A 56,111-nucleotide genomic window follows, 5' to 3' on the forward strand; every position below is an offset into this window, starting at 1 on the left:
GGACGCACGACGCATACGCGCCAGGTTCTGCCCGTTGACCAGCACCGCACCCGCCGTAGGACGTTCAATACCGGCAATGAGCTTGAGCAGCGTGGATTTGCCCGCGCCGGAGTGCCCGGCCAGGAAAACCAGTTCGCCATCTTCGATATCAAAACTGAGTTGTTTGACGGCATCAAAGCCGCCCGGATAACGCTTGGTGACTTGCTGGAACTGGATCATTCGTCGTCCGTAGTCAGGTGCCGGGAAAAATGTCAGTCAAATAAAGCGTCAATATAGTCTTTTGCCACAAACGGGCGCAGATCGTCGATGGTTTCACCCACACCGATAAAGCGCAACGGCACCGGGCGCTGCTTGGCAATGGCGGCAATGACGCCACCCTTGGCGGTACCATCAAGCTTGGTAAGCACAAGGCCGGTCAGGCCCAGCGCATCATCAAACGCCTTGACCTGGCTAACGGCGTTCTGGCCGGTGTTGGCGTCGATCACCAGCATGATTTCATGTGGGCCGGTCGGATCGGCCTTTTGCACCACGCGTTTGACCTTCTTGATTTCTTCCATCAAGTGCAACTGCGTCGGCAAACGGCCTGCGGTGTCGACGATGATCACATCGCAACCGCGCGCTTTGGCGGCGTTCACGGCGTCAAACGCGACGGCTGCGGCGTCGCCTGATTCTTGCGCGATCACCTGCACGCCGTTGCGCTGCCCCCATACCACCAGTTGTTCACGCGCGGCTGCACGGAAAGTATCGCCCGCCGCCAGCAGCACGTTGTGGCCCTGACCCTGGAAATACTTGGCCAGCTTGCCAATGCTGGTGGTCTTGCCTGCACCGTTCACACCCGCCACCATCAAGATGAACGGCTTTTGCGGCGTGATCACCAGCGGTTGCTCCAACGGCTGGATCAGATCCTGCAGCGCTTCCTTGAGGGCCAGGCGCAACTCGGAGGCATCTTTCAGGCCACGCAATGACACACGGTCACGTACGTTCTTGAGCAGCGTGGTTGTGGCTTCCACACCCATATCGGCGGTCAGCAGCACGGTTTCCAGCTCGTCATACAGGTCTTCGTCAATCTGGCCGCCACCAAACAGGCCGGCCAGATTCTTGCCCAGCGTATCGCGGGTCTTGGCCAAACCGGCTTTCAGGCGGTCCGTCCAGGAGACTTTGGGTTTCTCCTGAGGCTGGGCGACTTCCTGCAACGGCGCGGGCGCCGGTGCAGGCTCTGCGGCGACAGGTTCTGGCCCGGGCGCGGGTTCTGGCGCAACCGGCGCATCGGTGACCGGCGCAGATTCAGGCGCGGCGGTGTCGGTTTTGGGTTTCTTGCGGAAAAAATCGAACATAGGGTATGCGTCACGTCGCCAATGGCGGAAAATATCTGATTTGGCGCGATTTTAGCGCGGGTGGGGCATGGCAGCACAGCATAAAAACCAGGTTCGCATTATTGGCGGCGAGTACAAGCGCCGGTTGGTGCATTTTCCGGATGGCGACGGCCTGCGGCCGACCCCGGATCGGGTGCGGGAAACCCTGTTTAACTGGCTGGGGCAAGACCTCACCGGGCAGCGTTGCCTGGACCTGTTTGCCGGTAGCGGCGCGCTGGGTTTTGAGGCGGCGTCCCGCAACGCAAAACAGGTGGTCATGGTGGAGAAGTCCAAACCTGTTTACGCTGCCCTTGCCGACAATCGCAAAACGCTGGGCATGAGCAATGTCGAGATCGTCTGGGCTGACGCGCTAACCTGGCTGGCCGGCAAGACGCTGGATTTTGACGTGGTGTTCCTTGACCCGCCGTATGCGTCTGACCTGTTGCCCAAAGTGTTGGCAACGCTAGCCGCCACTTTGCCAGCCGACGCGGTGATTTATGCCGAGTGCGCCCAATGGCCGGATCTGGCCGGTTGGGAAATCCGGCGCGAGCTCAAAGCCGGCGCGGTGCATTGTGCGCTGTTGCAACGGGCGGCCTAAGTCAGCGCGCTGCCACAAACCGGCAACAATTTGGCAACACAATCACGTTGTCGGACGGGCGCAATTACAACGCTCAGGCCTTTGATCGGTGTCAATAATGACAAAACCGTGGCCGCTCGCCGCCGTCCAACCGCTATGCGGTTGTCGCACTGTAAGTAACGTGGGACAATCGCCGCCGTTTCAAACGTAGCTGTTTTTGAAGGAATATTGCCATGGCGCTGATGATCACTGATGAGTGCATCAATTGTGATGTCTGCGAACCCGAATGCCCCAATAGCGCCATTTCGCAAGGCGCTGAAATCTACGAAATCGACCCCAATCTGTGTACCGAGTGCGTCGGCCATTACGACGAACCACAATGCCAGCAGGTCTGTCCGGTCGATTGCATTCCGTTCAACCCGGACGTCAAAGAGTCCAAAGAAGAACTGATGCAAAAATACATGATTATTTCTGGCAAGGCCTGATTGCCAGATCGGGCCATGCGCCCAAAACAAAAAACCGGACTGTGATGTCCGGTTTTTTTATGTCCTGGCGGGGCAGCGCCTTAACGCGGCTGGTAACGGGTCGGGTCTGTCACACCGGCATCGGTAAATCCGGCGGCCCGCAGACGGCAAGCATCACATACGCCGCAGGCACGGCCCTCATCATCCGCTTTGTAGCAGGTGACGGTCTGACTGTAGTCCACCCCCAGGGCAAGGCCGGTTTCCACGATCTGTGCCTTGGACAGCGAAATCAGCGGCGTGTGAATGGTCAGCGGCGAACCCTCAACCCCCGTGCGGGTGGCAAGGCGGGCCATGTGCTGGTAGGCGGCAATGTAGTCGGGACGGCAATCCGGGTAGCCCGAGTAGTCCACCGCGTTCACACCAATGAAAATGTCGTCGCCCTTCAAGACTTCCGCCCAGGCCAGCGCATAAGACAACAAGATCGTATTGCGGGCTGGCACATAGGTGACCGGGATTTCGTTGGCACTGGTGTGACCGTCTGTGGGGACGTCGATGCTGGCATCAGTCAGCGCGGAGCCGCCAAATACCGCCAGATCGATTTTGATGATGCGGTGCTCCACCGCGCCCAGGCTTTTGGCAACGCGCGCAGCGGCTTTCAGTTCTGCGTTGTGGCGCTGGCCATAATCAAACGACAGGCAGTACGGCGCAAAGCCCTGGCTTTTGGCAATGGCCAGACACGTTGCGGAATCAAGACCGCCAGACAACAAGATAACCGCAGGGCGGGACGGGGTAGTGCTCATGGGTGTTTGCTCCCGGAATTGACCGCCATACCTTTAAGGATATTGGCAGCCAGATCGTGATAAAGATTGGTTCGATATAGACGGGCCACGCTGGACGCCACCATGGCCGCAGCCAGCGTGGAAATCACCATGGCGTGGCCGTCTGTCATTTCAATCATGATGATGGCGGAGGTGATCGGCGCGCGCGTGACCGCAGCCAGCATCGCCACCATGCCAATGGCCATGAGTTTGATCTCGATGGCGTGCGAGAACAGCGGGGTGAACCAGCTACCCACACCCGCACCGAGCGCCAGCGAGGGCGCGAAAATGCCCCCCGGCAGCCCGGTCAGAAACGTGGCCAGCAAACTCACAAACTTGAGGGGCAGGTAGTACCACACCAGCGGCCCCTGGCCCCCAATGGCGCGGCTGGTTTCATCCGCGCCGCTGCCGTAAATGGGCAAGACCAGACCGCACAGGGCAATCGCCAGACCACAAATCGCGATGAACCAGTACGGATGCATGTGGCGCCAGCGCAATACACCGGGCGGCAGCCAGCGGGTCTGGTGCACGCACAACCAGGAAAAGAAGCCCCCGATCAGGCCCGCCGTGATGGCCACCAGAAACAGCGGCGGCAAGATGGCGTAGTCAAAATCCGGCACCCGGATCCGGCCAAAATAGGTGTAGTCGCCAATGAGTGCGAGCGACACGATACCGGCCAGGATGACCGATCCGATCAACTTGCCACTGGTTTCAGTCTCAACTGAGCGGGCCAGTTCTTCAAAGGCAAAAACAATCCCGGCCAGCGGCGTGTTGAATGCGGCAGAAATCCCCGCGGCACCGCCTGCCAGGATCAATTGCCGTTGAAAGACCGGATCAGCCAGCGGCAAAAAGCGGCGGCAGGCGTACATGATGCTGGCGCCGATTTGCACTGTGGGCCCTTCGCGCCCCAGCACAAAGCCACTGCCCGCACCCAGCACAATGCCCAGAAACTTGATGCCGGCAATGCGCAAAGAAAGCAGTCTTTCCGCTTCCGGCGGTTCTTCTGCCAGGTCTATGGCAGCCATTGCCTGTGGAATACCACTGCCTTCCGCGCCCTGGCCCAGTTTGCTCATAAGCCAGCGGATTGCCATCCCTCCCAGCGGCAGCACGACCAGCGGCCACCAGTGCCATCGCACAAAGAGGTGCTGAAAACCCAGAAATGCCCATTCCGCCGCTTTGGCTAGCAGCACCGCCACCAGACCAACCAGCGCGGCACCAAACCAGAACACCAGCGTAGCCCGGCTGCGGTAAGGGAGTTCTTTCAGGTGAACCAGGATACGTGATGCGAGGACGCGCGGCTTCATCGGTCAACCAGAGTGGGTTCAACAACGGAAGTATGGCGTGCGAGAGGGCCCGAAGCCAGTCCGGACCCAGGTTTTAAGCACACACCATCCAGGGGCCCCAAGCCGGGTATCGCTGGCAAGGCAAGTGAGCGCAGCACAGCCAGCGATGCCCGGGATTACACGCCCGGACGGTCGCCCCACAGGATCTTGTGCAACTGCACCTGCATGCGTACCGGCAATTTGTCTTCCAGTACCCAGGCGGCCAGATCAGCGGGCTTGAGGGTTTCCCAGACGGGCGAGAACAACACGGGTGCGCGTTCGGCCAGCTTCTGGTCACGCAGGAGATCGCGCGCCCATTCGTAATCTGCGCGGTCGCACAGTACGAACTTGATCTCGTCACTGTTGTTCACGGCAGCCAGGTTTTCCCAGCGCATTTTGGCCAGTTCACCCGAACCCGGGGTCTTGATATCCACAATGCGGGAGACGCGCGGGTCGACGTGTTCAATGGGCAAGGCACCGCTGGTTTCCAGGCTCACATCAAAGCCTTCATCACACAGATGCTTGAGGAAGGCCAGACTGTGCTTTTGCGCCAGCGGCTCACCGCCGGTGACACAGACGGTTTTGGCGCCAAAGGAACGGACTTTTTCAACGATGGTGTCGAAACTTTGCGTCTCGCCACCATGAAAAGCATACGCGCTGTCGCAATAGCCACAGCGCAAGGGACAGCCGGTGAGTCGCACAAAGACGGTCGGTACGCCCATGCGGCTGGTCTCGCCCTGCAGCGAGAAAAAGACTTCGGTAATGCGCAAAGAGGGTGCTAATTCAGCCATGAAACAGATACTCCGTGCCGGAAACACAGTCCGGCGGGTCAACAACAGCACGCAATGCGTGCCCGGTTCTTCCTACCGGATAAAAGTCCGGCGGAAAACAAAAACGGCGTCGGCCAGGACCGACGCCGCCGTATGAACATTGAAAAACTCAGTTGGTAGTCAGCAGCGCCTTCTTGGCGATGGCGGCTTTATCCGAACTGGGGTATTTCTCCAGCAATTGTAACAGGTATGCGCGGGCAGACTTCTTGTCACCCGACGCATTGGCTGCCACCGCACGGCCATAGAGTGCATCTGGCGCAATGGCGCTGTCCGGTGCGGCTTCCAGCGCGGCAGCATAAGCCGATTGGGCGGCCTTGTAATTCTTCAGCCCGGTCTGGCTCACGCCCAACCAATACTGCGCGACCGGCGTCTGATCGCTATCCGGATTGGCCTGGATAAACTGGGTCAGCGCGGCGGCGGCCTCTTTGTTCTTGCCATTCTTGGCCAGCCCGACGGCGGCATCCAGCGTTTGCTGCACGCTGGCTTGCTGTTGCTGGGCAGCCTGAGCTTTGGCTTGCTCGATGTTGCGCACACGGGTGTCCAGATCGACATACAAGTCTTTCTGGCGCTTGGTGGCTTCATCCAGGTTGTATTGCAGGGTTTCGTTCTGACCACGCAAGGTCGCCAGATCCTGCTGCAGTTGCTGAATCTGGTTCACCAGATTGAGCATATTCTTGTTACCCGCCTCCAGGATCTGGATACGCTGGGCCTGCGCATTCACCTGGGTTTGCAGATCCTGGATCTGCTTGCGGGCGTCATCGTCGCTGAACAGACCGGCATTGGCATGCGTAGCGGCAAACGCCAGTACCAAAAGAGCAGCAATTCGTTTCATCGGATCACCATGTGAAAACAGCGTCAGACCAGCCTCATGCTGGCCCAACGCTGCACGATAGCAGATTCATATCTGCCGACAAGCCTTACTGGCCGGATTCGCCTTGATAGACGATCTGGGTACGACGGTTACGCGACCATGCTTCTTCGGTATCGCCTTGCTCGATCGGCTTTTCCTTACCGAAGGACACGCTTTCGATCTGGCTGTCAGCCACACCCAGTGCTTGCAGTTGCTTCTTCACTGCATCAGCACGCTTCTGGCCCAGGGCCATGTTGTACTCGGCGGTACCGCGGTTATCGGTATTGCCTTGCAGGAACACCTTGGCATCCTTGTGTTCCAGCAGGTACTTGGCGTGAGCCTGGATCAGATCGTTGTACTTGGCATCGACGGCATAAGAGTCAAAGGCAAAGTACACATTACGCTGCGACAGAATGTTGTTCGGGTCGGTCAGCGGGTTGTTGGCTGGCAGGTTCTGGCCCTGGGTCAGGTCAACGGTGGCCGGCTTGTTGTCGGTCACAGGTGCCGGCGTCGGCGTGGCTACAACAGGGGCCGGCTTGGGCGAGGAAGCGCATGCGGCAAGCAGGGCAGTGAGCAGAGCGCTCATCAGGATTTTTTTCATTTCAAGGAATCTCCAAAAGTGTGCATGTGCAGCCCATCGGCAGCGATGGGTCACCGCAGCCCGCTCAATGCGGCACGGCTGCGTATGCGTCCCGACTGGTTACTGGTTTTATTTCAGCATGGGCCCCCATGCCGGCTGCCTTACATCACCCGCTTGCGCTCTCAGACGCGCCTTGACCCGGCCATCGCTGGAAACCGCCGCCAGCACACCTTTGCCGCCAAGCTGTGTCTCGTACAACACCATGCGACCATTGGGCGCAAACGTGGGTGAATCGTCGCGGCTGGTATCCGTCAACACCTGCACCTGGCGGGTGGACATATCCATGACAGCCGTTTTGTAACCGCCACCTTGCTGGGTGACGAATACCAGTGTTTTGCCATCGGCACTGACTTTGCCCGATGCGTTGTAGCTGCCCTGGAAGGTCAGCCGTTCTGCATTGCCGCCGCTAGCGGACATGCGATAAATCTGGGGTGCGCCACCCCGGTCAGACGTAAACACAATCTGGCCGTCCGGGGTAAACGAAGGTTCAGTGTTGATATCGCCGGTGTTGGTCAGGCGGCGCGGATTGCTATTGGTGCCACTGGCATCGACCAGATAAATCTGCGAGCCCCCTTGTTTGGTCAAGACCACGGCCAGCTTGCTGCCATCCGGCGACCAGGCCGGGGCCGAGTTGCTGCCCCAGAAGTTGGCTGCTTTCCAGCGTTTGCCGGTCATCAAATCCTGCACGTACACAATGGGCTTCTGGTCTTCAAACGATACATATGCAAGGCGGGTGCCATCCGGCGACCACTTGGGCGACATGATCGGCTGGTTGGAGGCCAGAATGGCTTGCGAGGCAAACCCATCGGCGTCGGCCACTTGCAGCTCAAAGCGCTTGCCCTGTTTAACCACGTAGGCAATCTTCGAATTGAACATTGGGCCAAAGCCGGTGATCTTGTCGTACACCATGTCCGCAATCTTGTGGGCGGCGTAGCGCATCTTGTTGGGCGGCACGATCAGCTCGTAGCCCACCAGTTGCTGCTTGCTGGCGACATCCACCAGATGAAACTTGATCGAGATCTGGCTACCCTGCGGTGTCACGCTGCCAATCAACACGGTCTGCGCGCCCTTGGCCACCAGCGGTGGAAAGTTGAGCTGCGCTTGCTCATACGGCACTGGCGAGAGATCACCCGCGCCAATCACCTTGAACAGGCCACTGCGCGCCAGGTCGTCACTCACCACCGGGGTGATGGGCTGTTGCTGCTGGACTTCGTTCTGGAATGGCGCAATGGCGATTGGATACTGGTTGGCGCCGACCCCGACCACATCAAACGAGATGTCGGCATGGGCAGCAGCGCTGGCCAGCAAGCTCATGGCTACAACAAAACGGGCAAAGCGTAACAGCACGGGTGAATTCTCCTTGTTCAGTTCGCGCCAGCAGAGCATCTAACGGTATTTAATTTCTGTTGCAGGTCAGTCCTTGAGCCGGAAATTACCGGTCAGCGAACGCCAGTCTCCGGTAAAGGGCACACTACCTGGCCGCGGCGGCAAACGCCCAAGACTCATGATGGCGCGCTTGACCGCCTCATCATAGGCATTGTTTCCGCTCGGTTTGATGACCTGTACGTCCTGGACTGTACCGTCTGGCAGAACGTTGATACGCATGGTCACCGACGGGTTTTCATCGCCATTGGCCGAGTAAATGATCCGTGGCCGCAACTGATTGGCCAGACCTGCCAGATACCCGCCACTACCACCTGCACCGGTGCCTTTGCCGCCGGCAGGGCCAGTGTTGCTGGTGGCATCCGGGTTATTGCCTTTACCACCCGCCTTGCCGTTCGGTTTGGCCTCTGCCGTGTTGGTCAGCGTATTCGCAGACAACAGAGCATCCATTGAATTGGGATCAGGCTTTTTCTTCGGTGCCGGCGTCGGTTTCGGCGCTTTGGTCGGCTCCGGCGTGGGCGCTGGCGTCGGTTTGGGCGTCGGTGTTGGCTTGGGCGTCGGGGTTGGAGTCGGCTTTGGCGTAGGCCGCGGCGTCGGTACAACCTTGACCTTTGCTTCCTGGATATCCGGCTTCGGTTCAGGCGTAACCACGGGCTCCGGGGTCACAATCTGTTGCTTGACCGGTTTTTCCGGAACAGGTTCCACAATTTTTTCCGGCGCTGGCGGCGGGCCACCCCACAGCTCCACTTCCACAGGCTGCGCCTTGTGGGTTTGCCAGTTCACCGAGAACACCAGAAACAGCACGAGCAGGCCGTGCACCACGATCGCCAGGATCAGCGACAGTGTGTTTTTTTCTTCCGGATGCCGTTCAGGACGTTGTTCCATCACTGCGTTCATCAGCGGGTATTCACCTTCAGGCCAACCCGCGCAATGCCGGCTTGCTTGAGTGCATCCATTGCATTCATCACGGCTTCGTAACGCACCGATTTATCGGCGGCGATCACGACCGGCCGATCGGCGTTGTCACCCAGGTGCGGTTTGACCATGTCTGCCAGGCCTTTCACATCCGGCGTGGTCTGGATATTGCCTTTGTCGTTGACCTTGATGCTGCCGTCGGCGTTGATTTCAACGAAAACCGGCGCGACATCCATCTGTTTGTCGGCTTTGCCCACCGAAGGCAGATTGACCACGCCGCTTTGCATCATTGGTGTGGTCACCATAAAGATCACCAACAGCACCAGCATCACGTCGATATACGGCACAACGTTGATCTGGTTCATCGAGCGGCGCGGCCGTCGGGTACGTGCCATATTGCGGCTCCCTTTAGCGTGCAGCCTGACGTTGCAGAATGTTGGAGAACTCTTCGATAAAGCTGTCGAAACGGCTGGCCAACTGGTCTACATCATGCGCAAAGCTGTTGTAGGCCACCACGGCCGGGATAGCGGCAAACAGGCCGATGGCCGTGGCCACCAACGCTTCGGCAATACCGGGTGCGACATTGGCCAGCGTGGCCTGACCCACATTAGCCAGACCGCGGAACGCGTGCATGATCCCCCAGACTGTGCCAAACAAACCCACGTACGGGCTGACCGAACCGGCAGAGGCCAGGAAAGAGGTGTGCTTGTCCAGGTAATCGAGTTCGCGCTGGTAAGCCGCGCGCATGGCGCGGCGGGTGCCTTCCATGGTGTCAGAGAGTTCCATGCCGCCTTTCTGGCGCAGTTTCAGGAACTCGGAAAAACCGGCAATGAAGATGCGCTCGATGCCATTGGGTGTGCCACGGCGGACTTGTTCGTACAGCGCATTCAGATCAGAACCGCTCCAGAACCGGTCTTCAAACTCTTCCGTGCGCTTTTTGGCCTTGGAGATCGTGAAGTGCTTGCTGAAAATGCGCCACCAGCTCAGTAATGACACCAGTACCAAAATCGCCATGACCACCTGAACGACCGGACTGGCCTCAGTGATCAGCGACAGAATGGACATATCCTGGGTACCGACTTCCACAGTTTTTTCTCTCCCTTGGTGGCCATTTTGCGGCCTGAATGCAACATTTTAGGCGCCGAAGCACCTTTCTTCGTATGAAATTATGCCGCGTGAATATTCACGTTTCTCTAGTCAATTCCCCGCATCTGTACTGGGCGGGTTCAGACCAAAGTGCTGGTAAGCCAATAAAGTCGCCACTCGGCCACGTGGTGTGCGCTGCAACAGACCCTGCTGGATCAAATAAGGTTCCAGCACATCTTCAATGGTGTCTGAGGCTTCTCCTATAGCCGCCGCCACATTATCCAGTCCTACCGGACCGCCGCCGAACTTGTTGATGACCGCATCCAGCAACTTGCGGTCCATCACATCCAGCCCGGCGTGATCGACATCAAGCATCAGCAAAGCGGCATCTGCCACCTCGCGGGTGACCACACCGTCGGCTTTGACTTCGGCGTAATCACGTACGCGGCGCAAGAGCCGGTTGGCAATCCGTGGCGTACCGCGTGAGCGGCGCGCTACTTCAAACGCGCCACCGTCTTCCATGTTGACATTCATCAGGCTGGCAGAGCGCTCGACAATCCGCGTGAGTTCTTCTGCGTTGTAAAACTCCAGCCGCGCAACGATGCCAAAACGATCGCGCAAGGGGTTGGTCAGCATGCCGGCGCGGGTCGTGGCGCCCACCAGCGTAAACGGGGGCAAATCCAGCTTGACCGAGCGTGCAGCCGGGCCTTCACCAATCATGATGTCCAGCTGAAAGTCTTCCAGCGCCGGGTAGAGGATTTCTTCCACCACCGGGCTGAGGCGGTGGATTTCGTCAATGAACAAGACGTCGTGCGGTTCCAGGTTAGTCAGCAGCGCCGCCAGATCCCCCGCACGCTCCAGCACCGGGCCGCTGGTCTGGCGCAGGTTCACGCCAAGCTCGCGGGAAATAATGTGCGCCAGTGTGGTTTTGCCCAGCCCTGGCGGGCCAAACAGCAGCACATGATCGAGCGCCTCGCCGCGTTTTTTGGCGGCCTCGATAAAGATTTCCAGCTGACCACGGGCTTTTTTCTGCCCGACATACTCATCCAGCATTTTCGGGCGCAGGGCGCGTTCCAGCTGCTCTTCCTGCTGCGACATGGTTTTGGCGGTAATCAGGCGCTCTTGCGGCGCAGCTGATAACGAATCGGTTTCAATCATTCGGGCGGTTTCCACAGACAGGGCCGCAGCATGGGGAAAGCACCAGGGAAAGGCGCGGATCAGCATGCTAGACTGGCAATCCGGCTATTGTAGCCGGATATAGGTACGTCTTCAGGGCGGGGTGAAATTCCCCACCGGCGGTAGGGCGATGGCAGGGCCGCATATCAGCAGCCCGCCAGCGCCAAGCCCGCGAGCGCTTCTTCAACAGCCAGATCAATGGTGATGGGGAAGGTCAGCAGATCCGGTCAGATGCCGGAGCCGACGGTCCGGGCCTGTCCACCGTCCATTTACAATCGCGTTTGGGGTGAAACCAGCGGAATACAAGGCACAAGACACGCAGTGGTGCGGGCACCATAAGTGGCTTGTAACGCAGTAGTCCGCTGGTTGCGCCCCAAACCCGCAGGGCTGTCCCGACATAACGCCAGTCACCGCGTTATGTGGCTTGCCAATAACTGGTTATTGGCTGTGCCACATGCCTTGTGCCTGGCGTTATGTCGGGCAGCGCGGTTGCAAATGGACGGTGGACAGGCCCCACAGTCCGGATGAAAGAAGTACGTGCGCTTAACCCCGGTACGCTAGTGGTTGCGTTTTTACGCATGCCAGGCGGCCCGGGGTGCGTATTCGTCAAATCTTCAGGTTGTTTGCCCTGAAACGTTTTTCGCGGTTGTACAAGCTTTTGCGAGGACGTTTCCCATGCAGTTTTCCCCGGTTTCTCTTACTCCTGCCGATATCGCCGCCGTAGAGGCCGCGATCAACGCCATAGCTGCCGGCAAAGCCGTGCTGCTCCTGGATGATGATGATCGTGAAAACGAGGCTGATATCGTCATGGCCGCCGAGGCGGTCACCATTCCCGATATGGCGTTGATGATCCGCGAGTGCAGCGGCATCGTGTGCCTGTGCCTGTCAGAAGAGCTTGCCGACGCGCTGGATTTGCCACCCATGCTGCCCGCCAACCAAAGCCGTTACCAGACCGCATTTACGGTGACGATTGAAGCGGCCAGCGGCACCACCACGGGCGTGTCTGCGGCGGATCGGGTCACCACTATCCGCGCCGCAGTGGCCGATGGCGCGCAACCGGCGCACCTGACCCGGCCAGGTCATGTGTTCCCGCTGCGAGCACGTACCGGCGGCGTACTGACCCGACGCGGCCATACCGAGGGGTCAGTTGATCTGGCGCGGCTGGCCGGCTTCAAGCCCGCAGCCGTGCTGTGCGAACTGATGAACCCGGACGGCACCATGGCAGTCGGTCAACAGATCACCGCTTTTGCCCGTAAACACGGCATGCCGGTGCTGACCATTGCAGCGCTGGCGCGCTACCTGGCGGTGCAAACGCCGCTTAACCGCGCACCAGTTGTCGCAGAGCCAGCTTGATGCCCTGGGCGACTTCGACATCGGCCGGCAGTTCTTTCATCGCCAGCGTGGCTTCGCGGTCGTTGTAGCCCAGCGCCAGCAAGGCGTGCAGCACATCGGCGTGGTTGCCTTGTACCTGTGCCGGGGCAGTTTTGCCCGGCATGACGGTAGAGGCCGCCACGCTGCCCAGCTTGCCCTTGAGTTCCAGCACCAGCCGCTCTGCCGTTTTCTTGCCAATACCCGGCACTTTGGAGAGGCGCACGGTGTTCTCTGTAGCAATGGCCAGCGCCAGTTCATCGGCCGACAAGCCAGAGAGAATGGCCAGCGCAATCTTGGCGCCAATCCCGGTAATTTTGATCAGGGCGCGGAACAGATCCCGCTCGTCCCGCGTGGCAAAGGCGTACAACAGTTGCGCGTCTTCCCGTACCACCATATGGGTGAACAGCGAGACCTTCTCGCCCAGATGCGGCAGCACGTAAATCGTGCTCATCGGCACGTCGACTTCATAGCCAACGCCACCCACATCGATGATCAGTTGCGGCGGTTGTTTTTCAATGAGCGTACCGCTCAGCCTTCCTATCATGCTGGTTTCCTGAAAACGGGCAGTTGAAACAAAGCGCCAAGTATATCGGGCGAGAGACATGAAACCGGGAAAAAACCGCAAACGGGCTCAGGTCAGCCGCCCACGCCGCATTTTCAGGCCACTGCCCAGTTGCTTGAGTGCACTCCCGGCGTTTTGCGCATGGGTGAGCGCCACGGCCAGTGCATCGGCGGCATCCGCCTGCGGCAGACCGTTCAACCGCAATAATCGCTGCACCATGTGCTGCACCTGGGTTTTATCCGCATGGCCGTTACCGACCACGGCCTGCTTGACCTGCAATGCCGTGTATTCAGAGATGGGCAAACCCGCGTGGACCAGCCCGGCCAGCACTGCGCCACGGGCCTGGCCCAGCATCAGGGTCGATTGCGGGTTGACGTTGACGAACACCAGTTCCACGGCGGCGACGTCTGGCTGATAGTGTTTGCAGACCTCGGCAATCCCGTCGAGCAAACTGGCAACCCGGACCGGCAGGGTCGCACCCGGTGGGGTTTTGATACAGCCGGAGGCCACATACAGCTGTTGCTGCCCGGCAATATCCAGCACACCAAACCCGGTGACCCGAGAACCGGGGTCTATCCCCAGCACCCGCATTACTGCGTGCCCAGGGTTTGCAGGTGTTCCTGCGTGAACGACCAGCGCCGCGTCACCACCAGTACGGTGGCGTGATTGCCGTTATCGTCCACCAGCCCCTTGGGCAGATGGCTGAACGGCGCCGCACGTTGCAAGATGCCCAATGCGGCCTTATCCAGACGGGCATCGCCCGAGCTGTGATCCACCACGGCCGAACGCAGGGAACCGTCCTGATTGATCTCTGCGGTCAGGGTCAGTTGCCCGTAAAGCTGCTTGCCGGTGGCATCCCGGGGGTAAATATTGGCCCCCATGTGCTCGATCTTGTCTTTCCAGTCAGATTCCCACAACGCAGTCAGACTCTTGTTGGCTGCCAGACCAATCCGCACTTTGCGCGGCCGCTGCTGATATTCGTTGTAGTTCTGGTCGATCTTGCCCATGGCACCAGACAAATCCTTGATTTGCTGCTCGCGCTTCTGGTCATCCGCCCCGTTGGACTGGCTTTGCTGGTTTTTGCCCTGATTGTCCTGCAACTGTTTGATGGTGGCGGTTGTTTGCGCCTTCAGTTGCGTCATCAATTTGGCAGAGTCTTGTTCCAGTTGTTGTTCCTGGCGCAACACTTGTTGCAACTCGGTATTAAATTTGTCAGTCTGCGCCGGCAACGGGCTGGAGACCTGTTTGTCTGCATCCGTATTCCCCCCCGCGTCCTGATTCACCTGGGCCCGTACTTTGGCCTTGGAGGGCGCGGTTTCTGTGGCTTTGTTCACCAACTCGACCTGCATGAATTCCTGTGCCGCTGCGGGCAGGATTTCCGGGTGAGCCATGCCGATGCCGAGGATAATCGCCGCATGCGCGAGCGCTGAAAGAACGAACCCGGTCGTCATGGAACGGCCGTTGCGCATCATTGCAAAATCGCCTGTGATTGAAGTCATCGCGCGAGTGTAGCATAGCAGTCAAGGTCTAAAATCCGAGCCGCCTGGCGCTTCGTTTGCAAGCCTGACCGGCATTGTTAATATGCCTCTCCGCCCATATATGGATGTGATCAAAAAAATGCGCGCTTTTTCGTTGCTGGTTTCCTGTGCCTTGCTGGTTGCCACTACGGCTCACGCCGAAGATGGTGCCAAAGTGGCTGCCAAATACAATTGTCTGGCTTGCCACGCGGTGGATCACAAGATTGTGGGTCCGTCTTACCATGACGTTGCCAACAAGTACCGTGGTCAGCCGGGCATTGAAGCCAAGCTGATGAAGAAGGTGAAAGAGGGCGGCGGCGGCACATGGGGCACCATTGCCATGCCGGCCCAGCAAATTGGCGATGACGACCTCAAAGTGATCGTCAAATGGGTTCTTTCACAAAAATAGGACAACGGGTTCTGGCGCACTTCGCCATGAAACCGTAATTTATTGAACGGACTCAGCCAGTTGCATGCCGTCTGTCGCAAGTGGCCGCAAAGCGGCGGCAGATGTCATCTGGCTGATATTGCATTGGGCGCACGAGTTGATTAAGCTCCATGCCCATTTGGCGGACCGGCTTTTGTGGGAACCTGTCCATCCTCTTTTCCCGGCCGCGCCGGCCCACTAAAGGGCCAGGCACAAGGCATGTGGTGAAGCCAATAACGAGTTATTGGCAAGCCGCATAACACAGTGGATGGCCCTTTAGCGGGCCGGCCCTGCGGGTTTGGGGGAAAACCGGAGGATTACGGCGTTAAAAGCCGCTAACAGTACCCGTACTGCAGCGCGTCTTTTGCCTTGTACTCCACCGGTTTTGCCCCAAACGCGGTCGCGAAAAGAGAATGGACAGGTTCCTGGCTGCCATTATTAAAACTGCCGGCCCCGCCCGGTTCTGAAAAGCGAGTATCAACAATGGCCAAACTCACCGAACAAGACATCCTCAGCTGGAACGGTCCGGAAGACGAGTACATGAACGCAGATCATCTGCAGTTCTTCCGTGAGCTGTTGCTGAAAATGAAGCAAGAACTGCTCGCCAACGCGAACCAGACCAGCCAGCACCTGCAAGAGCAGGAAGCCACGCCTGATCCGGCCGACCGCGCCACGCTGGAAGAAGAATATGCGCTGGAACTGCGTACCCGCGATCGCGAACGCAAGCTTTTGCTGAAAATCGACTCCACGCTGCGCAAGCTCGACGATGGTTCTTACGGCTACTGCGAAGATACGGGCGAACCCATTGGTCTTGCCCGCCTGGTGGCGCGTCCGACCGCATCGCTGTCGCTGGAAGCTCAGGAGCGTCGCGAACGTCTGAAAAAGCAGTTCGCCGACTGATCTTGCAACACCGCCAGACCCGATGCACTCGTTGCACTGGGTCTGTGCAACAACGCGTTTTGCGCGTTGATCACGCCGCACCTGTTGCCGCCAAGGCCAGGTGCGGTGTTGTTTTATGCCCCTCGGGACTTTCCCGCACCCTTCTGTTTGGCATAACAGGCGCGTACCCCGACATTGAACGGTTTGCGGTACCTGTTTAGTGCCCGTTCACGGCAGATCGCCCCAGAAGGCGTCTTTGCTCTTGTTCGTAAATGACGGGCAGGCTACTCTAGGGGTTCCCCCTACAAATCTTGCGGTGCAACACCTACGGGCACCGGCCGACTTCCAGGACCGTTTATGCAATACCAGACCGACGACGTTCGTATCAAAGAAATCAAGGAGTTACTGCCTCCGGTTGCCGTTCTGGAAAAGTATCCGGTTACCGAGACAGCCTCGGCCACCACCTTTCAGTCCCGCCAGGCCATCCAGGACATCCTGCACGATCGCGATGACCGCCTGCTGGTGATCGTTGGCCCCTGTTCGATCCACGACCCGCAAGCTGCGCTGGATTACGGCCACAAAATCAAAGTGCTGCGCGAAGAATTCAAAGACCATCTGGAAGTGGTCATGCGCGTGTACTTTGAAAAACCGCGTACCACCGTAGGCTGGAAAGGCCTGATCAACGATCCGTTCCTCAATGGCAGCTTCAACATCAATGAAGGCCTGCGCATTGCCCGCAAATTGCTGCTGGACCTGAACGACATCGGCATGCCGACCGCGGGCGAGTTCCTTGACATGATCACGCCGCAATATGTGGCCGATCTGATGAGCTGGGGCGCAATTGGCGCCCGCACGACAGAATCGCAGGTTCACCGTGAACTGGCTTCCGGTATTTCTTGCCCGGTGGGCTTCAAGAACGGGACAGACGGCAATCTGAAAATTGCGCTGGACGCCATCCGTTCGGCCTCTGCGCCACACCATTTCCTGTCGGTCACCAAGATGGGCCATTCCGCCATCGTCGCGACGGCTGGCAACCCGGACTGTCACGTGATCTTGCGTGGCGGCAAAGAGCCCAATTACGACGCCAACCATGTGCGTGCCGCCATGGCGGATCTGGCCGCCGCCGGCCTGCCGGATAAACTCATGGTGGACTTCAGCCATGCCAATAGCCGCAAAGATTATCGCCGCCAGATGGAAGTCTGCTCGGACATCGCCGCCCAGATCGGTGAAGGTAACAAGGCACTGTTTGGCGTAATGATTGAAAGCCATCTGGTGGAAGGTCGCCAGGATCAGGTTGAAGGTAAAGAGCTGTGCTATGGCCAGTCCATTACCGATGCCTGCATTGGCTGGCCTGATACGGAAAAAGCGTTGAGCACGCTGGCCAACGCCGTCGCCCAACGCCGCGCGCTGGCCCGGCTGGGTCGCTAAGGCTGTGCTGGTTCACCATACAAAACGCCCCGGTTCCGGGGCGTTTTGCTTTGTCGCTTTCAGGGTGATCCGGTCTGGACAAGCTGCGCTGAACTGTCATCATTAAACGCATGCGTGAACCTTTACTACCTTTACACCTGCTGGCCCTGAATGCCGACGCCTCACTGCCCTGGCGGCTGGCCGTTTCCTCTGGCATCGCCGTCGGCCTGCCCGCGCTGATTGGTCTGCTTGCCGGTAACACGGTGGGCGCATTGATGGGCGCCATTGGCGGGCTATATGCCACCTTGCTCGATTACGGCGGCACCGCGCGGCACCGCCTGATGACTCAGGCGTTTGGACTTTTCGTCATTGTGGGCAGCGGTGCCGTTGGCCTGTGGCTGGGGCCGCACCACATCATGATGTTTGTGACGCTGGCCGTGCTGACCTTTTTGATTGGCTGGCACGATGGTCTTGGCGTGGCGCTGGACAATATCTTCCGCTTTGCGGCACTGGCACTGGTGCTGTACGCCTATCTGACCGCACCGCCTGCGGGTGCGTTTATTTATCTGGCATTTGGCATCGGGGTTGGGGTGATTTCAGTCCTGGTTGATGACCGGCTGTGGCCGCGCGCACTACCGCGGCAACATCCCGGCCTGCGCAACAGTTTCCGGCGCTTGCGGGCGGGGCATAACGCGGGCATCTGGCACGCGCTGGGGCTCAGTCTGACGACCTGCGCGGCGTTCTGGCTGGCCCAGCACACTCATTACCCGCGTCCGGCCTGGGTAGCGACCGTGGTGCTGTTTGTCACCCGGCCCGATGGCATTGATAGCCTCACACGCTTGTTTCGCAGCGTCTTTGGTGCGGTGGTCGGCGTCGCCATCGCCTGGCTGATTGCTCATCTGACGCCCCAACTGTGGGCGTTGTATGCCTGGGCGGTCTTGTTTGCATTCTTGCGGCCACTGGCACTGGCACGCAATTTCTGGGCGCACTACGCGCTGATGACCGCCATGATCCTGTTGCTGTTTGATCTGTTGTACTACCCCAGCGGCAACCATGTCGCGGGGATTGAAATCCTGGGCATCCGCTTGCATGGCGTGCTGCTGGGTTCAGTCATTGCACTGGTCGGGATGGTGATTTTCAACGGGCAAGCGCGCCGCTATTTTGTGCAACAGATGCGCGATTACCGGCCCGCGTGGCTGGGCGGGCAACGAGACCGACAAGGCTGATCGCTTAGCGCCGCAAAAGACCGCGAACGTGGCGTTCCACGTCGGCTTCCTCAATCTCGCCCTGCGCGCCACCCGGCACGACTTCGGCCAGATCAACGCCCAGCCGGGCTGCCAGTTGCGCTGCCTTCAGGCTGACTACCAGATAGTCACGGCGCGGCACCAGGCCGCCAGTGGATAGCAATGGCGGCTCGTCGTCACCCGGTTGCACGGGTGGCGGCAGAATTTCCAGCCAGTCGCCATCTTCGTCCTCGACTTCCATCATCAACAACAGGCCGGTCGCCTCAACCTGATCCCCCACGGACACCATAAAGCGGTCGACATAGCCCGGCGCAGGCGCGTGGACAGCGATATCCGCATCCGCCACACGCAATGTCACCAGCACGTCGTCAGGGCCCACCTCATCCCCCTGGGCGTGGTGCAGGCTCAGTACAGTGGCGTGTCCGGCAAATTCCGGCGCACAGATGAGATGGGTCGTATATTCTTTTGTCATTGTCTTTGGGCAGACTCAGCGATCGCTTCTGGCGCATAAACAGGTAAATATCTACGCAATCTGCATTGATATGTACCAATATTTGCTTTTGATAGCGTCATAAAATATGCGTTGGGAATTTTATCGTAATGTCCGCGCATGGCGGGTATTTCGCCAACACGACAGTATATCTGTTTGCCTGCCCAAGACCGAAAGTCGGCGCCGTAATCCGGCTCGCTATCGGTCTTGGTTGTTTTCAGGCTACCGGTTTGCCCGTTTACCTGCGGGGCCGCACACTCTGTTCCGCGCCTTGCGGCAAGACCGCCTGGCCTAAGGAGAAAGACCAAATGAACGACCTGATCCTGATCATTAACGCTGGCTCATCGAGCATCAAATTCTCTTTGTTCATCCAGACCGCCGCAGATCCGGCCTTGCTGTACAAAGGTCAGGTTGAAGGCATCTATGTCGACCCGCAGTTCAGCGCCAAAAATGCCGCTGGCGACAAGCTGGCCGATGAAAAACTGCCCGCCGATGCCCCACGCAATCATGACTACGCACTGCGCTATCTGCTCAACTGGGTGCAGTCGCACACGGAAGGCCGCAAGCTGGCCGTCATTGGTCACCGTGTCGTGCATGGTGGCACCGCGTTTACCAAGCCGGTGAAGGTCGATGCCGGTGTACTGGCAGAACTCGATACCACCATTCCGCTGGCACCACTGCACGCGCCGGCCAATATCGGCCCGATGAAAGCGCTGGCCAGCCTCTTGCCGGATGTGCCGCAAGTCGCGTGTTTTGATACTGCGTTCCATCGCACCCAGCCCGAAATCAACCAGCTTTACGCGCTGCCGGTAGAGCTGGCAGAACGCGAAGGCATTCGTCGCTGGGGCTTTCATGGGCTGTCGTATGAATATATCTCCAGCGTATTGCCGGATATCGACGTGCGCGCCGCCACCGGCCGCACCGTGGTGTGCCACCTTGGTAATGGCGCCTCCATGGCCGCGTTGCACAAAGGCCAGTGTGTGCTGACCACCATGGGCTTCACTGCGCTGGAAGGGCTGCCCATGGGCACCCGCACCGGCACCATTGACCCGGCCATCGTGCTGCATCTGATGACGCATCTGAAGATGAATGCGGCCGAAATCGAATCGCTCCTGTACAAGGAATCCGGCTTGCTGGGCTTGTCCGGTGTGTCCAGTGATATGCGTGAATTGCACAGCAGTGCCGAGCCACGTGCGCGCATGGCGATTGAATACTTTGCCAACCGCATCGTGCAGCAAGTCGGCTCATTGGCCGCCGCATTGCAAGGCATTGACGCCCTGGTATTCACTGCCGGTATTGGCGAGAACGATGACGAACTGCGTCGCCTCGTATGTACACCGCTACAATGGCTGGGCGTACAGATCGATGAAGCCGCCAACAAGGTGCGCAGTGGTGAACCGCGCCGTATCTCCACCGCCCAGAGTACCGTTCCGGTATATGTGATCCCGACCAACGAAGAATTGATGATCGCCCGTCACGCCTTGCATTGCATTGGTCTTTAACGCCAGCTGATCCCAAAAAAGGCGCAGTATGCACTGCGCCTTTTTGTTTGTCTGGTGCCGGAACAAACGCCCAGCCTGCGCGGTCAACCGGCTCGCTGGACTGCCGTCACACAGGCTTCACAGCACTTGCCGATACTGCTGAACTTGTCAGAATCCCGTCACAGTCAATACGATGCGCGTGATACACGACAATCAAGGACCAAACAGAGATGGAAAACAGCGGGATCATCATCGACAACAGCGTGGAACCACGGCGGGTGCCGGCGGGCCACGGCTGGACCTGGATTGCCGACGCCTTCCGGATTTTCTTCAAACACTGGTGGCAATGGCTGTTGCTGTGCGCTGTCATGCTGGTCATTTTGTTTGGTTTGCTGCTGGTGCCCGTGCTGGGCATGATCACCCCGCTGGTGGCGCCCTTGCTGATCGCCGGGATTGCCTGGGCCGCTCATGAAAGCGCCAGGGAAGAACGGGCGCCCGCACTGCCAGACCTCTTTATTGCGCTCCGCCAGAAAACCCGCACGCTGATTGGCGTCGGGCTGTTGTACATGCTCGGTTCACTGGTGGTGATGGGCGTACTGGCCGCGCTGGGACACTTTCTGGTCACGCCGGAAGAAATCCAGGCCATCCACGCCGCTCAGTCCGGCACTGGCCCGGTGCCAGAACTGGGTGGCGGCGGCGTGTTGTTTGTGGCGCTGTTCATCCTCGGCATGCTGTTCATGAACAGTATCTATTTCTTTGCGCCACAACTGGTGGTGCTGCGTAACCTCAAAGCGCTGGAGGCTATGCGCATCAGCTACCTTGCGTTCTGGCGCAACTGGCTGCCCATGCTGCTTGCCGGGGTCATCCTGCTGTTGATGGCCATCGTTGCCAGCCTGCCAATGATGCTGGGGCTCATCTTGCTGTTGCCGATCACCATCCTGTTCAACTACACCTGCTATGCCGATGTATTCGGCGATCATCCGGAACACTAAAAGGAAGCGACGTGTCTCTTGAAGAAAGCCCGTTCAAAGGCAAAACCGGTGCCCAGCGCGTGTTGAATGCGCTTGGCTATTCGCTCGATGGCCTGGGTGCCGGCTGGAAGAACGAAGCTGCGTTCCGCCAGGTGTCGATACTGGCGGTGGTGGGCATCATCATTGCCTTTATTGCCCCGCTTCACGCCTGGGCGCGGGCCGTGGTCATCGCCAGCCACTTGCTGACGGTGATTGTGGAGTTGCTCAACTCCGCCGTAGAGGCCGCCGTGGATCACACCTCGCTGGAGCGCCACGTACTGGCCAAGCGCGCCAAGGATCTGGGCAGCGCGGCGCAACTGATCTGCCTGATCAACCTGGCCGCCATGTGGTTACTGGGTATTTTCGGCGCCTGATTGGCGGGTGTGTGGCCAACAAAAAACCCCGCGTGATTTGCGGGGTTTTTTGTTGGGGCAAACCAGCGCCGCTGGTTTAACCGTTGCGCTTGAATTCCTTGATCACGTGCTGCTGCCGACGGCTCACCGCCAGGCGTTCCGGCACGTCTTTGAGCACGGCCACCCAATGGGTTTCGCCGCCGTTGGAAGGCATCTTTTCAAAGCCAACAAGCGAATCACGGGCCACCAGACAGTTGCGGTGAATGCGCACAAAGCGGCTGCCGAACTCTTCTTCCAGCCGGGTTAGCGAGTCTTCCAGCAGGTATTCACGTTCACGCGTGCGCAGTGTGATGTATTTCTGCTCTGCTTTCAGGTAGCGCGCTTCAGCCACCGGAATCAGATGCAGCCGGCCACGCTCGGTCACGCTGAAGTGGCTGCGGGCGTGCGACGCCGGTTCAGCCTGGCTCCGTGCCTGACGCAGCTCCAGCACGCGATTGAGCGCATCCAACAGGCGTTCGCGGCGGATCGGCTTTAACAGGTAGTCGATCGCGCGCACTTCAAATGCGGCCACGCCGTATTCTTCGAACGCGGTGGCAAAAATGATGGCAGGCGGTTGCGACAGGCCTTGCAGTTCGCGCGCCAGTTCAATCCCGCTCATTTGCGGCATCTGGATATCGATAATGGCGGCATCTGCATCCGCCTCCGCCAACTGGGTCAACGCCGAAACGCCGTTGGTGGCAGAACCGACAATCTCTACCGGGCACTCGGTTGATACGTCGTTCAGTACATCTTCCAGCCTGCGCAGTGCAGGCATCTCATCATCCACCAAAAAAAGGCGAAGCGGCGTCGTCATGGGCGATCTCTCTGTATGGCACCACAATATGAACTTGATAATAGTCGCTCGCTGCCTGGGTTGTCAGCGTAGCTTCAGCATCAAAATGCAGCAAAAGACGCTCTCGGATATTTTCGAGCGCCATGCCGTTTCCCACATGCTCGCGCACGGCATCGGGCGGCGGCAGCGGGTTTTTCACGTCCAGGTGTAACTGGTCGCGAAAACGGAAAACGTGTACTTCGATTGGTGCAGGATTTAGCGCAGGCTCAACACCATGATAGACCGCGTTTTCGACAAGTGGCTGCAACATCAGGGGCGGCACCGCCGCATCCCCGGGCATGTTTTCTGTATTCCATTGTACTTTGAGGCGCGAGCCCAACCGTACCATTTCAATATTCAGATAGCGCTTGGCCAGTTCTACTTCACGATCCAGCCGGGACAACTGGCGATTGTCTTTCATGACCACGCGAAACAAATCTGCCAGATCTTCCAGTACCTGCTCGGCTTTAGCCGGCTCGTAACGGATCAGCGACAATACTGCATTCAGACTGTTAAACAAAAAGTGCGGACGAATCCGCGCCTGCAGCGCAGCGAGCCGGGCCTCGGACAAGCGAGGCGAGAGCGCACGCTGGCGCAGGTGAAAATACTTCAGCAGGGTCAATGCGCTGGCCACAATCACCACCGCACTGGCCGCAAGGGCATTCACATTGACAGGACCTGGCATCAGCACCCAGTGACCCAACGTACCTGCCAGAGCCACCAGCACACACGTCGCCGCTACCCCGCGTGAGTAATCCAGCCGGGCCAGCAACGGGTTAGCCAGCCCCAGCACCAGCACCGCCGGCAGCAGGGAAAACTCCAGCCAGAGGACGGAAGCCGCCAGATTATCCGGCCACGCTTGCCATTGCCCTAGTCCGATCAATGTATAGACGAACAGCGCCAGGTGTACAAACACCAGAATGCGCAGCAGCACGCCCATATTGCGAAAATCGGGCAGCAAATCGGAGTCGATAGAAGCGTTTGGATTCACGACGGATCAAGGTTGGGGCACAGAACAGACCGTACTATAACGGACCCCCAATGCAGATTCGATCAATAGTCATGTCACTGGCACTGATTTTCACCCGGGCACTGGATGGGCTAGCCGCCAGAGCAGTCACGGTAGAGGTCCATCTTGCGAACGGACTACCCGCTTTTAATCTGGTTGGTTTACCCGAAGCGGAGGTCAAAGAAAGCCGCGAGCGGGTGCGCGCGGCACTCACTGTCGCCGGTTTCGAGTTCCCGGCGCGGCGTATAACCGTTAATTTAGCACCTGCAGACCTCCCTAAATCCTCTAGTCACTTCGATTTACCGATTGCCGTCGGGATTTTGGCGGCAAGCGGTCAGCTCCCGCGCGACGCGCTGGCGGGTTACGAATTTGCCGGAGAGCTGGGGCTTTCTGCGGAATTACGACCGGTGCGCGGCGCGATCGCGCTGGCGAGAGCTGCCACCCAGGCGCAACGCCAGCTGATTCTGCCCAGCGCAAGCGCACCAGAAGGTGCTTTGTATCCAGGCGCTAGCGTCTTATCCGCGCCACACTTATTAGCCATCTGTCATCATTTTAGCCAGAACCAGCCACTGGAGCAGGCGGTAGCACCACCCACCCGATCCGGGATCAGCTATCCCGACCTGCGAGAAGTACGCGGGCAGCAACAGGTGAAGCGCGCGCTGGAAATCGCCGCCGCAGGCCAGCACAGCTTGTTGATGAGCGGGCCACCCGGCACGGGCAAATCGATGCTGGCGCAGCGGCTGCCAGGTTTGTTGCCGCCTTTATCTGTGGATGACGCGCTAGAAGCCGCGGCGGTGCGCTCCCTGACTCGCGCGGGGATGGACCCGGCCAAATTCGGCATCCGCCCGTATCGATCACCGCATCACACCGCTTCGGCCGCTGCGCTGGCCGGTGGTGGTGTAACAAATACAATTATTTGCTAATGGTGGTTAGTAAATGATAAAAATCTAGCGCTATTTGATAAATGAATAGGTCTGCTGGATGTCTTCAGGTGGTTACAAGCCTTTGGTCAAGCACGAGGGCACGTGGCGTGTTGATGGTTTCAGCCACTTCGTTCATTCAAAGAAACCAGGTACCCGGATCAAGGTCCACTTCTCCCAAGTTGGACCCGAAGTGTCTGGCCAGCCTTTTAATAAAGACGCTTTATTAAAAGACGAATCCGGCGAAGCCAAATCGCTGGAATTGAAAGTCCATGTTGCCCGCTTGCGGCACTTTCGAACTGGTACTGTCTGGCGTAATGGGAAATGCGTTGGCATTCCTAATGAACAAAGAGAATTCCAGATTGATCCCGGTCGGATCAAGTTTATTAACTTCGACAATCAGTTTCAGCACGAAGGCATCTCCGCAGATTCAATTTTGCCGGCCAGTTACTTCCAGATGGCCAGATCAAGCAGAAAGGAGCTCTACAACGCCCTGTATGCCCTGGTCCCAGTCCTGTTCGACAATCGCACCAAATGGCTTGTTCTTCCCGCCGCAGAACTCCTTACCTTTTACTTCGGCGCCAGCGACCGGATGCTCTCCTGGATATTGTCTGGCACGTACCGCGACAAGGTGCGCGGCCAGTTTCTCAAAGCCGAAGACACCGTCGAGTTGCACACTGATGAGTCTCTATCGCTGCGCGAGCGCGCCACATTCGGCCGGAGTTATGCCAGTGAAGCGGGAGCCGAAGCGCTCCACACACCTCACAAATATCTCACCTGGGTCAGTACAGCGAACCATTTCGAGAAAAAGCTCAGCACACTGGTCATCAAGGCGCTATTTCCGTTTGAGGGCATGACCCGCCTCACCGTTGTCGGCAAGGCATATAAGCTGGGGCAGGGTGACAACGCAGCATGGACCTTTTTTGGCATGCGAATGCTTAGATGCACCCACGGCCCCGGGTTTGAAATGCTTCGAATCGTCACCGGCGTGCCTGCAAAAGACGGTGCGGGAGGACCGGGAGGTAGCAAAGGTCAAGTTCCACCAGTTTTCGATCCAAAGTTCGATGAAGACCAGTTCACGCGGGACGAGCTTATGTACGACCTTCCCGCAGATCCTCGTTTGCGACGCCTGCGCCGAGAGGCATTCGAAAATCCATTCCCGAACTTTAAAGGCATTGGAACTGAGTTCGTGAGGCCGAAAGCACCCGGGCACTCCGCACAGGGCTACCACGAAGATGTAGAGATCGATGGATTGACCCATGGAGAAGGCGAAGGCAGTGGGGAAGGTAGCGGTCTGCTGGGTACGGATTTCGTACAGTCTGATCTACAGGAAGCACGACAGCTAGAAACCTTCTTGAATGTCATTGATGCATTACGTCCTTCAAGGAAGTACAGGACACTGATATCACGTGGGTCCCGGGCAAACAGGAATTTGCGGGCGAGGCGGCGCTGTCCCGGTTCAGTTTCGCCAATCCAGCGTCGCAAAACCGGCGAGTAGTACTGGATGTTGTCCATCACCACGCCATCACGCTGGATGGTGCGCATTTCGAACGGCAAGAAATCAATCCTGAACGTTTCTTCATCGGCAACCGCTTCCGGCACCCCAACCCCGGGTTTCTCCGCGGTACCGTTCACACATTGCGCGTAGAACTTGAGAGGAGGAACCCGGTTCAGGCCCTCGTGCGGATGGTTGTGGTACTCATACACCAGAAAAATGGTAAACCAGCGTTCCAGCTCGGTCAGCGTCAAGCACGCCCGACCTTCGGAGTCATATTCAGCACGCTGCTGAACATTAGAGAACGTAGTACCGCGCAGTTCGTGGACCTGATCCATGAAGGTGCGAAAAGCCCTTTCAATGTGGGGGCCATAGTTGGGATGAGCACGACGGCGATGCTCTACGAGAATGTCATGCTCATTGCAGGCCCGCTGCATGGTCTTCCCGCGAAACTCCTTGGCATTGTCCATCAGTATCTTGGCCATCTTGCCGTAGATGGGCCATGGCGCATGAATATCCAGCTTCGCCAGCCACAAGTCCTTGCGCATGACCGCACGGCCAATGCAAAGACCGGCAGAAAGCGTCCCCACCGGATCCAGGCTCATATAAAAGCCACTCACCATGCGCGTGTGCGTGTCGATCGCCAGGGTCAGATTGGGACGACCAATCGGACGACGCTGATCATCATCGACGACGATCACGTCGACCGGCGTATGGTCGATCTGGACCACCGCGTTCGGAAAATCTGCGCCTGGAAAGTTGCCGCGTAAAGGCTCAAGTTTTTCTCGGGTGGTCTTGTACCCGTAGCGTTTGGTCGTCTCGGTCCGCCGCTCAAGGCGCCGGACACGATCCTGCACCGTTGCCTTGTTGGGTGGATCCAGATCAACCGCATCACACTGTTCCTTGACCCGTTTGTAGAGCTTCGCAACGGAACGCCGTTCGAGTTTGAGGTAATACTCCTCAATCTGGATACGAATGATCTCCTCGATCTCTGGATCAATGCGGGTGGAATCCTTGTCTGCACGTGGTGAACGCAATAGCGATGACACGAGGCCTGTTTCGTTGAACCGGCTGAGCCAGCGGTAGATGGTAGGCACTGATTTGCCAGCTCGTGCAGCAATCTCGCTGAGGTCTGCATCGCTACGTCCATCCAGCAGTGGCCGAATGAGCTCATACCGCTGCACGGCGCTATCCCAGTCTTTCTCCGCGGCCAGTATGTGTGCTCCCTGTGGCACATTTTCATTTGGCGGCGTAGAGCTGAGTGAAGACGCAGGGACAATTTCCGTCTTGTTATTGGCCACGGTACGGATAATCGCGTCGGTGAGCCCTTTGATCTCCAACACGATGGCGGATTGCTCACGCCAGAACACCAGCTGACCAGGCCGGATGGTTTTCGTATTCATACCTGTACCTCCGCCCAAATCGGCGTGCGCATGTTCAACGGCAGGTTGAGGTCACAGCCGATCGCGCCGGTGGCCACAAGGTGCCAGAGAACCGGAATCATCTCGGCGCGATTATCCGGATCGTTGCATAAAGCACACAGTAACAAGTCAGGGTCTGCTTCTTCCAGATCCCACAAAACGCGCAAAACATGCTGACGGATCGGGCCTGCTGGGGAGCGATGCTTGAAGCGCCAGAGGAACCTGGCATTTTCGAGGTAGGGCGTGCGAATCTCGTTTTCGGTGTAGACCGCAAAACGCCAGCCTTCGCGCCGGGCAAAATCACGGGCCCCGCGAAATTTCGGAATGAGTGTTTTCCAGTTCTCCCGGAAATCATCTCGGTACTTCACCTCATACAACACTGGAACAAACGAAGGCCCCAGTTCAGTCTTGAAGTGAATCAAACCATCAGGCGTGTACTCACCCTCTTTGCCCTGGCGATCGACATACGGAACGACAACGGGCTGCGGATCCACGTGCTCAACTTCAGGATCGAACCGCAGTATCTCCATCAAGTCTCGCTCCAGGGTGGACTCATAGCGGCCAAATCCTGGGAATACGCCACTCACCCCCCGGTTGCCGATGCCTATCTCACGAACAGGTCCGTACTTCGGTTTTGCGCTCATTCTCATTTACCGTTAGCCAGTTGAGCCATTTTCGCATTTATTGTCATTTTCTACAGGTGGCAATCCGCCGCAACCCGGCGAGGTATCGCTGGCGCACCACGGCATCCTGTTCATGGATGAGCTGCCCGAGTTTGACCGCAAGGTGCTGGAGGTATTGCGAGAGCCGCTGGAAACCGGTGAAGTGCACATCAGCCGGGCCAATCACGCGGTCACTTATCCGGCGCGCTTTCAGTTGATTGCCGCGATGAATCCGTGTCCGTGCGGTTATCTGGGCCACCCCACGCGTGCCTGCCGTTGTACACCCGATCAGATCACACGTTACCGGACCAAACTATCCGGGCCGTTTCTGGATCGGCTCGACATTGCCATTGAAGTCCCCGCACTCAACGAACACACACTGCTGGCCGCGCCAGATGGTGAAGACACTGCCACGGTGCGGCAGCGCATTCTGAACGCCTGGGCGGTTGCGCATGCACGCCAGCACAAGCCCAATGGCGTGCTGACGACGGCGGAGATTGATCAGTGGTGTACCCCGGACGAGGCTGCACGCGCGCTGCTGCATACCGCACTGCAAAAGCTCAACTTGTCGGCCCGCAGCTATCACCGGGTGTTAAAGCTGGCGCGCACCATTGCCGATCTGGCCGGGTGCGATGTGATCAGCGCGCCCCATGTGGCCGAGGCCATCCAGTACCGGCGTGGATTGGGTTAGAACGCGCTCAGTTGAGTTGGCGGCAGCGATTCACGGTCAGGTTGGAACTGGGCTCTGCAGCGGCCAGCACGGGGCCGCGCAATTGCGGGAATGATTGTTCCAGAATATCCACCCGGCGCAACCAGGCTTGCGCCAGTTCCTTCTGCAAACACCGATTGATGGCCGCCCGGAATAGCTGGAACACCAGTCCGTGACTATCGGCAAAGATGGCCGGCATTTGCCCACCCGCTATGCCACGGGCCAGAGAGAGCCGCCAGGTTTCGCCATCCAGCACGGCATGCCAGAAATGCACCAGGCGGGTTTTCAGACGGCCTTCATCCGCAATCTGGTTGTAGCTTGCGCTAAACCGCGGGTGTTGCCGCAACAGGGAAAGAAAATCGTCCACCACTGCCTTGATGGCGGGGATGCCGATCATGGATGCAAGCGCGTTCATGGTGTATCCAGTCTGCTTCTATTTAATTGCTGTCATTCACAGACTGATTACATTGGCAAACGTTCAGTTTAAACAAAACCGTAATGTACAGATCACATAGTCCCTGGTGTACGGTGGTTTGCCGGCCGGGCCGGGTTTGTTAGACTTCGGCGCATCCAGAGACTGCCGCGTTGAACAACATGTCCACACCCCGTTACGATGAATCCGCCGTTAAGGTCCTCAAAGGACTTGATCCGGTCCGCCACCGCCCAGGCATGTATACGCGCACGGATAACCCGCTGCACATCTGCCAGGAAGTGATCGACAACGCGGCAGATGAGGCACTGGGCGGCTTTGCGACGCGCATTGATGTCACGCTCTACCGCAACCAGACCATGCGCGTGAGCGATAACGGGCGCGGTATTCCGGTGGGCATTCACCCGGAAGAAGGCGTACCGGCAGTCCAGGTGGTGTTCACCCAGTTGCACGCAGGCGGCAAGTTCGACAAGAAAGACGGTGGCGCTTACGCGTTTTCCGGTGGGCTGCACGGCGTGGGCGTGTCTGTTACCAATGCCCTGGCTACGCGGCTTGAGGTTGAGGTCAAGCGTGACGGGCAGATCAACAAGCTGGCTTTTGCCAATGGTGATGTGGTTGAACCGCTGTCGATTGCGGGCACGTGCGCCAAAAAAGACACCGGCACGACGGTGTTTGTTGCGCCCGATCCCAAGTATTTTGACTCCGCCACCATTCCGCAGGGCGATCTGGAACATCTGCTGAAATCCAAAGCGGTGCTGCTGCCAGGCCTGGTGGTTACGCTCAAGCTGGAACAAGCCAGTGGCGAGTTTGCAGAGAAATCCTGGAACTATCCGGATGGCCTGCCGGGTTATCTGGCCGAACAACTGGCGGGCTATGAACTGGTTATCCCCATTTTCCGGGGCGAGCGCTTCATTGAGGGTGTGGATGAAACCTTCGCGCCAGGGGAAGGCTGCGGCTGGGCGCTGACCTGGACAGAAGACGGCCCGACCTCGCGCGAATCTTATGTGAATTTGATTCCCACACTCGTGGGCGGTACGCATGAATCCGGCCTGCGTGATGGCGTATTCCAGGCCGTGAAAACCTTTATGGAGTTTCACTCGCTCACGCCCAAAGGCGTAAAACTGTTACCGGAAGACTTGTTCAGCCGCGCCTCGTTTGTCCTCTCCGCCAAGATTCTGGACCCGCAGTTCCAGGGCCAGACCAAAGACAAACTCACCAGCCGGGATGGCCTGAAGCTTGTCTCCACCATGGTCAAATCGCCGTTTGATCTGTGGTTGAACGAGCATGTGGACCTGGGCAAAAAGCTGGCCGAACTGTGCATCCGCGCGGCCCAGGCCCGTCAGAAAAACGCACAGAAGGTGGAGAAGAAAAAATCCAGCGGCGTCGCGGTGCTCCCTGGCAAGCTCACCGATTGCGCCAGTGATGAGACGGACCGCTGCGAGCTATTCCTGGTGGAAGGCGACTCGGCCGGTGGCTCGGCCAAACTGGGCCGGGACAAGGACTTCCAGGCCATCCTGCCCCTGCGCGGCAAGGTGCTCAATACCTGGGAAGTCGACCGTGACCAGATTTTCGCCAACAACGAAGTACACGACATTGCCGTTGCCATTGGCGTAGACCCGCACGCGCTGGGCGATACGCCAGACCTCTCCGGGCTGCGCTACGGCAAGATCATCATCATGTCGGATGCGGACGTGGACGGCTCGCACATCCAGGTGTTGTTGCTGACGCTGTTCTATCGGCATTTCCCGGCCTTGATCGCTCGTGGCCATGTCTGTGTGGCCCAGCCGCCGCTGTATCGGGTGGACGTCGCCGGCGCCGGCAAGAACAAGCCACCGCGCAAGTTCTATGCGCTCGACGAGGGCGAGTTGACCGCCATTCTGGATAAGTTGCGGGCCGAGAAGGTGCGTGAAGGCGCCTGGGATATCTCCCGCTTCAAGGGTCTGGGCGAAATGAACGCCACCCAGTTGTATGAGACCACCATGAACCCCGACACCCGTCGCGTGCTGCGTGTGGGCATCCCGGAAGACGTCAGCCAGAACACGCGTGACATGATGCATATGTTGATGGGCAAGAGTGAGGCCTCCAGCCGGCGCGCGTGGCTGGAAGCCCGCGGTAATGAGGTCGAGGCGGATATCTAGGCAAACAGTAAACCCACATTTGTAACAGTTTCAGTTGCTGACGTTTGCAGACGACACGAGGGGCGCGATAGCGCCCCTTCTGTTTGTTAAACGGTCATAATGGTTAGCTTTCAATATTTGCCAGCTTCTGGCCCGATCCCCTGTTTGCAGCAGCGCAATGGCTTCCCAAATCTCTGTTTATCTTGCCGGTCCGGGCGTGTTCCGACCCGACGCTGAAGTCTGGGGCGCCAGGCTGAAATCAGCCTGCGAAATGCACGGCCTGCAGGGATTGTTTCCGCTGGATGCCAGCCTGCCGCCCTTGCATGACCAGCAATCCCGCCGCCAATGGATCTTCCAGCAAAACTGTACGTTGATCAGCCGCAGCCAGTTGGTGCTGGCCGATCTGCGGGCGTTTCGCAGCCCCAGTGAGCCGGATTCCGGCACGGCATTCGAGGTCGGCTTTGCCTTCGCCCTGGGTAAACCCGTGTGGGTGTGGGTGCCAGATGCCGAGGCCGACACGCCCATGTATACCCGCATCCCCGGTGCAGCTCGCCCGCGCGATCGCTGGGTAGATAAATCCGGCGATAGCATTGAAGACTTTGGGGTGCCGTTGAACCTGATGTTGTGGCAAGCCGCTGCGGGCATTATCTGTGAATCCTCACCCGAGCAAGCCGTCGCCCAATTGGTGCGACGCGCCCGTCTGCCACTGTTGCGCTAACGCACTTCCTGTTCCGTTTTCAGTATCAGAACCTGCTAATGCGCTGAATGTTCCACGTGGAACAGAGACATTCTGTGCACACCCCGCCCACGGAACACAGCGCGCGGCTACAATGCCGTCTGACCTGTTTTCATGGATAGTGGTGCCATGTCTGAAATCGACGAACAAAACGAGCTTTTGCCCGAACCCGCCGCCGAAACCCCTGAAGAGGCGATTGCAGAAGCCGGCCAGGGTGGTGGCAACCGGCGTTTTGTTTCCGCGCAGGTCTCCGCCTCCGCGCCAGATGACGGCGAGACGGTGCAATTGGGCCTGTACGCCGAGCGCAGTTATCTTGAATACGCCATGAGCGTGGTGAAAAGCCGCGCCCTGCCCCAAGTGGAAGACGGCCAGAAACCGGTGCAGCGCCGCGTGCTCTATGCCATGCACGAGATGGGCCTGACCGCGACCGCCAAGCCGGTTAAATCCGCACGTATCGTGGGTGAAGTGCTGGGTAAGTATCACCCGCACGGTGACCAGTCTGCCTATGACGCCCTGGTGCGCATTGCCCAGAGCTTCTCGCTGCGTTACCCCTTGATCGACGGTCAGGGTAACTTTGGCTCACGCGATGGCGACGATGCCGCTGCCATGCGGTATACCGAAGCGCGGCTGACCCCGATTGCTGATCTGTTGTTGGGGGAGCTCAACCAGGGCACCACCGACTTTATCCCTAACTATGATGGCGCGTTCGACGAGCCGGTACTGCTGCCCGCACGCCTGCCCATGCTGTTGCTCAATGGCGCATCGGGTATTGCGGTGGGGATGGCGACGGAAATTCCGTCGCACAACCTGGGTGAAGTGGCCGACGCCGCCGTGGCTTTGATCCGCAATCGGGCGCTGGGTGTTGCCGACCTGATGGAGTACATCAAGGGTCCGGACCTGCCTGGTGGTGGCCAGATTATTTCTGGCCAGCGCGATATCCAGGCGGCCTACGAAACCGGCCGCGGCTCGCTCAAGATCCGCGCCCGTTGGGACAAAGAAGACATGGCGCGCGGCCAGTGGCAGATGGTGGTGACCGAGCTGCCACAAGGCACCTCGTCCCAGCGCGTGCTGGAAGAAATTGAAGAGCTGACCAATCCCAAGGTCAAAAAAGGCAAGAAAGCACTCAGCCAGGAACAGATCCAGACCAAGCAATTGATCCTGTCGTTACTGGACCGGGTGCGGGATGAATCCGGTAAAGACCAGCCGGTACGGCTGGTGCTTGAACCCAAATCTTCTCGCCAGAACCCGGACGAATTGATGAATGTGTTGCTGGCGCATACTTCGCTGGAAACATCGCTCTCGTTCAACGTGGTCTGTATCGGACGCGACGGACGTCCGGGCCAGAAGTCGCTCAAGGCGTTGCTGGAAGAATGGATCGACTATCGCTTTATTACCGTCACCCGACGCCTGAATCACCGGCTGGGCCAGGTGAATGACCGTATCCATATCCTGGAAGGCCGCCTCATCGTCTTCCTGAATATCGATGAAGTGATCCGCATCATCCGGCATAGCGATGAGCCCAAACCGGCGCTGATCGACGCATTTAATCTGTCTGATCGCCAGGCCGAAGACATTCTTGAAATCCGCTTGCGCCAATTGGCGCGGCTAGAAGGCATCAAGATTGAGCAAGAACTGGCGGCACTGCGCACAGAAAAAGAAGAACTGGAACACCTGCTGGCCAACAGCGGCGCGCTGCAAAAACTGGTCATCAAGGAAATCGAAGCGGATCGCAAGAAGTTTGGCGACCCGCGCCGCACGCTGATTCAGGAAGCCGAACGGGCCTCGCTGGAAGCGACGGTGGTGGATGAACCGACCACGCTGATCCTCTCTGAAAAAGGCTGGCTACGCTCCCGCCAGGGGCATGGTGTCGATATCCAGAACCTGGCCTTCAAAGATGGCGATACCTTGCTGGCGGCCATTGAATGCCGCACGGTAGATCAAGTCGCCCTGCTGGGTACGGATGGCCGTATTTACACGATTGCGGCATCCGCGATTCCGGGTGGTCGTGGTGACGGTGTACCGGTCACCACGCTGGTGGAGCTGACCCCACAGACCAAGGTGACACAGATGGTCGTCGGCAAAGCGCAAGACTGGCTGGTGATTGCCAACTCCGCTGGCTATGGCTTTACCTGCCAGTTTGAAAATCTGCTATCGCGCCAAAAGGCCGGCAAGGCGTTTCTCACGCTGGAAAAGGGCGAGACTGTTCTGCGTGTCTCTGCTTTTGTTCCACGTGAAACATCGCTGGTGGCGTGTCTTTCCAAGGCCGGCAAACTGCATCTGTTCCCGTTATCCGAGTTCAAACAGCTCTCTGGTGGCGGTCGCGGTGTGATTACCATGGCGCTGGATGACAAGGACACCCTTGCTGCGATCACCGTCTCTGACGGTGTAACGCTCAAACTCACTGGCACCGGCCGTGGTGGCAAAGCGGTAGAACTGGTACTGGATGAAAACGAGATGGCACCTTATATCGGCAAGCGGGTACGCAAGGGCAAGCCGATTAATGCGGGTCTCAAATTTCCAGGCTTCTGAACTCCGGGCATGACGACGCAGCCGACACCAGCCCTCCTTGCCTTGTGGTCCAGCCTGGGGATTCAACCCGGTTGGATCACCGCGCGCGGTTTACCGTTGTTTGCTGATGCGGATGAGTTGGTTGCGGTTCAGGGTTTTTATCCAGAACGCACTTTCCGGCTCACCCCCGCCGCTGCACAGGCATGGACTGGCCTGCATGCAGCCGCTACTGCGGACGGGATTGATCTGGTATTGATCTCCGCCTGGCGGGGTATTGAACGCCAGGTAGAATTGATCCGTAGCCGGCTGGCTCAAGGAGAAGACATCCAGCGCATCTTGCAACGGCTGGCACCGCCGGGTTGCAGCGAGCATCACACCGGACGCGCGGTCGATGTAGCAACCCCCCAAACCACCACGCTGGATGCCAGCTTTGCCGATACGGCGGCCTATGCCTGGTTACAACAGTCCGCAGCCCGCTTTGGCTTTACGCAGTCTTTTCCCCAGGACAATGTATACGGCTACACGTGGGAGCCGTGGCATTGGTGTTACCAGCCAGAGCTAATCGCAAGTCTTCAGGACTGATCTGCGCACCAAAGAAAAAGCCCGCAACAGCGGGCTTTTTCTGTGTTCCATGGACTAGGGACGGCAATCTGAACCGGACTGTTTCATAGCCCCAGACTCAACCGTTCCAGTGTATCCGCCGCACCCCGCCAAAAGCTGCCAGCCGGGGTTTGCAACAGGGCGGCCAGCTCGGCCGCACAGGCTTGTGCATTCTGGATACCGGTATCCACCACCAGATCGTATTGCATCTGCCCGTGCACCCGTTCAAATTCCCAAGCCGCCAGCCCGGCTGGCCGATCACCGCGCTCCGCCTCACGCCGAACAACCTCGGCCAGCGCGCACTGAACACCGACCAGCACAACACGGTATCCGGCCAACTCCGTCAGCAGTTCGCGGGTTTCGTCAGCATGACACCAGGCGTTGTCCACGATCAGCCGTAAACCCGCCTGCAGCAGGCCTGGCAAACAGTAGTGATAGCCCCGCACCAGGTTCTGCCAGTCGTAGCCGTTCCGGGAAATGACATCGCCCCGTTGCAGCCGCGCCAGATCCTCGGGCGGTAATGTATCAAGTACGGAATCGATGGAGAAATTAAGGTACTGCGTAGGCAACAGTGTTTGCAACGCGCGGGCAATGCTGGTTTTGCCAGACGAACTGGTGCCATTGAGCACGATGATCTGGGGCAAGCCCTCAACGAATGGCACGGCCGATTATTCCGGCATCAATGGTAAACAGAGTTCGTAGTGGCCAACCAGATATTGGTCCTCAGCATAGCGTTCCACTCTGGGTCTTGACGGGTCCAGCACCACTTTCGCACTGGCCACCCAGGTCAGCATCAGATCGCGCCAGCGCGGGCCAATATCATCGGTCGGCCCATGATGCCGAAATACCGCCCAACGCCCTGCCTGCAATTTGTATTCGCCCAAGCCACGCGGAATACGCACTGAAGGCGCAATCAGTTGCGCTGCGTCATACCGCCGCCGGCCGGATGGTGTGGTTGCCGGGTCACTCCAGATCAGCCCGTAGCGGCGCGTCGGCGCAATACCGTACATGGTGCAGGTCTTGCGAAAGCGCTTCCACAACAAATCCAGGTTACAGCCGTACTCCCCTACTTCGCGGATAAACACCACGCGCTCGGTATCCCAATCCTCAAAGCTGATCAGCGCATCGACCTCAGCAAAACTCCAGTGGTAGTCCGCTGGCGTGCCGACAATCGCCGCACCAGGTTTGTAGGAATGATCGCCAAGGTTACGGTCACGCCATGCATCTGCAGCCGGCGCGCCTTTGCGCCACTCACTGGGGGTAAAACCAAACTCACGGTGAAACGCCCGACTGAACGTCGCAGCGGAAGAGAATCCGACCATCAAGGCCACTTTGCCAATGGCCATAGCGGGCTGCCATTGCAAAATCGACGCCGCAGTTTCAAGGCGCAGCCGCCACAAAAATGCCTGCGGCGTTGTCGCATAGCGGGACTGGAAACGACGAACCAGGTACCAGGGAGAATAATGAGCGGCGTCCGCGAGATCAGCGAGCGTCAACGGCACAGCAAGATCACGCACCATCTTGTTGATCGCGCGCTCCAATCTCAGGCAAGGCGTAGACATCTTGTATTTATCCCTGGCTAGGCAAAAACCCCAAGCTGCCCATTTTATCAGCGCCTATGTCAAGGGGGTATGCCGATCAGCCATTAAACACCAGGCGCTATCAACGTGTTCCACGTGGAACATCAGGCAATGGGCATTTCACCCTTGGTGCCCTCTTCATCTGCGCCGGGCCGGGCCCAGAACAAACGATCGGGAATGAACTGCCCCATACCCGGGCGAAAAGCACGGCTCAATGTCTGCCATGTATATTCCTGGGCATCGCGCACGGCAGTACCCAATTCCGCACCGCTAGCCAGCGCGCCAGCAATCGCAGAAGCCAGTGTGCACCCTGCGCCATGGTAACTACCCGGCAAACGTTCCCACGCATCGCTACGGGTCCGCCCTGCGCGAGAAAACAACGTATTGGTCACCTTGGGCGTATGTTCGTGTGTACCAGTAATCAGCACATACTCACAGCCGCAATCGAGCAATCTGCTGGCAGCGGCATCCAGTGCCAGTTCTTCCAGCTCATCCGGATCATCCGACGCCAGGCGACGCGCTTCAATACTGTTGGGTGTAATCAACAATGCATGGGGCATGAGCAATTCACGCATCGCATTCAGCAACTCTTCAGCCGACAACTCATCGTTATGCTGCGGCCCGAGTACCGGATCAAACACCAACGGAATATCCGGATAATCGGCCGCAATCTCGGCAATCACGGCCAGATTTTCCACACTGCCGACCATGCCAACCTTGATGGCATCGATCTGCATATCTTCGAGGATATAACGCGCCTGGTCGTGCAACCAGTCAGGTTCAACGGGCTGAAACTCTTGCACACCAGCCGTGTCCTGCACCGTGAGGGCAGTCACGACTGGCAGCGGATGGCAACCCAGCGAGGCCAGTGTCAGAATATCGGCTGTCAGCCCGGCACCGCCAGAAGGGTCGTTTGCACCAAAGACGAGGACCAGCGGAGGAGTAGCAATCATGGGCGGGCACAGTGAATTATCGGGTAGAATCCTGATTCTAAACCAAGCCATCAAGTGGACCGCATGAAAAAATATATGTGCCTGATTTGTGGATTCATTTACGACGAAGCCGAGGGCTGCCCCAACGATGGCATTGCCCCGGGAACGACGTGGGAAGACGTGCCCATCAACTGGACCTGTCCTGATTGTGGCGCACGCAAAGACGATTTCGAGATGGTCGAAATCTGAACCAGGCGTACGCAGACGGCGCGGCTCTGTCCGCGCCGTTTTCATTTGTGCCTTCAAGGAAGACAACCGCATGCTTTGGGTCAAAGCCTTTCATATCATTTTTGTGGTGAGCTGGTTTGCCGGCTTGTTTTATCTGCCGCGTATCTACGTCAACCTGGCCATGGAGCAAGACAATGTCGCACGGGAGCGCTTGTTGCTAATGGCAGGCAAACTGCTGCGCTTCATGACCCCGATCGCTGTGCTGGCTGTCGGCTTCGGGCTGTGGATGTGGTCGTACTACAATTTCTTTGCCGGCCCCGGTTGGCGCTGGATGCACGCCAAATTGTTGCTGGTGCTCCTGCTGATTCTTTATCACGGTATCTGTATTCACCTGCACGCGCGCTTTGTTGCCCAACGCAACACGCATAGCCATATCTGGTATCGCTGGTTCAATGAGATTCCGGTGCTGCTGCTGGCAGGTGTGGTGATCCTGGTGACCGTCAAACCTTTCTGAAAACGAGCTCTGTCATGGCACTGGAAATCGAACGCAAATACCTGCTGGCTACGGCGCAGTGGCGCGAAGAAATCAACAGCTCAACCCGCATCGCGCAGGGCTATCTGAATGATGCACCAGCGCGCACGGTACGGGTACGGATCAAGGGTGATAAAGGTTTTCTGACCATCAAGGGCAAAAACGAAGGCATTGCCCGCGCAGAATTTGAATACGAAATCCCGCTAGCCGACGCGAGCGAACTGCTCAAACTATGCCCCAATGTGCTCGATAAAACCCGGCACGAAATCCATCGCGATGGGTTCGTTTGGGAGATCGACGAATTTGCGGGCGACAATGCCGGTTTGATCGTCGCTGAGATTGAACTGCCCGCCCTGGATACCGAATTTGCCAAACCCGCCTGGCTGGGTGAGGAAGTTTCTGGCGATGCGCGTTATTACAACAGCGCCCTCTCCAATACGCCCTATACCCGCTGGCCACGTTGAACCGGAGTAAGTAAATAATGTCCCGAAATCAAACCTTGTTTGAAGCTGCCTGCAAACATATCCCGGGTGGCGTGAATTCACCTGTACGCGCATTTGGCTCAGTGGGTGGGACCCCACCCTTCATCCAGCGCGGCGAAGGCGCCTGGGTCTGGGATGCAGACGGCAAACGCTATATCGATTACGTCGGCTCCTGGGGCCCGCTGATTCTGGGTCACGCCCACCCGCAAGTGATCGAAGCGGTACAACGCGCAGCAGCCAATGGCCTGAGCTTTGGCGCGCCCACGGCCGCTGAAGTAGACCTGGCCGACTTGCTGTGCGAGATGCTGCCGGCGCTGGACCAGGTGCGCCTTGTTTCCAGCGGCACTGAAGCCACCATGACGGCCATCCGCCTTGCCCGCGGCTTCACGGGTCGGGACAAGCTGATCAAGTTTGAAGGTTGCTACCACGGCCACGCCGATAGCCTGCTGGTCAAAGCCGGCTCCGGTTTATTGACCTTTGGTAACCCCTCCTCTGCTGGCGTACCCGCCGCCGTTGCTGCTGACACCATCGTGCTGCCTTATAACGATGTTGCCGCGCTGGAAGCAGCGTTTGCCGAACATGCAGGCAAAATTTCTGCAATTATTGTCGAGCCCGTCGCCGGCAACATGAACCTGATCAAGCCATCACCGGCTTTCATCAAAGCAATGCGCACACTCACTGAAAACGATGGTTCGCTGCTGATTTATGATGAAGTCATGACCGGCTTCAGAGTGGGCTTGCACTGCGCACAGGGTTTGCATGGCATTACGCCCGATCTGGTCACCCTGGGTAAGGTCGTAGGCGGCGGCATGCCGCTGGCGGCCTTTGGCGGCCGCGCTGACGTCATGGCCAAGCTGGCCCCCCTCGGGCCTGTCTATCAAGCTGGCACGCTCTCTGGCAACCCTGTAGCCGTCGCTGCGGGCATTGCCACGCTGCAACTCATCCGCCAGCCGGGTTTCTTTGAAAACCTGACCGCCAAAACCAGCCAATTGGTCGATGGCCTGCAAGCCGCAGCCAACGCAGCTGGCGAAACCTTCTGCGCGCAAAGCGTGGGCGGCATGTTCGGCGTGTATTTCAGCAAGAACACGCCGCAGTCATTCAGTGAAGTCATGGCCGCTGACAAAGCCCGCTTCAATGCGTTTTTCCATGCACTGCTGGACGAAGGGGTATACCTGGCGCCGTCTGCGTTTGAGGCGGGGTTTGTGTCGGCTGCGCATAGCAACGATGATCTGCAATACACCTTTGCGGCCGCAAAATCGGCGTTTTCCCGCTTGACCTGATGTTTTCGCGGTAGCAAGCCTCCAGAGCCAACTCTGGAGGCTTTTTTTTGGATCGCGTTTACAGGAGAACAACATTTACAACAGTGGTACACAAAAACCTGACACCTAATCCACAACTGATAACATCAATTAAACTTCTAATTTTGACTCAAACTGTAATTTAAATGGAGGAAATGGTGACATTGTCTTTCGTGCCTGCGGACCCCAGCCGGTCATCAGAACGACGCCAAAGTCGCGAAATCCTGGTGGATACAGGCCGTCATTTACGGTGGATTACCCACAGTGGCAATGATCTTCTCGCACGGCCCAACTTACGAATACAAACACATCGATTAGCTGTTTGTCTCGGAGAAAAAACAAAATCAACCGGCTGTAAGCTGTAGCTCGACTTGGGTCCGAAAATAGTAGTATTTGCTTATGACATGTGTTTTCTTAAACATAGAAAATAGTCGACGTATATCGGTTAATGGATGAATTCGCACATTTTTCGGTTGTAACTATTCCCGAAAAAATGAGCACCCTGGCTACAGACACCCAGACCGACCCGAATACACCCGTTGATCCAGCGTCCATGGATCAGACTTGACAGAACATCGCTTGTTCGCGTTATGCGAGGAATGACCAAATGCTGAAGGCAGCTAACACACCAGATCGCCTGAAAGGTTTTACCCTGATCGAGCTCATGATCACCGTAGCAATCGTCGGTATCCTGGCAGCGATTGCGATTCCAATTTATGGCAACTACGTCAAGCGCAGCCATCTGCCGGAGGCCTTTGATATGTTGAGTGCCTTTGGAACCAGAATGGAATCCAGTTACAACGACAATGGTAATTACGGCACCTCTACCACATGTGCTGTGGCAACCCCTTCTAGCACCACCAATTTCACTTTCAGTTGTACCCCGAGTTCCGCAGCCGACAGCTATACAACCACGGCGACCGGTCAGGCAGCCATGAGTGGTTTTACCTTCACGCTGGACAGTGCTGGAAACCACAAAACAACCGCATTTCCAGGGGCGTCCAACTTGCCCCTCTCATGCTGGATTTCCAAGGCAGCAACATCGTGCTGATTATTGGTACAGGTCGGCGATATGCTCGCCAACAGGGGATTAGCCTGATCGAAGTCTTGATCGTATTGACGATCACCGCGATTCTGGTCGCGCTAACTGCACCGGCCCTGCAGCAATATTTTCTGAATAACCGCATTCGTAGCGTTACCGAACAAGTGCGTGATGGTCTGCAAAAAGCGCGAATGGAAGCGATCAGGCGTAATACTACGGTGAACTTCAGTCTTTCGGGCTCCGGTGGCACCACAGGTACCGGCTGGAATATTGTTTTGCCTAGTGCAAGCACCACACTTTATTCAAGAACAGCAGAAAGCGGCGAGGCCACACTCACTGCAACAGGCTCAACCACGCCTGGCAGCCTTCAGCCGGCTTTCAACGGCAGCGGTCGTTTTGCCAACGGTATAACGGGCTACACCGTTACCGTTACATCCGGGACTTGTTCTACTCAGAGCAGCCCGAACTCGGGTAATCGCTGCCTGAATGTAGTGGTTTCATCTTTGGGCAATATCAAAATCTGCGACCCGGCTTTATCCAGTTCCAATCCAGCGGGGTGTCCATGATGTATATCCGTCATCAAGGTGGTTTTGCATTGTTGGAAGGCCTGATCACCGTCCTCATTTTCTCGATCGGCATTATCGGTCTGGTAAGCGTTCAGGCGGCACTGATGAAACAGAACCAGCTAAGTGGTGTCCGTGCCCAAGCCAGCTATTTTGCGGAAGAAATCATCGGGCTTGCCGCTGTGGATCCAAATAATGCGGGCTGCTATGTCGTGAACAGTAGTAGCACTCCGACCTGCGCAAGTTCTGCAGCTCAAAGCGACGCGTCCGGATGGAACACACGGGCCACAGCTCAACTGCCTAATGCAAGCACCACAGGTCACGTTCCGACAGTGAACTACAACTCGACCACTGGTGTTTTCTCAGTCACTTTGAACTGGAAACGAACAGATGAGACCGACTGGCACCAGTTTGTCTCTACCACAGTGATCAAACCGTGAACTATCGGGCAGACATGAAACCATCTCTGCAAGCAGGCAGGTGACAGAATGAACATTGTTGAAATGATGGTGGCCATCGTCATATGGTTGCTTGCCTCTCTGGCCATCATGAGTAGCGCAACCTTTTTTGACAGCAACCGTCGCGGCTTGACTGGCGAGAACTCCGTTCAGGAAAACGCCATGTTTGCGCTGACGGATATTCAGCGAAATGTCAAAAATGCGGGTGCAGGGATTGCTGCAAGCAACAACGTAACCTGCACGTCAATGAATGTGACGTTCAACGGCACCGTGCTTGCCAACGGTACCGGGGTAGCTCCGGTCATCATTGCTGATGGCGGTGCCAATAATGTGTCCGACAGCATTACTGTCCTGTCGGCCACGTCGACACTGGCAGCTTCGCCCGTCCTGACACGCGATACCATGACTTCGGCAACTGCCGCAATCAATCTGAAAACGGCCAAAGACCTCTCAGTTGGTGATGTCTACCTTATTTCACCTGGAACTCCCGCGACGGCTTCCACTGGAACTCTTTGCAGTGTCGGAAGTATTACAGCGCTCACCACCAATTCGCTGGGTGCCACCATCAATCATGATTCCACAGGTACCGGAAGTACGTGGAACGGTGGTACCTATACGACCGCCCAAGCTTATGCGGCGAACAGCACACTGGCAAAAATTGGCGGCCTGAACTGGATCACGTATCAAGTCGGTAGCCAGACTCTTAATCTGGTCGACAAAATTGCCCAGACCACCAATTCCCTTGCCGAAAATGTCGTGTTGATGAAGGCACAGTACGGGGTGAGTGCCACCAGCAGCAGCACGGTGACTTCCTGGGTTGCCGGCAGCGGTAGTTGGGCCACCCCGCTCAACGCGGGCCAAATCAGTCAGATTCGTGCGATTCGCATTGCGATGGTGGTACGCATCCCTGCCCAAATCAAACCTTCAGTGGCAGGTGGGACATGTGATGCAACTACCGCATCGCCAACCGTCTGGGGCGGAACCCAGACCATGGACATCAGTGGTTTGACCAACTGGAAATGCTATAAGTACCGCACTTTGAACATGACTATTCCACTCAAAAACTTCATTTTCAGTGGGACTTCAACATGACCCGGTTCTCTCGGCAATCCGGCGCCTCACTCTTGCTCGGGCTCATTGTCCTTGGTGTGCTGTTGATCGCCACAGTGGCACTGATGCGCTCATCTGATACCGCAAATTTGATCGCCGGTAACGTGGCATTCAAACAAGCGGCAACCCAGATGGCTGAACTGGGTGTAACTGACGCAAAAACCGTGCTTGGCAGCCTGACCGCCACAGATACGAATATTGCGCCGTCATCCTCAACCGACTACGCGTATTACGCCTTGCAACAAACGACGGATACCTCCGGCGTGCCAAGCGTGACCTGGTCAAATATGTCCACGGTGACCAATGGCTTGTATCAATACCAGTACGTAATCGAGCGCATGTGTACCGGAACCCTGCCGGTAACAGACTCGAATACTTATTGTTCTGTCAAACAAGCACCCGGCGGTAGCGGTAGTTCTGGAGGCGCAATTGGCGCTCCCATTTTTAACGCCACAAATTCCATCTATTACCGGGTCACGGTGCATGTCACCGGTCCCCATCAAAGTGAAAGTTTCATTCAGACCATGTTTCTGAAGTGAAGCGAGGACGCCATGACAAACAGAACTTCCACTCTGAACAAGATCATTTTCCTGCTAGTCGCTGCTACGCAGGCGTTCCCGCTTGGCTATGCCGCTACGATAAACCCGTCACCGACACCGCTGACCTCCCAGACCGGATCAGAACCCAACCTCATCATGGGCATTGATGATTCAGGCTCCATGGACTTCGAGGTCATGCTGACCACGAACGATGGTGCGCTCTGGTGGGATTTAACCAATAAAAGTTTTACCAACAACACCAGCTCGCCAATCACTGTTAGTGGTTTGAACAACGTGACAGTTGGCGTGGGTCAACCCTGGTTCAACGCCGTAGGTAACGCTGCAAATGGCGGCACCGTCGACGCTGGCGGCACGAGTACCTCCTGGTATAAGTATGCATACCTGTTCCCGGATGGCAGCGGTACAGATGCGCGTATCAATACAGATGCTACGTACGATCACTTCGGTATCCCGCCTACTATCGCCTATGCCTTTTTGCGCAGTGCGGCCTGGAACCCTTTGTATTACAACAGCAATACCACGTACACGCCCTGGTATCCAGCCTATATCAGCGGGGCGACTGTCAACTACAGCAACGCGACACCCACTGCCGCACGCAGCCATCCGCAATTTAGCAGCACCCCGCCTGTAACTATTGATTTGACCAACAACGTCACGGCAGGGACCACCTCAACAACCTCCCGCACCGGTGTAGTCACCATTAGTGGCACCAAGTCCAACTGGACGTTCCGCATGATGCCAGGCATGATCATCCCGGCTGGCGCCTATGCCAAAAAAAGCGGCGGTTCCTGGACTCAACTAACTGCCAACACGACGGTGGCAACGGCCGACAGCTATTACGACGCGGATATTTCATATTTTCCGGCAACGTTTTTTGTCCCCGATAGCAGCTGTACATCCGCTAACGTGAGCACCACATCTGTTGCGTGGGCTGACTCTGTCTGCGCCTTGGCGCCAGATGGTACTTATCTGCGCAAATACGAAATCAAAGGCAGCAACACCTACCCATCTGGACGTACCACTGCTGCTGAATTGCAGAACTTTGCCAATTGGTTCACGTACTACCGGAAAAGAAAGTTGATGCTGGGCGCGGCCATGGGCTCCGTGCTTAGTTCGGTCAATTCCCTGCGCGGCGGCACTGTTAAATTCAATAGCCAGTCCGCAGTGACAATGTATGACTTCTCGTCTACCAGTGATTCGAGCAACGTGAAACCGTTGCTTGGGGCTATCTATCAGAACGCCGCGAGCGGCGGTACCCCGACCCGGGAAACGCTAAAATATATCGGCGGCCAGTTCGCCCGGACCGACTCTGCTGCGCCGATCCAGAATGGCTGCCAGCGCAATTCAGCCTTCATCTTGACCGACGGTTTTGCCAATGCAACCGCGGTTACCCCACCCAGCTATGCGAATACCTGGGTAACAGGCCAACCGTATACCGTTATCACGGGTAATACCCTGGCCGATATTGCTGCCTCTTATTACACCAATAATCCGCGTTCGGATCTGCCGACTGGTCTCTTGGCGGCTGACAATACGTCGGCATCAAATCCAGACCGAAATACCAATCTGCATATGACCACGTTCGGGATGACGCTGGGCGCAAAAGGCACGATCTTCGGAACGGGTTCTGCATCTGCAACCGATCCGTTTGCTAATCCACCTACATGGCCTAACCCCAGCCAAAACCGCAATCCAACTGCCGTGGATGATTTGTGGCATGCCACCATCGTGGGTCGTGGTCAGATGTTTGTGGCCAATAACGTCAGCGAAGCCACGACTTACTTCCAGCGGGTTATCCAGAGTTTGCTGGCGGCGGTAGGTTCTGACGCGGCCGTCACGCCGATGTCTCCGAATCTGACCAGTAGCAACAACACCCTGTTCAGCTCAAGTTACAACGCGCAAAACTGGACAGGCGAACTGGCGGCATACACGATCAATCTGAGCACCGGGGCAGCCAGTACAACGGCGACATGGACGGCGCAGAGCCAGCTCACTGCCATGAGCCCTACTGCGCGCCATATCGCAACGTTTGATCCGTCAACCAGTACCGCTGTGCCGTTTACAGCAACTGCATCCGGCGTATCCAGTGCAACGCAAACGGCCATGGCCAACACCGGTGTGACGCCATCCGATGGTGCCACTGTGATCAACTACATCCGTGGTGATCGCACTCAGGAAAGCGCGACGACTAATACCTACCGGACGCGCGCTGGGTTACTCGGTGACATCGTTACGGCGGATCCTGTTTACGTATTTGGTCCATACGCCCAATATACCGACGCCGGGTATTCCAGCATGTCTTCCCTGACCCGTGCCGCAATGGTTTATCAAGCAGCCAACGACGGGATGTTGCATGCGTTTAATGCAACCACCGGCGCCGAAGTCTGGGCTTACGTACCCAGCGGTGTGCTCACCAACCTCAAAGCGTTAACCAATCCGCTCTATACCCACCAGTTTTACGTCGATGCCACGCCAACCACCGGCGATTTTTACAATGGTACTGACTGGAAAACAATGCTTGCAGGCGGCCTGCGTGCCGGGGGCAAGGGCTATTACGCACTTGATATCACTGCGCCCGCAGCCAGCAGCGATGCGGATGTTGCCAGCAAGTTACTTTGGGAATTCCCCGGTGCCGGCACCACGACAGCCCAGAAAAATAATGTGGGCTTAAGCTACGGTCAGCCGATTCTGGCAAAAACCCGAGCCGACGGCTGGGTTGTGTTGGTGTCGTCCGGCTATAACAACTCGGCAGGCGATGGTCAGGGCCATTTGTTCGTCCTGAATGCAACAACAGGCGCAGTACTGAAAGACATTCCCACAGGCGCAGGCTCCGCCAGTTCGCCCTCCGGTCTGGCCCAGATCAGCGCTTATGCCGCCAATCCACAGTATGACGCCACCATTGACTATGTCTACGGCGGAGACTTGTCCGGTAACGTCTGGCGCTTTGATTTAACAGGGGCAACTGATACGGCGTGGACAGTCGCAAAACTGGCCACACTGGTAGATGGCTCCGGCAACGCACAGCCAGTTACAACCGTCCCTGCGCTGGCCGTGCTCTCTAATGGCAAGCACGTTGTATACGTGGGCACCGGCAAAATGCTGGAAACTTCTGATATGACCACCACGGCTACGCAAAGCATGTACGCACTTGTGGATGATCTTTCTGCAACACCAACGATCACCCCCCTCCGAACCAGCCTCCAGCAAAAGACGGTAACCGTAAACAGCACAACCAGCGCGCGCAGCATTAACGCTGATGCGGTGAATTACACGACCAAAAAAGGTTGGTATTTTGATTTGCCGGGAACGGGTGAGCGCGTTACCACTACGCCTGAGCTGGCGTATGGGGCACTGATTTTCACCACCAACCAGCCATCGAACACGGCTTGCTCTTCCAGAAGCTATCTGTATGCGGTCAGTGCGACCGATGGTGGCCAATTGCCCGCTAGCGCATTCCCCAGCGGTACTACGCCGTGGAGCGGTATCTTGCTAGGCGCCACCCTTGCTTCTGCGCCGAAGGTGACCAACTTGCCTAACGGTACCCAGATCATCAACGTTAAGGGCTCTAATGGTCAGCTCTATGGCATCCCGGTACAGCTTTCAGGTTCGGGTACGCTTACGCAGGTGATGTGGCAGGAACTGACGCGCTAACACACAATCAGCATCCCTAAAAAAAAGGCTTTCCTTACGAGGAAAGCCTTTTTTATTTGGCAGAAACCCTTTCTTCCCTCCCCTTGTTTTCGGGCACAGGCAGTGTATGCGACTCAACAATCAGCGCTGCCCACGATTGCGCGTCGCCCGGCTTGGCGAGTTCCGGGGAAATCCATTGCATCGGCAATTTCATTCGTTAGGGAGAATGCCCGTAATTGCCCGGTTCCAGATATTCAGAAGAAAGGGAATCGCTCAAATATGCACGGTAGCGCTGCCGTTTGGCCAGGAACACTTGCGGTAACCTGGGCTCTGACTCAGCAACCCTATCAGCTGTCATCACTAACCATGCTGCAGGTAGGCAAGGACGAGGCTACAGCAGCCAAAGGATGAACTCCCCATCCAGCTTCACTGAGCACACAGGGATTAGTCAACCAGCGGATCGTGGTTTTGCTTTACGTTTTCGAGCGGAATTTCCGCAAGCACGCCAGCCGAGTAGCTCAAACGCATGCGGTAGGCCACCATGCTGCCTTCTTTCTGTGCAGCCTTGAAGTGGATCTGTTTCAACTGGCTCAAAAGATAATCGCCCGCATTACGGTCAAACGTATTTGTAATCTGGTCGATCCTGATAACCAGACCTTGATCATCAATATAAAGATCTACCACCAATATCTGATTCTCAGTTGTATTGGTCATCCAGGTATTTTTCGGATCAATATCAGGTAACTGGCTAATAACCGGCGGGAGTGTTACTTCATCATAAGTATAGAAAACAGGCGTATCCAGCACCGATGGATTTATTGCTGGGTCACTGGCAATACGGGTAATTTGCAGTTTCGATTTCTGCGAAAAATTCGGGATATCTGTCTTTAGAGAAGGTGCGTTCTTCTTTATCTTTTCTGGAATAACAAGCGATGAAGCCTTATTCAATCGATTCAATTGTGATAAATAGAGGTCCTGTTTTTGTTTTTCGGGCATGAGCGTGGCAGTAAAAACAGTCATATTTACGCGGGTTTCACGCCCGCTTCCATGTCTGGAAACTTGAAAAATACATAATAAAATCAAATGGATAGAAAATGAAACGATAAATGGAAACAGCAGCCCTGACCAGGTTAGTGTTTTTCTGGATTCCGGTTTTGGGTTTTCCATACTTCTGTACATTTGCCATTTCTAATTGAACAAACAATAAAAGGGCCTGTTCAGACCCTTTCGATATCTGATTTTTTATCAAATTAACTTTTTTATTTCAGTTTCCAACTCTGTTTCATTGATTGCACCGACATATTTTTTAACAATATTACCGTTCTTGTCCAAAAGAAAGCTGGTGGGCGTTAAATTGACATTATCAAATGATTTTGCAACTTCGCCAGAAGTATCGTGGACAACAATAAACGGCATATTCTGTTGCTTTACGAAATTATTTACGTAAAGGGCTGGATCGTAATCCATTGCTACAGAAAGGGTCTTATAGCCTTGTTTGCCGAACCGGGTTTGAAGTTTTGCAAGGTTGCTCATCTCTTCGACACAACCTGGACAGGTTGTTGCCCAGAAGTTGACCAGAACCACGTTGCCTTTGAGGGCAGTAGAGGTGTTTTTTTCGCCTTGCAGTGTAGTGTAAGAGAACACCGGTACAGGTTTTGGGTGGTTGCTGGTAACCAGAAACACCGAAATTAGTACCACTGCAGCTAAAGGAAGTATCCAGTAAAGACGTTTCATGGGCGATTTTGTAGCTCAGGGTTGTTCAGTCAGACCGCTTCTGGCGGGTTTTCACTTAAGTAACAATATTGGATAAGAAAATATAAAAATAGATAATAAGGGTGACGGTTTGCTGTGGATAACCCGTTTTGTCCTTTTCGATCAGGATGTTATTACGGGTTCAGGGGTGTATTCAAGTTGCGTATGAGCTGTGGATAATTTGGGGGTGAGTTTGGCGGTACACATCGAACTCGTAGTTATCCTCTGCTTCGCTCAAGTTTTCCACAGGCCATGTTACTGATTTCATTGGCCCTTTGTGAACAAAGGTATAATCCGGCACTTTTTGCGTTAGACAGACAAGGACAGACGATGGCGATCCAGTGGTATCCAGGGCATATGAACGCTGCCCGCAAAGCGGTTGAAGAGACCATCGCCAAGGTCGATATGGTGATCGAGATCGTCGACGCCCGCTTGCCCCTTTCCAGCAGCAACCCGATGCTGGAACAACTGCGCAAGAGCCGCCAGCGTCCAGCGCTCAAGATTCTGAACAAGGCCGACCTGGCAGATCCCGCCCTGAACAAGGTCTGGCTGGAGTGGTTCAGCCAGCAGCCACAAACGGCATCGCTCTTGCTGGGCGAAGATACGCGCCATACTGGCGTGAAAAAAATCAGCCAGCTGTGCCGCAAACTCGTCCCCAACCGTACCGGTATGGAAAAACCCTTGCGTGCACTGATTGTGGGGATTCCTAACGTCGGCAAATCGACGATGATTAACACGCTGATGAACCGCAAGGTCGCCAAAGTGGCCGATACCCCGGGCGTCACCAAGCATCAGCAGCGGGTAGAAACGCCAGATGGCGTCATTTTGTATGACACCCCAGGGCTGCTTTGGCCACGGATCGAGCGTGAAGAGTCCGGTTTACGCCTGGCGCTGGCCGGTTCTGTGGGCCGCAACGCGTTTCATGAGACCGAGGTGGCCTGGTTTGGCGTGCAGACGTTCATCGAACGCTATCCGGAATTGATCAAAGCCCGCTTCAAGCTCAACGATCTGGACGGTGGCTTTGAAGCGGTGTTTGAAAAAATTGGCCGCAAACGCGGTGCGATCTTGCCTGGCGGCGCGCTGGATGAACAAAAAACGGCTGAGCTGATCCTGACCGAATACCGCAGCGGCAATATCGGGCGGATTACCCTGGAAACGCCCGCTGACTTCGCTGAAGCGCCCAAAGCAGCGCGCCAGACCGATTACACTGGCGGCAAAAAAGACCTGGACGAGGAAGAAGAAGCGTGATGCGTTTTGCTGTGTTGCTAGCGCTATTGCCCGCGATGGCGCTGGCCGCAGTTCAGGCTAAAGATGACAACGGCACGCTGGTGGAACTACCTCAACCTGCGCAAAGGGTGATTACCCTTGCGCCTCATGCCACGGAACTGGTGGCAGCGCTCAAGCCCGAGGCCATCGTCGCTGTAGATACGGCTAGCGATTACCCCGAAAGTGTGAAAAAACTGCCGAAAGTAGCCACTTTTCAGAGCCTGAATATCGAGGCCATCCTGGCGGCGCGGCCTGATCTGGTTGTGGTGTGGGAAAGCCAGGCGGTGAGCCAGTCGATCAGCCAATTGCAACGCCAGCATATTCCGGTATTTGTCAGTCGCCCGCAGACGCCGCAAGATGTCGCCTCCAGTTTGCGCAGACTGGGCGCTTTGCTGGGGCAAGATGCCAGGGCAGATGAACTGGCCAGTGCCCAGGAAGCACGCTACCGACAGTTGCTGGCGCAGTATCAACATGCCCGACCGGTACGGGTCTATTTGCAAGTCAGCGAAAATCCGCCGCTCAGTTTGTCGCGGCGCAGTTTTCTGGGGCAGATGCTGGCTGATTGCGGGGCGACCAGCCCTTATGCCAATGCCCGCGCGGAAGCACCGCAAGTCAGTACGGAGGCCGTGCTGGCGTTTGCGCCTGAACTGATGCTGACCACGGGTGAGCGCAAGACGCTGGATATGTGGAAGGCCTGGCCGCAAATACCCGCAATCAAGGCCAATCGGCTGGTTTCCTTGCGTTCGGACCAATATGTCAGGCCCGGCCCGCGTATGATTGAGGGAATGCAGAAAGTGTGCGAACAGATTGATGCGGTCCGCCACTGAGAGACGGGCGTGTTACGATTTATGCCAAAGCAATCGTTACGTAGATGTGCACAGTTGCACACCCGCGTTCGCCAGGCACGCAATCCGGGCAGCAACCAGGCCCGACTTATCATAAAATCCGGTAGAACTAAAAACCGCGTTGGGTCGACATGGACGCCGAACTCGCCACTCTTGAAGAAAAAATTCACTCGCTGGTGCGCATCGTGACTGCGTTGCGCAGCGAAAATCACGCGCTGCGCCAGGAAATCCTGGCTTCTGGCCGTGAAAACCAGCAACTTGTCAGCAAGCTTGATGAGACCAAAACCCGCGTCGCCGCGTTGATCGAGCGTTTGCCTGAGGAAGAGGAATGAGCCAGATCAAGCAGCTCGATGTATCGATCATGGGCCGGGATTTTCGTATTGCCTGCCCCGATGACGAGGAAGAAACCCTCTTGCAGGCTGTTGACGTCCTCAATGGCAAAATGAACGAGATCCGCGAGGGTGGCAAAGTCATTGGCCTGGAGAAGATCGCCATCATGGCGGCGCTCAACATTGCGCACGAATATCTGCATGTCAAAGCAGGCGGTTTTGACATTGGCGCATATCGGCGTAGAATTACGGACATGAACGCAACGGTGGATGCGGTGCTCAAGGGACAGTCAGAGCTGTTCTAGCTAACCGGGCACATGCCGCGCCACCTGCGACGATTGCTTTCCTGCGGTGTTCGACTACGGTTCTAATTTCCTTGAACCTAGCTTAACCTTCGGTCGCCAGCCACGAAGCGCCTGTTGTGAGCATTCCTTCGTTGAATGCACCTGATGGCGCACGGCCGGTGGCCCCTTGAACCTCCGGGTTCAGGATATGAACCGACCGGCACTCGCGGGAAGCCCCTTTCTTTGCCCAGCGCACCTTTCCAGATCATGGATCAAGAAAAAACCGCGCTGCGGCAAACCTTGCGCCAGCGCCGTTCCGCGCTGGCGTTGTCATTTCGGCGCGAAGCCAGCCTGTCCATCATGCAGCGGGCCACGACCGCCAGATTGTTGCGCCGTGGTCAACGCGTCGCCGTCTATGTCTCCATGGCGAGTGAAATCTCAACCTGGCCGCTGATTCTCAAAGCGCTGCAAGCCGGTTGCCAGGTGTTTTTGCCAGTCGTACCACGCCATGGCCGGCAAATGCACTTTGTCCGCTATGACCACACCAGTCGCTGGCAACGCGATCATTATGGTATTCCCTACCCCGTGCATGAACAGACTTGCCGACCGCAAGATCTGGATGTAGCCTTCGTCCCCCTTTTAGGGTTCGACGCACAACTGGCGCGTCTGGGACAGGGCGGCGGTTATTACGACACCACCTTCAGGTTTCGTCGTCTGCGGCAAAAATGGCGGAAACCGCGGCTTGTCGGGCTTGCCTACGACTGCCAGCAGGTGGACCGTTTGCCAGTCGCCACATGGGATTTGCGGCTTGATGAGATCATCACCGAAGCACGTCTTGTACGCCCCCAGATAGCCGGCTGATCAACTGTTTGCGTTGTCATGCGGGCCAAATCATGACGTTGTCGTGAATTCTTCACATCATGACAATGGGAAAAATTTCACTGATACGGCGCGCGCGAAGCTCTACACTACGATCAGTGTCGAACTCCGGAACAGGAAAACCTGCCGGCCTGGCTTATGCCATGCCGGCTTTGCTGTACCCGGAATATCGAAAAAAGTCAGAAAAAACCAGAGGTTGCCAAGATGTCGAATAAAACCGTGGAATTGATCGCCCCCCTGTCTGGGCTGTTTGTGCCGATTGAAGCTGTTCCCGATCCGGTGTTCTCGCAGAAAATGGTGGGAGACGGCGTCTCGATTGACCCGACTTCCAACGTGTTGCAGGCACCCGCCGCGGGCAAGATCACCCAGCTTGCTTCGACATTTCACGCGCTCACATTGACCACGATCGACGGTTTGCAGATCTTGCTGCATATCGGCCTTGATACGGTCATGCTCAAAGGCGAAGGTTTCCGCCCGCTGGTCAAGGAAGGCGATACCGTCACCGTTGGCCAGCCGCTGATTGAATTCAACGAGTCGGTCATTGCGGCACATGGCAAGAGCTCCATGACCGAGATCGTGATCGCCAATGGCGATATGGTGGCCAGTTTGCAACCGGCTCGTGGCTTTGCGCATGCTGGCAAGACTGTCGCCCTGACCGTGACACTGGTGGGCGATTTCGCTGCCGCTGAAACAACTGCAGCGCCCGCCGGCAATATTTCTGACGCCATTCGTGTTCCAAACCCGACCGGCCTGCATGCGCGCCCGGCCGCAGTGGTTGCCAACACCGCCAAAACCTTCAAGTCCGACATCAAACTGGTCCGCGGTGGCGAAGAAGCCAATGCCAAATCCGTGGTCAGCATCATGGGTCTGGAAGTCCAGAACAACGACGAAATCCAGATCAAGGCCACCGGTGTTGATGCCGCGGAAGCCATCAAGGCGCTGGTGGAGTTGATCCGCTCCGGTTCTGGCGAAGATTGCGGCGCTGCCGCCTCGCCGACCGCCGCACCCAAGCCGGTTGCCGTTCCGCGCCCTGCCCCCAAGGCTCATTCGGAAGACCCGAATGTATTGCTGGGTGTCTCTGCCTCGCCAGGTCTGGCGGTCGGGCAGATTTTCCAGGTGCGCCAGGAAGTGATCGAGGTTCGTGAAGCCGGTGATAATCCGCAACTGGAGCGTCGCCGCCTTGAAGACGCGCTTAAAGAAGCTCGTCAGCAACTGGAAGGTCTCAAGGCCGAGATCAGCGACGCATCCAAGGCAGAAATTTTCTCTGCTCACCAGGAATTGCTGGCCGATCCGGAATTGCTGGATCTGGCGTTGTCCGCCGTCTCTGCCGGCAAAAGCGCGCCGTTTGCCTGGAAACAGGCCTTTACGACATACGCTGACAAACTGGCCAGGCTCAAGAATGAACTGCTGGCTGGGCGTGCCAACGACATCCGGGATATTGGCCGCCGCGTGTTGCGCCTGTTGACCGGCGTGAAAGAAGCCGCGCTGGAAGTACCCGATAACGCCATTCTGATTGCGGAAGAGCTGACCCCGTCTGATACCGCCAGTCTTGATCGCAACAAGGTACTGGGTTTTGCCACCACCGGTGGTGGCGCTACCAGCCACGTGGCTATTCTGGCCCGTTCGCTCAATATTCCGGCCATCTGTGGCATCGAAGAAGCGGTGCTGGAGCTGGCGAATGGTACCAATGTGATTCTGGACGGCACCAAGGGTAGCCTGCGCAAGAATCCGTCCGAGGCGGAAATTCAGGATATTCGCGCTCGTCAGGCCACTCTGGCTAAAAAACGCGATGAAGAACTCGCCGCAGCGGGCCAGGCCGCAATCACGACGGATGGCGTCCATATCGAGGTGGTGGCCAATATCGGTGGGCTGGAAGACGCCCAGCAATCGGTCACTCTGGGCGGGGAAGGCGTCGGTCTGCTGCGTTCCGAGTTCCTTTATCTGGAGCGCACCGATGCGCCAACCGAAGAAGAACAGACCAAAATCTATGGTGATATCGCCAAGGCACTCGGCACCGAGCGCACTTTGGTGATTCGTACGCTGGATGTCGGTGGTGACAAACCGCTGCCGTATCTGCCCATGCCGGCTGAAGAAAACCCGTTCCTTGGTGTGCGCGGTATTCGTCTGTGCCTGGCCGCACCTGAAATCCTGCGTACCCAGGTGCGCGGCATTCTGCGCGCTGCGCCGTACAGCAAGCTGCACATCATGTTCCCGATGATCGCCTCGCTGGAAGAAGTCCGTGAAGCGAAGAAGATCGTGGCCGAAGAAAGAGCCGCGTTGGGCGTCACCGCTGATGTGAAGGTCGGCATCATGGTGGAAGTACCCTCCACGGCCGTCATGTCTGAAATCTTCGCTCGCGAGGTGGATTTCTTCTCGATCGGTACCAACGATCTGACTCAGTACACCCTGGCGATGGATCGCGGCCACCCGAAGCTGGCTAAACAGGCTGATGCATTACACCCTGGCGTGTTGCGCCTGATTGCCATGACGGTCAAGGGTGCCCATGCGCATGGCAAATGGGTGGGTGTGTGCGGCGGGATTGCCTCTGATCCGCTGGCTGTCCCGGTGCTGCTGGGTATTGGCGTGGATGAGCTTTCGGTCAGTGTACCGGCCATCCCGGCCATCAAAGCCATGGTGCGCAAACTGAACAAAGCCGAATGCCAGAAGCTGGCGACTGAAGTATTGCAGATGGGCACCGTGGCCGAAGTG

Annotated in this window: 58 protein-coding genes and 1 other RNA gene (2 of these 59 only partly in view); 33 read left to right on the forward strand and 26 right to left on the reverse strand. The window is 57.1% G+C overall.

The window, feature by feature from the left end; all coding sequences use genetic code 11:
- Together ftsE and ftsY are read right to left on the reverse strand one after the other, a co-directional pair.
- On the reverse strand, nt 1-219 hold the 5' end (the start) of the coding sequence (ftsE, locus tag HNQ50_RS13035; protein ID WP_184101458.1) for a cell division ATP-binding protein FtsE. Its footprint begins 435 nt before the window's first position; 219 of the gene's 654 nt are visible here — the first part of the coding sequence; its start codon is at nt 217-219; its stop codon lies beyond the left edge, outside the window.
- Between the two features lie 32 nt (nt 220-251).
- On the reverse strand, nt 252-1,334 hold the full coding sequence (gene ftsY, locus HNQ50_RS13040) for a signal recognition particle-docking protein FtsY (protein ID WP_184101460.1): 1,083 nt from the start codon (nt 1,332-1,334) through the stop codon (nt 252-254).
- A 67-nt stretch (nt 1,335-1,401) separates the two neighbouring features.
- On the opposite strand from ftsY, the gene rsmD reads away from it, so the two are divergent.
- Together rsmD and HNQ50_RS13050 are read left to right on the forward strand one after the other, a co-directional pair.
- Complete coding sequence (gene rsmD, locus HNQ50_RS13045; protein ID WP_184101462.1) at nt 1,402-1,950, forward strand: 16S rRNA (guanine(966)-N(2))-methyltransferase RsmD; 549 nt, start codon at nt 1,402-1,404, stop codon at nt 1,948-1,950.
- A 212-nt stretch (nt 1,951-2,162) separates the two neighbouring features.
- The gene (locus HNQ50_RS13050) at nt 2,163-2,414 is read left to right on the forward strand and encodes a YfhL family 4Fe-4S dicluster ferredoxin (RefSeq protein WP_184101464.1); all 252 of its coding nucleotides are present in this window, start codon (nt 2,163-2,165) and stop codon (nt 2,412-2,414) included.
- Nucleotides 2,415-2,494: 80 nt separating this feature from the next.
- Here the strand turns inward: HNQ50_RS13050 and queC are convergent, their stop codons facing one another.
- The 10 genes from queC to ruvB all read right to left on the reverse strand — a co-directional run bounded on the left by queC (nt 2,495) and on the right by ruvB (nt 11,395).
- Nucleotides 2,495-3,193 carry a 7-cyano-7-deazaguanine synthase QueC gene (queC, locus tag HNQ50_RS13055; protein ID WP_184101470.1) on the reverse strand — a complete coding sequence of 233 codons (699 nt, stop codon included), beginning with the start codon at nt 3,191-3,193 and terminating at the stop codon, nt 2,495-2,497.
- A complete protein-coding gene (locus tag HNQ50_RS13060) occupies nt 3,190-4,515 on the reverse strand; it encodes a chloride channel protein (RefSeq protein WP_184101471.1) in 1,326 nt (441 codons plus the stop codon). The genes queC and HNQ50_RS13060 overlap by 4 nt, the downstream gene beginning before the upstream one ends.
- 155 nt (nt 4,516-4,670) lie before the next feature.
- On the reverse strand, nt 4,671-5,324 hold the full coding sequence (queE, locus tag HNQ50_RS13065) for a 7-carboxy-7-deazaguanine synthase QueE (protein WP_184101472.1): 654 nt from the start codon (nt 5,322-5,324) through the stop codon (nt 4,671-4,673).
- Between the two features lie 148 nt (nt 5,325-5,472).
- A complete protein-coding gene (locus tag HNQ50_RS13070) occupies nt 5,473-6,195 on the reverse strand; it encodes a YbgF trimerization domain-containing protein (protein ID WP_184101473.1) in 723 nt (240 codons plus the stop codon).
- Nucleotides 6,196-6,280: 85 nt separating this feature from the next.
- Nucleotides 6,281-6,814: a peptidoglycan-associated lipoprotein Pal gene (pal, locus tag HNQ50_RS13075; protein ID WP_184101474.1), complete on the reverse strand. Its 534-nt coding sequence runs from the start codon at nt 6,812-6,814 to the stop codon at nt 6,281-6,283.
- Nucleotides 6,815-6,922: 108 nt separating this feature from the next.
- A complete protein-coding gene (tolB, locus tag HNQ50_RS13080) occupies nt 6,923-8,200 on the reverse strand; it encodes a Tol-Pal system beta propeller repeat protein TolB (protein WP_308419159.1) in 1,278 nt (425 codons plus the stop codon).
- 66 nt (nt 8,201-8,266) lie between these two features.
- Nucleotides 8,267-9,133, reverse strand: a complete 867-nt coding sequence (gene tolA, locus HNQ50_RS13085) for a cell envelope integrity protein TolA (protein ID WP_184101476.1) — start codon at nt 9,131-9,133, stop codon at nt 8,267-8,269.
- The gene (gene tolR / locus HNQ50_RS13090) at nt 9,133-9,546 is read right to left on the reverse strand and encodes a protein TolR (RefSeq protein WP_246428709.1); all 414 of its coding nucleotides are present in this window, start codon (nt 9,544-9,546) and stop codon (nt 9,133-9,135) included. Before tolR ends, tolA begins: the two co-directional genes overlap by 1 nt.
- A 13-nt stretch (nt 9,547-9,559) precedes the next feature.
- Nucleotides 9,560-10,237 carry a protein TolQ gene (gene tolQ / locus HNQ50_RS13095; RefSeq protein ID WP_444544602.1) on the reverse strand — a complete coding sequence of 226 codons (678 nt, stop codon included), beginning with the start codon at nt 10,235-10,237 and terminating at the stop codon, nt 9,560-9,562.
- Between the two features lie 111 nt (nt 10,238-10,348).
- Nucleotides 10,349-11,395, reverse strand: a complete 1,047-nt coding sequence (gene ruvB / locus HNQ50_RS13100; protein ID WP_184101477.1) for a Holliday junction branch migration DNA helicase RuvB — start codon at nt 11,393-11,395, stop codon at nt 10,349-10,351.
- Between the two features lie 693 nt (nt 11,396-12,088).
- Between ruvB and ribB the strand changes: the two genes are divergently transcribed.
- Nucleotides 12,089-12,766: a 3,4-dihydroxy-2-butanone-4-phosphate synthase gene (gene ribB / locus HNQ50_RS13105; protein WP_184101478.1), complete on the forward strand. Its 678-nt coding sequence runs from the start codon at nt 12,089-12,091 to the stop codon at nt 12,764-12,766.
- On the opposite strand, the gene ruvA is transcribed toward ribB, so the two are convergent.
- From ruvA to HNQ50_RS13120, 3 genes are all read right to left on the reverse strand, one after another.
- Nucleotides 12,732-13,328: a Holliday junction branch migration protein RuvA gene (ruvA, locus tag HNQ50_RS13110; protein WP_184101479.1), complete on the reverse strand. Its 597-nt coding sequence runs from the start codon at nt 13,326-13,328 to the stop codon at nt 12,732-12,734. The genes ribB and ruvA overlap by 35 nt on opposite strands.
- Nucleotides 13,329-13,415: 87 nt before the next feature.
- Nucleotides 13,416-13,937, reverse strand: a complete 522-nt coding sequence (ruvC, locus tag HNQ50_RS13115; RefSeq protein WP_184101480.1) for a crossover junction endodeoxyribonuclease RuvC — start codon at nt 13,935-13,937, stop codon at nt 13,416-13,418.
- On the reverse strand, nt 13,937-14,818 hold the full coding sequence (locus tag HNQ50_RS13120) for an energy transducer TonB (RefSeq protein WP_184101481.1): 882 nt from the start codon (nt 14,816-14,818) through the stop codon (nt 13,937-13,939). The genes ruvC and HNQ50_RS13120 overlap by 1 nt, the downstream gene beginning before the upstream one ends.
- A 109-nt stretch (nt 14,819-14,927) precedes the next feature.
- Here HNQ50_RS13120 and HNQ50_RS13125 point away from each other — a divergent pair, with 109 nt between their 5' ends.
- The 4 genes from HNQ50_RS13125 (at nt 14,928) to HNQ50_RS13140 (ending at nt 18,802) form a co-directional block, all read left to right on the forward strand.
- The gene (locus HNQ50_RS13125; protein ID WP_246428710.1) at nt 14,928-15,272 is read left to right on the forward strand and encodes a c-type cytochrome; all 345 of its coding nucleotides are present in this window, start codon (nt 14,928-14,930) and stop codon (nt 15,270-15,272) included.
- Nucleotides 15,273-15,773: 501 nt separating this feature from the next.
- On the forward strand, nt 15,774-16,190 hold the full coding sequence (dksA, locus tag HNQ50_RS13130; RefSeq protein ID WP_184101482.1) for an RNA polymerase-binding protein DksA: 417 nt from the start codon (nt 15,774-15,776) through the stop codon (nt 16,188-16,190).
- A gap of 336 nt (nt 16,191-16,526) precedes the next feature.
- On the forward strand, nt 16,527-17,597 hold the full coding sequence (gene aroG, locus HNQ50_RS13135) for a 3-deoxy-7-phosphoheptulonate synthase AroG (protein ID WP_184101483.1): 1,071 nt from the start codon (nt 16,527-16,529) through the stop codon (nt 17,595-17,597).
- Nucleotides 17,598-17,707: 110 nt separating this feature from the next.
- Nucleotides 17,708-18,802 carry an FUSC family protein gene (locus tag HNQ50_RS13140; protein WP_184101484.1) on the forward strand — a complete coding sequence of 365 codons (1,095 nt, stop codon included), beginning with the start codon at nt 17,708-17,710 and terminating at the stop codon, nt 18,800-18,802.
- Between the two features lie 4 nt (nt 18,803-18,806).
- Here the strand turns inward: HNQ50_RS13140 and HNQ50_RS13145 are convergent, their stop codons facing one another.
- Nucleotides 18,807-19,292: a biotin/lipoyl-containing protein gene (locus tag HNQ50_RS13145; RefSeq protein WP_184101485.1), complete on the reverse strand. Its 486-nt coding sequence runs from the start codon at nt 19,290-19,292 to the stop codon at nt 18,807-18,809.
- Between the two features lie 326 nt (nt 19,293-19,618).
- On the opposite strand from HNQ50_RS13145, the gene HNQ50_RS13150 reads away from it, so the two are divergent.
- The 3 genes from HNQ50_RS13150 (at nt 19,619) to HNQ50_RS13160 (ending at nt 22,175) form a co-directional block, all read left to right on the forward strand.
- Nucleotides 19,619-20,812, forward strand: coding sequence for an acetate/propionate family kinase (locus tag HNQ50_RS13150; RefSeq protein WP_184101486.1), 1,194 nt, complete (start codon nt 19,619-19,621; stop codon nt 20,810-20,812).
- A gap of 209 nt (nt 20,813-21,021) precedes the next feature.
- Nucleotides 21,022-21,783, forward strand: a complete 762-nt coding sequence (locus tag HNQ50_RS13155) for a BPSS1780 family membrane protein (protein WP_184101487.1) — start codon at nt 21,022-21,024, stop codon at nt 21,781-21,783.
- Nucleotides 21,784-21,794: 11 nt separating this feature from the next.
- The gene (locus tag HNQ50_RS13160; RefSeq protein WP_184101488.1) at nt 21,795-22,175 is read left to right on the forward strand and encodes a diacylglycerol kinase; all 381 of its coding nucleotides are present in this window, start codon (nt 21,795-21,797) and stop codon (nt 22,173-22,175) included.
- Between the two features lie 76 nt (nt 22,176-22,251).
- Here the strand turns inward: HNQ50_RS13160 and HNQ50_RS13165 are convergent, their stop codons facing one another.
- Both HNQ50_RS13165 and HNQ50_RS13170 read right to left on the reverse strand, forming a co-directional pair.
- Nucleotides 22,252-22,968 carry a LytR/AlgR family response regulator transcription factor gene (locus HNQ50_RS13165; protein WP_229709143.1) on the reverse strand — a complete coding sequence of 239 codons (717 nt, stop codon included), beginning with the start codon at nt 22,966-22,968 and terminating at the stop codon, nt 22,252-22,254.
- A 4-nt stretch (nt 22,969-22,972) separates the two neighbouring features.
- A complete protein-coding gene (locus HNQ50_RS13170) occupies nt 22,973-24,016 on the reverse strand; it encodes a histidine kinase (RefSeq protein WP_221303169.1) in 1,044 nt (347 codons plus the stop codon).
- Between the two features lie 71 nt (nt 24,017-24,087).
- Here HNQ50_RS13170 and HNQ50_RS13175 point away from each other — a divergent pair, with 71 nt between their 5' ends.
- Nucleotides 24,088-24,957: a YifB family Mg chelatase-like AAA ATPase gene (locus tag HNQ50_RS13175; RefSeq protein WP_184101490.1), complete on the forward strand. Its 870-nt coding sequence runs from the start codon at nt 24,088-24,090 to the stop codon at nt 24,955-24,957.
- A gap of 1,221 nt (nt 24,958-26,178) precedes the next feature.
- On the opposite strand, the gene HNQ50_RS13180 is transcribed toward HNQ50_RS13175, so the two are convergent.
- Both HNQ50_RS13180 and HNQ50_RS13185 read right to left on the reverse strand, forming a co-directional pair.
- Nucleotides 26,179-27,852, reverse strand: a complete 1,674-nt coding sequence (locus HNQ50_RS13180) for a TnsB C-terminal domain-containing protein (RefSeq protein ID WP_184101491.1) — start codon at nt 27,850-27,852, stop codon at nt 26,179-26,181.
- Nucleotides 27,849-28,514, reverse strand: coding sequence for a TnsA endonuclease N-terminal domain-containing protein (locus tag HNQ50_RS13185; RefSeq protein ID WP_184101492.1), 666 nt, complete (start codon nt 28,512-28,514; stop codon nt 27,849-27,851). Before HNQ50_RS13185 ends, HNQ50_RS13180 begins: the two co-directional genes overlap by 4 nt.
- 112 nt (nt 28,515-28,626) lie before the next feature.
- On the opposite strand from HNQ50_RS13185, the gene HNQ50_RS13190 reads away from it, so the two are divergent.
- A complete protein-coding gene (locus HNQ50_RS13190; protein ID WP_246428711.1) occupies nt 28,627-29,223 on the forward strand; it encodes an ATP-binding protein in 597 nt (198 codons plus the stop codon).
- Nucleotides 29,224-29,230: 7 nt separating this feature from the next.
- Here HNQ50_RS13190 and HNQ50_RS13195 read toward each other — a convergent pair whose 3' ends face one another.
- Complete coding sequence (locus HNQ50_RS13195) at nt 29,231-29,656, reverse strand: hypothetical protein (protein WP_184101493.1); 426 nt, start codon at nt 29,654-29,656, stop codon at nt 29,231-29,233.
- A 179-nt stretch (nt 29,657-29,835) separates the two neighbouring features.
- Between HNQ50_RS13195 and parE the strand changes: the two genes are divergently transcribed.
- The 4 genes from parE to HNQ50_RS13215 all read left to right on the forward strand — a co-directional run bounded on the left by parE (nt 29,836) and on the right by HNQ50_RS13215 (nt 35,614).
- Nucleotides 29,836-31,809 carry a DNA topoisomerase IV subunit B gene (parE, locus tag HNQ50_RS13200; RefSeq protein ID WP_184101494.1) on the forward strand — a complete coding sequence of 658 codons (1,974 nt, stop codon included), beginning with the start codon at nt 29,836-29,838 and terminating at the stop codon, nt 31,807-31,809.
- A gap of 157 nt (nt 31,810-31,966) precedes the next feature.
- A complete protein-coding gene (locus HNQ50_RS13205) occupies nt 31,967-32,506 on the forward strand; it encodes a nucleoside 2-deoxyribosyltransferase (RefSeq protein WP_184101495.1) in 540 nt (179 codons plus the stop codon).
- Between the two features lie 147 nt (nt 32,507-32,653).
- Nucleotides 32,654-35,053 (forward strand): DNA topoisomerase IV subunit A, encoded by a 2,400-nt coding sequence (gene parC, locus HNQ50_RS13210; RefSeq protein ID WP_184101496.1) that lies wholly within the window; start codon nt 32,654-32,656, stop codon nt 35,051-35,053.
- A 9-nt stretch (nt 35,054-35,062) separates the two neighbouring features.
- A complete protein-coding gene (locus HNQ50_RS13215) occupies nt 35,063-35,614 on the forward strand; it encodes a M15 family metallopeptidase (protein WP_184101497.1) in 552 nt (183 codons plus the stop codon).
- 83 nt (nt 35,615-35,697) lie between these two features.
- Here the strand turns inward: HNQ50_RS13215 and HNQ50_RS13220 are convergent, their stop codons facing one another.
- The 3 genes from HNQ50_RS13220 to thiD form a co-directional block, all read right to left on the reverse strand.
- Nucleotides 35,698-36,294, reverse strand: a complete 597-nt coding sequence (locus tag HNQ50_RS13220) for a chloramphenicol phosphotransferase CPT family protein (protein ID WP_308419160.1) — start codon at nt 36,292-36,294, stop codon at nt 35,698-35,700.
- 6 nt (nt 36,295-36,300) lie between these two features.
- Nucleotides 36,301-37,194 carry a helix-turn-helix domain-containing protein gene (locus HNQ50_RS13225; protein ID WP_184101498.1) on the reverse strand — a complete coding sequence of 298 codons (894 nt, stop codon included), beginning with the start codon at nt 37,192-37,194 and terminating at the stop codon, nt 36,301-36,303.
- 122 nt (nt 37,195-37,316) lie between these two features.
- Nucleotides 37,317-38,165, reverse strand: coding sequence for a bifunctional hydroxymethylpyrimidine kinase/phosphomethylpyrimidine kinase (thiD, locus tag HNQ50_RS13230; protein WP_184101499.1), 849 nt, complete (start codon nt 38,163-38,165; stop codon nt 37,317-37,319).
- Nucleotides 38,166-38,228: 63 nt separating this feature from the next.
- Here thiD and HNQ50_RS13235 point away from each other — a divergent pair, with 63 nt between their 5' ends.
- The 10 genes from HNQ50_RS13235 to HNQ50_RS13280 all read left to right on the forward strand — a co-directional run bounded on the left by HNQ50_RS13235 (nt 38,229) and on the right by HNQ50_RS13280 (nt 48,068).
- Entirely contained in the window at nt 38,229-38,393 is a 165-nt protein-coding gene (locus HNQ50_RS13235) for a rubredoxin (RefSeq protein WP_184101500.1), read from the forward strand.
- Nucleotides 38,394-38,463: 70 nt separating this feature from the next.
- Nucleotides 38,464-38,886, forward strand: a complete 423-nt coding sequence (locus HNQ50_RS13240) for a CopD family protein (RefSeq protein ID WP_184101501.1) — start codon at nt 38,464-38,466, stop codon at nt 38,884-38,886.
- 14 nt (nt 38,887-38,900) lie between these two features.
- Nucleotides 38,901-39,368, forward strand: a complete 468-nt coding sequence (locus HNQ50_RS13245; RefSeq protein ID WP_184101503.1) for a CYTH domain-containing protein — start codon at nt 38,901-38,903, stop codon at nt 39,366-39,368.
- A 17-nt stretch (nt 39,369-39,385) separates the two neighbouring features.
- Nucleotides 39,386-40,666: a glutamate-1-semialdehyde 2,1-aminomutase gene (gene hemL, locus HNQ50_RS13250; protein ID WP_184101505.1), complete on the forward strand. Its 1,281-nt coding sequence runs from the start codon at nt 39,386-39,388 to the stop codon at nt 40,664-40,666.
- Between the two features lie 625 nt (nt 40,667-41,291).
- Nucleotides 41,292-41,735, forward strand: a complete 444-nt coding sequence (locus tag HNQ50_RS13255) for a type IV pilin protein (RefSeq protein ID WP_184101507.1) — start codon at nt 41,292-41,294, stop codon at nt 41,733-41,735.
- Nucleotides 41,702-42,292 (forward strand): GspH/FimT family pseudopilin, encoded by a 591-nt coding sequence (locus tag HNQ50_RS13260; protein ID WP_184101509.1) that lies wholly within the window; start codon nt 41,702-41,704, stop codon nt 42,290-42,292. Before HNQ50_RS13255 ends, HNQ50_RS13260 begins: the two co-directional genes overlap by 34 nt.
- Nucleotides 42,289-42,729, forward strand: a complete 441-nt coding sequence (locus tag HNQ50_RS13265; RefSeq protein WP_184101511.1) for a type IV pilus modification PilV family protein — start codon at nt 42,289-42,291, stop codon at nt 42,727-42,729. The genes HNQ50_RS13260 and HNQ50_RS13265 overlap by 4 nt, the downstream gene beginning before the upstream one ends.
- Nucleotides 42,730-42,777: 48 nt before the next feature.
- Nucleotides 42,778-43,839, forward strand: coding sequence for a PilW family protein (locus tag HNQ50_RS13270; RefSeq protein ID WP_184101513.1), 1,062 nt, complete (start codon nt 42,778-42,780; stop codon nt 43,837-43,839).
- Nucleotides 43,836-44,396 (forward strand): pilus assembly PilX family protein, encoded by a 561-nt coding sequence (locus HNQ50_RS13275; RefSeq protein WP_184101515.1) that lies wholly within the window; start codon nt 43,836-43,838, stop codon nt 44,394-44,396. The genes HNQ50_RS13270 and HNQ50_RS13275 overlap by 4 nt, the downstream gene beginning before the upstream one ends.
- 12 nt (nt 44,397-44,408) lie before the next feature.
- Nucleotides 44,409-48,068 carry a pilus assembly protein gene (locus tag HNQ50_RS13280; protein ID WP_184101517.1) on the forward strand — a complete coding sequence of 1,220 codons (3,660 nt, stop codon included), beginning with the start codon at nt 44,409-44,411 and terminating at the stop codon, nt 48,066-48,068.
- Nucleotides 48,069-48,491: 423 nt separating this feature from the next.
- On the opposite strand, the gene HNQ50_RS13285 is transcribed toward HNQ50_RS13280, so the two are convergent.
- Together HNQ50_RS13285 and HNQ50_RS13290 are read right to left on the reverse strand one after the other, a co-directional pair.
- Nucleotides 48,492-49,214 (reverse strand): hypothetical protein, encoded by a 723-nt coding sequence (locus HNQ50_RS13285; RefSeq protein ID WP_184101519.1) that lies wholly within the window; start codon nt 49,212-49,214, stop codon nt 48,492-48,494.
- 78 nt (nt 49,215-49,292) lie between these two features.
- Nucleotides 49,293-49,781: a TlpA family protein disulfide reductase gene (locus tag HNQ50_RS13290; RefSeq protein WP_184101521.1), complete on the reverse strand. Its 489-nt coding sequence runs from the start codon at nt 49,779-49,781 to the stop codon at nt 49,293-49,295.
- 348 nt (nt 49,782-50,129) lie between these two features.
- Here HNQ50_RS13290 and ylqF point away from each other — a divergent pair, with 348 nt between their 5' ends.
- The 7 genes from ylqF to ptsP all read left to right on the forward strand — a co-directional run.
- Nucleotides 50,130-51,047: a ribosome biogenesis GTPase YlqF gene (ylqF, locus tag HNQ50_RS13295; protein ID WP_184101523.1), complete on the forward strand. Its 918-nt coding sequence runs from the start codon at nt 50,130-50,132 to the stop codon at nt 51,045-51,047.
- Nucleotides 51,047-51,892, forward strand: a complete 846-nt coding sequence (locus HNQ50_RS13300; protein WP_246428723.1) for a cobalamin-binding protein — start codon at nt 51,047-51,049, stop codon at nt 51,890-51,892. Before ylqF ends, HNQ50_RS13300 begins: the two co-directional genes overlap by 1 nt.
- 149 nt (nt 51,893-52,041) lie before the next feature.
- A complete protein-coding gene (locus HNQ50_RS13305; RefSeq protein ID WP_184101527.1) occupies nt 52,042-52,242 on the forward strand; it encodes a hypothetical protein in 201 nt (66 codons plus the stop codon).
- A complete protein-coding gene (locus HNQ50_RS13310) occupies nt 52,239-52,544 on the forward strand; it encodes a cell division protein ZapA (RefSeq protein ID WP_184101529.1) in 306 nt (101 codons plus the stop codon). Before HNQ50_RS13305 ends, HNQ50_RS13310 begins: the two co-directional genes overlap by 4 nt.
- Nucleotides 52,545-52,579: 35 nt before the next feature.
- A non-coding RNA gene (gene ssrS, locus HNQ50_RS13315) (6S RNA) lies at nt 52,580-52,760 on the forward strand.
- 30 nt (nt 52,761-52,790) lie between these two features.
- Nucleotides 52,791-53,384, forward strand: a complete 594-nt coding sequence (locus tag HNQ50_RS13320) for a 5-formyltetrahydrofolate cyclo-ligase (protein WP_184101531.1) — start codon at nt 52,791-52,793, stop codon at nt 53,382-53,384.
- A gap of 222 nt (nt 53,385-53,606) precedes the next feature.
- Nucleotides 53,607-56,111 carry the 5' portion of a phosphoenolpyruvate--protein phosphotransferase gene (ptsP, locus tag HNQ50_RS13325; RefSeq protein WP_184101533.1) on the forward strand. 30 nt of this gene lie beyond the right edge of the window, so 2,505 of the gene's 2,535 nt are visible here — the first part of the coding sequence; the start codon lies at nt 53,607-53,609; its stop codon lies off the right edge, out of view.

Origin of the sequence: Silvimonas terrae (assembly GCF_014202765.1) — a bacterium.
GTDB classification, from domain to species: Bacteria; Pseudomonadota; Gammaproteobacteria; order Burkholderiales; family Chitinibacteraceae; genus Silvimonas; species Silvimonas terrae.

Coding starts and splice junctions, on each gene's coding strand:
- HNQ50_RS13310 (WP_184101529.1), top strand. CDS start 52,239: ATGAGCCAGATCAAGCAGCTCGATGTATCGATCATGGGCCGGGATTTT.
- HNQ50_RS13290 (WP_184101521.1), bottom strand. CDS start 49,781: ATGAAACGTCTTTACTGGATACTTCCTTTAGCTGCAGTGGTACTAATT.
- queE (WP_184101472.1), bottom strand. CDS start 5,324: ATGGCTGAATTAGCACCCTCTTTGCGCATTACCGAAGTCTTTTTCTCG.
- ftsY (WP_184101460.1), bottom strand. CDS start 1,334: ATGTTCGATTTTTTCCGCAAGAAACCCAAAACCGACACCGCCGCGCCT.
- HNQ50_RS13265 (WP_184101511.1), top strand. CDS start 42,289: ATGATGTATATCCGTCATCAAGGTGGTTTTGCATTGTTGGAAGGCCTG.
- ylqF (WP_184101523.1), top strand. CDS start 50,130: ATGGCGATCCAGTGGTATCCAGGGCATATGAACGCTGCCCGCAAAGCG.
- HNQ50_RS13285 (WP_184101519.1), bottom strand. CDS start 49,214: ATGGAAAACCCAAAACCGGAATCCAGAAAAACACTAACCTGGTCAGGG.
- queC (WP_184101470.1), bottom strand. CDS start 3,193: ATGAGCACTACCCCGTCCCGCCCTGCGGTTATCTTGTTGTCTGGCGGT.
- HNQ50_RS13145 (WP_184101485.1), bottom strand. CDS start 19,292: ATGACAAAAGAATATACGACCCATCTCATCTGTGCGCCGGAATTTGCC.
- tolA (WP_184101476.1), bottom strand. CDS start 9,133: ATGAACGCAGTGATGGAACAACGTCCTGAACGGCATCCGGAAGAAAAA.
- HNQ50_RS13305 (WP_184101527.1), top strand. CDS start 52,042: ATGGACGCCGAACTCGCCACTCTTGAAGAAAAAATTCACTCGCTGGTG.
- HNQ50_RS13120 (WP_184101481.1), bottom strand. CDS start 14,818: ATGATGCGCAACGGCCGTTCCATGACGACCGGGTTCGTTCTTTCAGCG.
- HNQ50_RS13070 (WP_184101473.1), bottom strand. CDS start 6,195: ATGAAACGAATTGCTGCTCTTTTGGTACTGGCGTTTGCCGCTACGCAT.
- HNQ50_RS13185 (WP_184101492.1), bottom strand. CDS start 28,514: ATGAGCGCAAAACCGAAGTACGGACCTGTTCGTGAGATAGGCATCGGC.
- HNQ50_RS13060 (WP_184101471.1), bottom strand. CDS start 4,515: ATGAAGCCGCGCGTCCTCGCATCACGTATCCTGGTTCACCTGAAAGAA.
- ruvA (WP_184101479.1), bottom strand. CDS start 13,328: ATGATAGGAAGGCTGAGCGGTACGCTCATTGAAAAACAACCGCCGCAA.
- HNQ50_RS13155 (WP_184101487.1), top strand. CDS start 21,022: ATGGAAAACAGCGGGATCATCATCGACAACAGCGTGGAACCACGGCGG.
- HNQ50_RS13225 (WP_184101498.1), bottom strand. CDS start 37,194: ATGTCTACGCCTTGCCTGAGATTGGAGCGCGCGATCAACAAGATGGTG.
- HNQ50_RS13270 (WP_184101513.1), top strand. CDS start 42,778: ATGAACATTGTTGAAATGATGGTGGCCATCGTCATATGGTTGCTTGCC.
- thiD (WP_184101499.1), bottom strand. CDS start 38,165: ATGATTGCTACTCCTCCGCTGGTCCTCGTCTTTGGTGCAAACGACCCT.
- HNQ50_RS13300 (WP_246428723.1), top strand. CDS start 51,047: ATGCGTTTTGCTGTGTTGCTAGCGCTATTGCCCGCGATGGCGCTGGCC.
- HNQ50_RS13125 (WP_246428710.1), top strand. CDS start 14,928: ATGCCTCTCCGCCCATATATGGATGTGATCAAAAAAATGCGCGCTTTT.
- HNQ50_RS13050 (WP_184101464.1), top strand. CDS start 2,163: ATGGCGCTGATGATCACTGATGAGTGCATCAATTGTGATGTCTGCGAA.
- tolR (WP_246428709.1), bottom strand. CDS start 9,546: ATGGCACGTACCCGACGGCCGCGCCGCTCGATGAACCAGATCAACGTT.
- HNQ50_RS13275 (WP_184101515.1), top strand. CDS start 43,836: ATGACCCGGTTCTCTCGGCAATCCGGCGCCTCACTCTTGCTCGGGCTC.
- HNQ50_RS13205 (WP_184101495.1), top strand. CDS start 31,967: ATGGCTTCCCAAATCTCTGTTTATCTTGCCGGTCCGGGCGTGTTCCGA.
- HNQ50_RS13195 (WP_184101493.1), bottom strand. CDS start 29,656: ATGAACGCGCTTGCATCCATGATCGGCATCCCCGCCATCAAGGCAGTG.
- HNQ50_RS13320 (WP_184101531.1), top strand. CDS start 52,791: ATGGATCAAGAAAAAACCGCGCTGCGGCAAACCTTGCGCCAGCGCCGT.
- HNQ50_RS13175 (WP_184101490.1), top strand. CDS start 24,088: ATGTCACTGGCACTGATTTTCACCCGGGCACTGGATGGGCTAGCCGCC.
- HNQ50_RS13255 (WP_184101507.1), top strand. CDS start 41,292: ATGCTGAAGGCAGCTAACACACCAGATCGCCTGAAAGGTTTTACCCTG.
- HNQ50_RS13150 (WP_184101486.1), top strand. CDS start 19,619: ATGAACGACCTGATCCTGATCATTAACGCTGGCTCATCGAGCATCAAA.
- ruvB (WP_184101477.1), bottom strand. CDS start 11,395: ATGATTGAAACCGATTCGTTATCAGCTGCGCCGCAAGAGCGCCTGATT.
- HNQ50_RS13140 (WP_184101484.1), top strand. CDS start 17,708: ATGCGTGAACCTTTACTACCTTTACACCTGCTGGCCCTGAATGCCGAC.
- aroG (WP_184101483.1), top strand. CDS start 16,527: ATGCAATACCAGACCGACGACGTTCGTATCAAAGAAATCAAGGAGTTA.
- HNQ50_RS13180 (WP_184101491.1), bottom strand. CDS start 27,852: ATGAATACGAAAACCATCCGGCCTGGTCAGCTGGTGTTCTGGCGTGAG.
- HNQ50_RS13245 (WP_184101503.1), top strand. CDS start 38,901: ATGGCACTGGAAATCGAACGCAAATACCTGCTGGCTACGGCGCAGTGG.
- HNQ50_RS13165 (WP_229709143.1), bottom strand. CDS start 22,968: ATGCCTGCACTGCGCAGGCTGGAAGATGTACTGAACGACGTATCAACC.
- HNQ50_RS13215 (WP_184101497.1), top strand. CDS start 35,063: ATGACGACGCAGCCGACACCAGCCCTCCTTGCCTTGTGGTCCAGCCTG.
- parE (WP_184101494.1), top strand. CDS start 29,836: ATGTCCACACCCCGTTACGATGAATCCGCCGTTAAGGTCCTCAAAGGA.
- ruvC (WP_184101480.1), bottom strand. CDS start 13,937: ATGCGGGTGCTGGGGATAGACCCCGGTTCTCGGGTCACCGGGTTTGGT.
- rsmD (WP_184101462.1), top strand. CDS start 1,402: ATGGCAGCACAGCATAAAAACCAGGTTCGCATTATTGGCGGCGAGTAC.
- dksA (WP_184101482.1), top strand. CDS start 15,774: ATGGCCAAACTCACCGAACAAGACATCCTCAGCTGGAACGGTCCGGAA.
- HNQ50_RS13240 (WP_184101501.1), top strand. CDS start 38,464: ATGCTTTGGGTCAAAGCCTTTCATATCATTTTTGTGGTGAGCTGGTTT.
- pal (WP_184101474.1), bottom strand. CDS start 6,814: ATGAAAAAAATCCTGATGAGCGCTCTGCTCACTGCCCTGCTTGCCGCA.
- HNQ50_RS13260 (WP_184101509.1), top strand. CDS start 41,702: ATGCTGGATTTCCAAGGCAGCAACATCGTGCTGATTATTGGTACAGGT.
- ribB (WP_184101478.1), top strand. CDS start 12,089: ATGCAGTTTTCCCCGGTTTCTCTTACTCCTGCCGATATCGCCGCCGTA.
- parC (WP_184101496.1), top strand. CDS start 32,654: ATGTCTGAAATCGACGAACAAAACGAGCTTTTGCCCGAACCCGCCGCC.
- HNQ50_RS13190 (WP_246428711.1), top strand. CDS start 28,627: ATGGATGAGCTGCCCGAGTTTGACCGCAAGGTGCTGGAGGTATTGCGA.
- hemL (WP_184101505.1), top strand. CDS start 39,386: ATGTCCCGAAATCAAACCTTGTTTGAAGCTGCCTGCAAACATATCCCG.
- HNQ50_RS13235 (WP_184101500.1), top strand. CDS start 38,229: ATGAAAAAATATATGTGCCTGATTTGTGGATTCATTTACGACGAAGCC.
- HNQ50_RS13280 (WP_184101517.1), top strand. CDS start 44,409: ATGACAAACAGAACTTCCACTCTGAACAAGATCATTTTCCTGCTAGTC.